This window comes from Ornithinimicrobium cerasi, assembly GCF_003702705.1.
Classification (GTDB): Bacteria; Actinomycetota; Actinomycetes; order Actinomycetales; family Dermatophilaceae; genus Ornithinicoccus; species Ornithinicoccus cerasi.
The window spans coordinates 55534-112670 of record NZ_QZMN01000001.1 but is presented as its reverse complement, the minus strand read 5'-3'; the positions used below and the strand labels follow the sequence as shown (position 1 = coordinate 112670).

General features: G+C 73.7%; 51 protein-coding genes (2 of these 51 only partly in view). 19 read left to right on the top strand and 32 right to left on the bottom strand.

Annotation, left to right across the window (positions count from 1 at the left end; genetic code table 11):
* The 15 genes from ftsW to D4B81_RS00475 form a co-directional block, all read right to left on the bottom strand.
* A protein-coding gene (gene ftsW, locus D4B81_RS00545; protein WP_122260593.1) for a putative lipid II flippase FtsW crosses the window boundary here: on the bottom strand, window positions 1-414 show its 5' portion. 942 nt of this gene lie to the left of the window's left edge; the window shows 414 of its 1356 coding nt (coding positions 1-414); its start codon is at window positions 412-414; the stop codon falls past the left edge of the window.
* Entirely contained in the window at window positions 411-1985 is a 1575-nt protein-coding gene (gene murD, locus D4B81_RS00540; protein WP_237565724.1) for a UDP-N-acetylmuramoyl-L-alanine--D-glutamate ligase, read from the bottom strand. The genes ftsW and murD overlap by 4 nt, the downstream gene beginning before the upstream one ends.
* Window positions 1982-3097 (bottom strand): phospho-N-acetylmuramoyl-pentapeptide-transferase, encoded by a 1116-nt coding sequence (gene mraY / locus D4B81_RS00535; RefSeq protein ID WP_122260591.1) that lies wholly within the window; start codon window positions 3095-3097, stop codon window positions 1982-1984. Before mraY ends, murD begins: the two co-directional genes overlap by 4 nt.
* Window positions 3097-4557 (bottom strand): UDP-N-acetylmuramoyl-tripeptide--D-alanyl-D-alanine ligase, encoded by a 1461-nt coding sequence (locus D4B81_RS00530; RefSeq protein WP_122260590.1) that lies wholly within the window; start codon window positions 4555-4557, stop codon window positions 3097-3099. The genes mraY and D4B81_RS00530 overlap by 1 nt, the downstream gene beginning before the upstream one ends.
* Before the next feature lie 3 nt (window positions 4558-4560).
* Window positions 4561-6372 (bottom strand): peptidoglycan D,D-transpeptidase FtsI family protein, encoded by a 1812-nt coding sequence (locus tag D4B81_RS00525; protein WP_122260589.1) that lies wholly within the window; start codon window positions 6370-6372, stop codon window positions 4561-4563.
* 227 nt (window positions 6373-6599) lie between these two features.
* Entirely contained in the window at window positions 6600-7070 is a 471-nt protein-coding gene (gene ftsL, locus D4B81_RS00520; RefSeq protein ID WP_122260588.1) for a cell division protein FtsL, read from the bottom strand.
* A complete protein-coding gene (rsmH, locus tag D4B81_RS00515) occupies window positions 7067-8095 on the bottom strand; it encodes a 16S rRNA (cytosine(1402)-N(4))-methyltransferase RsmH (RefSeq protein ID WP_122260587.1) in 1029 nt (342 codons plus the stop codon). The genes ftsL and rsmH overlap by 4 nt, the downstream gene beginning before the upstream one ends.
* Window positions 8096-8299: 204 nt before the next feature.
* Window positions 8300-8734 carry a division/cell wall cluster transcriptional repressor MraZ gene (gene mraZ / locus D4B81_RS00510; RefSeq protein WP_122260823.1) on the bottom strand — a complete coding sequence of 145 codons (435 nt, stop codon included), beginning with the start codon at window positions 8732-8734 and terminating at the stop codon, window positions 8300-8302.
* 414 nt (window positions 8735-9148) lie between these two features.
* Window positions 9149-9610 carry a response regulator gene (locus tag D4B81_RS00505; RefSeq protein ID WP_122260586.1) on the bottom strand — a complete coding sequence of 154 codons (462 nt, stop codon included), beginning with the start codon at window positions 9608-9610 and terminating at the stop codon, window positions 9149-9151.
* A 107-nt stretch (window positions 9611-9717) separates the two neighbouring features.
* Window positions 9718-11079, bottom strand: a complete 1362-nt coding sequence (locus tag D4B81_RS00500; protein WP_122260585.1) for a sensor histidine kinase — start codon at window positions 11077-11079, stop codon at window positions 9718-9720.
* Complete coding sequence (locus D4B81_RS00495) at window positions 11072-11713, bottom strand: response regulator transcription factor (protein WP_122260584.1); 642 nt, start codon at window positions 11711-11713, stop codon at window positions 11072-11074. The genes D4B81_RS00500 and D4B81_RS00495 overlap by 8 nt, the downstream gene beginning before the upstream one ends.
* 11 nt (window positions 11714-11724) lie before the next feature.
* Window positions 11725-12651 carry an AfsR/SARP family transcriptional regulator gene (locus D4B81_RS00490; protein WP_122260583.1) on the bottom strand — a complete coding sequence of 309 codons (927 nt, stop codon included), beginning with the start codon at window positions 12649-12651 and terminating at the stop codon, window positions 11725-11727.
* A gap of 241 nt (window positions 12652-12892) precedes the next feature.
* A complete protein-coding gene (locus D4B81_RS00485) occupies window positions 12893-15058 on the bottom strand; it encodes a PKD domain-containing protein (protein WP_122260582.1) in 2166 nt (721 codons plus the stop codon).
* An 88-nt stretch (window positions 15059-15146) separates the two neighbouring features.
* Window positions 15147-15680: a signal peptidase I gene (lepB, locus tag D4B81_RS00480; protein WP_237565723.1), complete on the bottom strand. Its 534-nt coding sequence runs from the start codon at window positions 15678-15680 to the stop codon at window positions 15147-15149.
* Window positions 15677-17305: a multicopper oxidase family protein gene (locus D4B81_RS00475; protein ID WP_237565722.1), complete on the bottom strand. Its 1629-nt coding sequence runs from the start codon at window positions 17303-17305 to the stop codon at window positions 15677-15679. Before D4B81_RS00475 ends, lepB begins: the two co-directional genes overlap by 4 nt.
* A 175-nt stretch (window positions 17306-17480) precedes the next feature.
* On the opposite strand from D4B81_RS00475, the gene D4B81_RS00470 reads away from it, so the two are divergent.
* The 4 genes from D4B81_RS00470 to arfB all read left to right on the top strand — a co-directional run bounded on the left by D4B81_RS00470 (window position 17481) and on the right by arfB (window position 22637).
* The gene (locus D4B81_RS00470; RefSeq protein WP_122260580.1) at window positions 17481-18455 is read left to right on the top strand and encodes an AAA family ATPase; all 975 of its coding nucleotides are present in this window, start codon (window positions 17481-17483) and stop codon (window positions 18453-18455) included.
* 19 nt (window positions 18456-18474) lie between these two features.
* Window positions 18475-19737, top strand: a complete 1263-nt coding sequence (locus D4B81_RS00465) for a DUF58 domain-containing protein (RefSeq protein ID WP_122260579.1) — start codon at window positions 18475-18477, stop codon at window positions 19735-19737.
* Window positions 19734-22058: a transglutaminase TgpA family protein gene (locus tag D4B81_RS17930; protein WP_161964934.1), complete on the top strand. Its 2325-nt coding sequence runs from the start codon at window positions 19734-19736 to the stop codon at window positions 22056-22058. The genes D4B81_RS00465 and D4B81_RS17930 overlap by 4 nt, the downstream gene beginning before the upstream one ends.
* A 108-nt stretch (window positions 22059-22166) precedes the next feature.
* Window positions 22167-22637, top strand: coding sequence for an alternative ribosome rescue aminoacyl-tRNA hydrolase ArfB (gene arfB / locus D4B81_RS00455; protein WP_122260578.1), 471 nt, complete (start codon window positions 22167-22169; stop codon window positions 22635-22637).
* A 35-nt stretch (window positions 22638-22672) separates the two neighbouring features.
* On the opposite strand, the gene D4B81_RS00450 is transcribed toward arfB, so the two are convergent.
* The 5 genes from D4B81_RS00450 to D4B81_RS00430 all read right to left on the bottom strand — a co-directional run bounded on the left by D4B81_RS00450 (window position 22673) and on the right by D4B81_RS00430 (window position 27741).
* Window positions 22673-23230: a GNAT family N-acetyltransferase gene (locus D4B81_RS00450; protein WP_122260577.1), complete on the bottom strand. Its 558-nt coding sequence runs from the start codon at window positions 23228-23230 to the stop codon at window positions 22673-22675.
* Window positions 23231-23338: 108 nt separating this feature from the next.
* Complete coding sequence (locus D4B81_RS00445; RefSeq protein ID WP_122260576.1) at window positions 23339-25075, bottom strand: RNA polymerase sigma factor; 1737 nt, start codon at window positions 25073-25075, stop codon at window positions 23339-23341.
* A 244-nt stretch (window positions 25076-25319) separates the two neighbouring features.
* Window positions 25320-25730 (bottom strand): universal stress protein, encoded by a 411-nt coding sequence (locus D4B81_RS00440; RefSeq protein WP_097186587.1) that lies wholly within the window; start codon window positions 25728-25730, stop codon window positions 25320-25322.
* Window positions 25731-25820: 90 nt separating this feature from the next.
* Window positions 25821-26942 carry a DUF4192 domain-containing protein gene (locus tag D4B81_RS00435; RefSeq protein WP_122260575.1) on the bottom strand — a complete coding sequence of 374 codons (1122 nt, stop codon included), beginning with the start codon at window positions 26940-26942 and terminating at the stop codon, window positions 25821-25823.
* Window positions 26943-27012: 70 nt separating this feature from the next.
* Window positions 27013-27741 (bottom strand): EcsC family protein, encoded by a 729-nt coding sequence (locus D4B81_RS00430; RefSeq protein WP_237565721.1) that lies wholly within the window; start codon window positions 27739-27741, stop codon window positions 27013-27015.
* Window positions 27742-27986: 245 nt separating this feature from the next.
* Here D4B81_RS00430 and D4B81_RS00425 point away from each other — a divergent pair, with 245 nt between their 5' ends.
* Complete coding sequence (locus D4B81_RS00425) at window positions 27987-28445, top strand: hypothetical protein (protein ID WP_122260573.1); 459 nt, start codon at window positions 27987-27989, stop codon at window positions 28443-28445.
* A gap of 35 nt (window positions 28446-28480) precedes the next feature.
* Here the strand turns inward: D4B81_RS00425 and D4B81_RS00420 are convergent, their stop codons facing one another.
* On the bottom strand, window positions 28481-29449 hold the full coding sequence (locus D4B81_RS00420; protein ID WP_122260572.1) for a PAC2 family protein: 969 nt from the start codon (window positions 29447-29449) through the stop codon (window positions 28481-28483).
* Between the two features lie 122 nt (window positions 29450-29571).
* On the opposite strand from D4B81_RS00420, the gene D4B81_RS00415 reads away from it, so the two are divergent.
* Window positions 29572-31707, top strand: a complete 2136-nt coding sequence (locus D4B81_RS00415) for a S9 family peptidase (protein WP_122260571.1) — start codon at window positions 29572-29574, stop codon at window positions 31705-31707.
* 4 nt (window positions 31708-31711) lie between these two features.
* Here D4B81_RS00415 and D4B81_RS00410 read toward each other — a convergent pair whose 3' ends face one another.
* The 4 genes from D4B81_RS00410 to hrpA form a co-directional block, all read right to left on the bottom strand.
* Entirely contained in the window at window positions 31712-33865 is a 2154-nt protein-coding gene (locus D4B81_RS00410) for a multicopper oxidase family protein (RefSeq protein WP_237565720.1), read from the bottom strand.
* A gap of 154 nt (window positions 33866-34019) precedes the next feature.
* Window positions 34020-35228 carry a dephospho-CoA kinase gene (gene coaE, locus D4B81_RS00405; RefSeq protein WP_122260570.1) on the bottom strand — a complete coding sequence of 403 codons (1209 nt, stop codon included), beginning with the start codon at window positions 35226-35228 and terminating at the stop codon, window positions 34020-34022.
* A 119-nt stretch (window positions 35229-35347) separates the two neighbouring features.
* Entirely contained in the window at window positions 35348-36043 is a 696-nt protein-coding gene (locus D4B81_RS00400; protein ID WP_122260569.1) for a VOC family protein, read from the bottom strand.
* Between the two features lie 63 nt (window positions 36044-36106).
* Complete coding sequence (gene hrpA / locus D4B81_RS00395; RefSeq protein WP_419866221.1) at window positions 36107-40291, bottom strand: ATP-dependent RNA helicase HrpA; 4185 nt, start codon at window positions 40289-40291, stop codon at window positions 36107-36109.
* Window positions 40292-40297: 6 nt separating this feature from the next.
* Between hrpA and D4B81_RS00390 the strand changes: the two genes are divergently transcribed.
* Window positions 40298-41335 (top strand): alkaline phosphatase family protein, encoded by a 1038-nt coding sequence (locus D4B81_RS00390; protein ID WP_122260567.1) that lies wholly within the window; start codon window positions 40298-40300, stop codon window positions 41333-41335.
* Between the two features lie 27 nt (window positions 41336-41362).
* Window positions 41363-42430, top strand: coding sequence for a glycerophosphodiester phosphodiesterase family protein (locus tag D4B81_RS00385; RefSeq protein ID WP_122260566.1), 1068 nt, complete (start codon window positions 41363-41365; stop codon window positions 42428-42430).
* A gap of 4 nt (window positions 42431-42434) precedes the next feature.
* Here the strand turns inward: D4B81_RS00385 and D4B81_RS00380 are convergent, their stop codons facing one another.
* Window positions 42435-42893, bottom strand: a complete 459-nt coding sequence (locus D4B81_RS00380; RefSeq protein WP_161964933.1) for a hypothetical protein — start codon at window positions 42891-42893, stop codon at window positions 42435-42437.
* 208 nt (window positions 42894-43101) lie between these two features.
* Here D4B81_RS00380 and D4B81_RS00375 point away from each other — a divergent pair, with 208 nt between their 5' ends.
* Window positions 43102-43545 (top strand): SRPBCC family protein, encoded by a 444-nt coding sequence (locus D4B81_RS00375; protein WP_122260564.1) that lies wholly within the window; start codon window positions 43102-43104, stop codon window positions 43543-43545.
* Window positions 43546-43631: 86 nt separating this feature from the next.
* Here D4B81_RS00375 and D4B81_RS00370 read toward each other — a convergent pair whose 3' ends face one another.
* The gene (locus D4B81_RS00370) at window positions 43632-44891 is read right to left on the bottom strand and encodes a DUF445 domain-containing protein (protein WP_237565719.1); all 1260 of its coding nucleotides are present in this window, start codon (window positions 44889-44891) and stop codon (window positions 43632-43634) included.
* Between the two features lie 182 nt (window positions 44892-45073).
* Here D4B81_RS00370 and D4B81_RS00365 point away from each other — a divergent pair, with 182 nt between their 5' ends.
* The gene (locus D4B81_RS00365; RefSeq protein WP_122260819.1) at window positions 45074-45496 is read left to right on the top strand and encodes a VOC family protein; all 423 of its coding nucleotides are present in this window, start codon (window positions 45074-45076) and stop codon (window positions 45494-45496) included.
* Window position 45497: 1 nt separating this feature from the next.
* Here the strand turns inward: D4B81_RS00365 and D4B81_RS00360 are convergent, their stop codons facing one another.
* The 3 genes from D4B81_RS00360 to sqr are packed head-to-tail and all read right to left on the bottom strand — an operon-like array spanning window position 45498 to window position 47707.
* Window positions 45498-46148, bottom strand: a complete 651-nt coding sequence (locus D4B81_RS00360; RefSeq protein ID WP_237565718.1) for a DsrE/DsrF/DrsH-like family protein — start codon at window positions 46146-46148, stop codon at window positions 45498-45500.
* A 15-nt stretch (window positions 46149-46163) separates the two neighbouring features.
* Complete coding sequence (locus tag D4B81_RS00355) at window positions 46164-46466, bottom strand: TusE/DsrC/DsvC family sulfur relay protein (protein ID WP_122260817.1); 303 nt, start codon at window positions 46464-46466, stop codon at window positions 46164-46166.
* Between the two features lie 5 nt (window positions 46467-46471).
* Window positions 46472-47707, bottom strand: a complete 1236-nt coding sequence (gene sqr / locus D4B81_RS00350) for a type III sulfide quinone reductase, selenoprotein subtype (protein WP_122260563.1) — start codon at window positions 47705-47707, stop codon at window positions 46472-46474.
* Between the two features lie 94 nt (window positions 47708-47801).
* On the opposite strand from sqr, the gene D4B81_RS00345 reads away from it, so the two are divergent.
* A complete protein-coding gene (locus D4B81_RS00345; protein ID WP_237565717.1) occupies window positions 47802-48167 on the top strand; it encodes a YidH family protein in 366 nt (121 codons plus the stop codon).
* 3 nt (window positions 48168-48170) lie between these two features.
* The gene (locus D4B81_RS00340; protein ID WP_122260561.1) at window positions 48171-48518 is read left to right on the top strand and encodes a DUF202 domain-containing protein; all 348 of its coding nucleotides are present in this window, start codon (window positions 48171-48173) and stop codon (window positions 48516-48518) included.
* Here D4B81_RS00340 and D4B81_RS00335 read toward each other — a convergent pair.
* Both D4B81_RS00335 and D4B81_RS00330 read right to left on the bottom strand, forming a co-directional pair.
* Entirely contained in the window at window positions 48505-48798 is a 294-nt protein-coding gene (locus D4B81_RS00335; RefSeq protein WP_097186604.1) for a DUF1905 domain-containing protein, read from the bottom strand. The two genes, D4B81_RS00340 and D4B81_RS00335, sit on opposite strands and share 14 nt — an antisense overlap.
* Window positions 48791-49588, bottom strand: coding sequence for a DinB family protein (locus D4B81_RS00330; RefSeq protein ID WP_122260559.1), 798 nt, complete (start codon window positions 49586-49588; stop codon window positions 48791-48793). Before D4B81_RS00330 ends, D4B81_RS00335 begins: the two co-directional genes overlap by 8 nt.
* 204 nt (window positions 49589-49792) lie before the next feature.
* On the opposite strand from D4B81_RS00330, the gene D4B81_RS00325 reads away from it, so the two are divergent.
* From D4B81_RS00325 to D4B81_RS00295, 7 genes are all read left to right on the top strand, one after another.
* Window positions 49793-50335, top strand: a complete 543-nt coding sequence (locus D4B81_RS00325; RefSeq protein ID WP_122260558.1) for a GNAT family N-acetyltransferase — start codon at window positions 49793-49795, stop codon at window positions 50333-50335.
* Window positions 50336-50446: 111 nt separating this feature from the next.
* Window positions 50447-51691 carry a toxic anion resistance protein gene (locus D4B81_RS00320; protein ID WP_122260557.1) on the top strand — a complete coding sequence of 415 codons (1245 nt, stop codon included), beginning with the start codon at window positions 50447-50449 and terminating at the stop codon, window positions 51689-51691.
* Between the two features lies 1 nt (window position 51692).
* Entirely contained in the window at window positions 51693-52352 is a 660-nt protein-coding gene (locus D4B81_RS00315; RefSeq protein WP_122260556.1) for a hypothetical protein, read from the top strand.
* Window positions 52349-54004 (top strand): AAA family ATPase, encoded by a 1656-nt coding sequence (locus D4B81_RS00310; RefSeq protein WP_122260555.1) that lies wholly within the window; start codon window positions 52349-52351, stop codon window positions 54002-54004. The genes D4B81_RS00315 and D4B81_RS00310 overlap by 4 nt, the downstream gene beginning before the upstream one ends.
* Complete coding sequence (locus D4B81_RS00305; RefSeq protein ID WP_122260554.1) at window positions 54001-55350, top strand: hypothetical protein; 1350 nt, start codon at window positions 54001-54003, stop codon at window positions 55348-55350. Before D4B81_RS00310 ends, D4B81_RS00305 begins: the two co-directional genes overlap by 4 nt.
* Window positions 55351-55477: 127 nt before the next feature.
* Complete coding sequence (locus D4B81_RS00300; protein ID WP_122260553.1) at window positions 55478-57064, top strand: hypothetical protein; 1587 nt, start codon at window positions 55478-55480, stop codon at window positions 57062-57064.
* A 49-nt stretch (window positions 57065-57113) separates the two neighbouring features.
* Window positions 57114-57137 carry the 5' portion of a hypothetical protein gene (locus tag D4B81_RS00295; RefSeq protein ID WP_122260552.1) on the top strand. The gene runs 1107 nt beyond the window's last position, so only the first 24 of its 1131 coding nucleotides appear in the window; the start codon lies at window positions 57114-57116; its stop codon lies off the right edge, out of view.

Below are 57137 nucleotides of genomic sequence, written 5' to 3'. Positions count from 1 at the left end.
GCCGATCGAGAGCCAGTTGCGATTGCCCTGGTAGCTGTCCAGCCCGAGCGGGGTGAACACGGCCGCCTGCAGCAGCAGCGCCATGAACACGGCCGGCCACGCGAGCCGCTTCCACCACCGCAGCGGGAGCCGGGAGCCGACGACCGCGAGGGTGACGCCGATGGCGGCATACATGAGCTGGTCGAGGAAGACGGTGTAGGAGCTGCCGCTGCTGGTGTAGGAGCCGACGCTGCTGGCCGAGAGCACCATGACCAGGCCGAGACCGGTGAGCATCGCGGTGGTGACGAGGACGAGGTAGTAGGGGGCGACCGGCGAGCGCAGCCACTCCCCGACGGAGGTCATGGTCCAGGCGGGGGTCGCGCTCTTGTCCTCACCGCCCCGCTGCAGGAAGGACCCCCGGGCGATGGAGGTCATGGGGCCCCCTGCGTCCCGAGGCGGCGGTGCACGGCGTCGGCGAAGACGTCGCCGCGCGAGCCGTAGCTGGGGAACATGTCCAGGGACGCGGCCGCCGGCGAGAGCAGGACGACGTGTCCGGGGCGCGCGAGGGCGGCGGCGGCGGCCACCACCTCGTCCATCAGCCTGCCCAGCGCGTCCATGTCCCCATGGTCGGCGACCCCCGCGTCGTGGACGGGGACATCCGGCGCGTGTCGGGCGAGCGCGTCGGCGATCTGCGCCCGGTCCGCACCGAGCAGCACGACGCCGCGGAGCCGCCCGGCGACCGAGGCCACGAGCCCGTCGATCTCGGCGCCCTTGAGCTGGCCGCCGGCGACCCAGACGATCTCGGGGTAGGCGAGCAGGGCCGCCTGCGCCGCGTGCGGGTTGGTCGCCTTGGAGTCGTCGACCCAGGTGACCCCGTCTTTCTCGGCCACGATCGTCGTGCGGTGCGCGTCGGTGCGGAAGGCACGGAGACCGTCCCGGACCGCGGCGGCCGGCACCCCGATCGCGCGGACGAGCGCGGCCGCGGCCAGGGCGTCGGCGACGAGGTGGGGCGGCGGGGTCGCGTCGCCGCCGGAGGCGTGGCGCAGGTCCTCCAGCGTCCCGAGCTCGGCTGCGGAGGTGGCGCGCTCCTCGATGAAGGCGCGGTCGGCGAGCACGTCGTCGACCAGACCGACCATCGACAGCCCGGGCGTGCCGATGGTGAAGCCGACGGCGCGGCAGCCCTCCTCCACCTCGGCCTGCTCCACCATCCGCTCGGTGCGCGGGTCCTGGACGTTGTAGACGCAGGCGACCTGGGTGCGCTCGTAGACGCGGGCCTTGGCGTCGGCGTAGGCGTCCAGCGAGCCGTGCCAGTCGAGGTGGTCCGGGGCGACGTTGAGGACGACGCTGGCCAGCGGCGACATGGTGAAGGTGTGGTGCAGCTGGAAGCTGGACAGCTCCACCGCGATGACGTCGTAGGGCTCGGGGTGCTGGACCGCGTCGAGGATCGGGGTGCCGACGTTGCCGACCGCGATCGCGCGCAGCCCCGCGGTGCGCAGCATCGTCTCGACGAGCTGCACGGTGGTGGTCTTGCCGTTCGTGCCGGTCACCGCGAGCCAGGGCGCCGCGCCGATCCGCGGGCGCAGCCGCCAGGCCAGCTCGACCTCGGACCACACGGGTATCGGGGGTTGCTGCTCCCGCGCCGCGCGCAGCACCGGGTGGTCGGGCGACCAGCCCGGTGACGTCACGACGAGGTCGACCTGCAGACGTGACACTGGCTCGTCCGGCGATCCAGTGTCACGTGCGTCGCCCGAGTGGCCACCTCCGGCCTGAGGCCAGCCGGCGACGTGCTCGGGGCCGAGCCGGACGTCGGCGCCGAGGATACCGAGGATGCCGGCCTGGGTCGCCTGCTTCTCGGAGTCGTTGCCGCGGTCGACGACGGTGACGACGGCGCCGTGCTGGATGAGGGCGTCGGCGGCGGCGAAGCCGGTGACGCCAAGCCCGGCGACGAGGACGCGTAGCCCCGCCCAGTCGGCGTCGCGGTGGGTGAGGTCGTCGAGCGGCCTCACAGGTTGGCCACCCACTCGCCGTAGAACAGGCCGAGGCCGATCGCGACGCACAGGCCGGCGATGATCCAGAACCGGATGACGATCGTCACCTCGGCCCAGCCGAGCAGCTCGAAGTGGTGCTGCAGCGGGGCCATCCGGAACACCCGCTTCTTCGTCATCTTGAACGACGCGACCTGGATGATGACCGAGAGCGTGATGAGCACGAAGAGGCCGCCGAGGATCGCCAGCAGCAGCTCGGTGTGCGTGGTGATCGCCAGCCCGGCGAGGCCGCCGCCGAGGGCCAGCGAGCCGGTGTCGCCCATGAAGATCTTGGCCGGCGAGGCGTTCCACCACAGGAAGCCGAAGCACGCGCCCGCCACCGAGCAGGCGACGACCGCGAGGTCGAGGGCGTCGCGGACGTCGTAGCAGTTGGGGCCGGGGGCGAGCTGGCAGTTCTGGTTGTACTGCCAGATGCCGATGACCGAGTAGGCGCCGAACACCATGACGCTCGCGCCGGTCGCCAGCCCGTCGAGGCCGTCGGTGAGGTTGACGCCGTTGGACGCGCCGGCGATGAGGACGTTGGCCCAGAGGATGAAGAGGATCGTCCCGGCGACCGGGCCGAAGACCGCCAGGTCGATCGGCGTGTCACGCACGAACGAGATCGCGGTCGAGGCGGGGCTGCGGGTGTTGTCGCCCGGCGACTGCAGCGCCAGGATCGCGAAGATCACCGCGATGATCGTCTGCCCGCTGAGCTTCTGCAGGGAGGTCAGGCCCAGGCTGCGCTGCTTGGAGATCTTGGTGTAGTCGTCGAGGAACCCGATGAAGCCCAGGCCGGTGATGAGGAACAGCACGAGGAGCGCGCTGAGGGTGAACCGGCTGTGCGTCACCTCCACCATCCCGGAGATGTCCAGGAGGATGAGGAAGAGGTGGGACAGGGTGTAGCCCGCGAGGGTGGCGAGGATGATGACCGCCCCGCCCATCGTGGGCGTCCCGCGCTTGGTGTGGTGCGACGTCGGGCCGTCGTCGCGGATGAACTGTCCGTAGGCACGGCGCACGAGGAACTTGATGAACAGCGGCGTCCCGAAGAGCGCCACGACCAGGGCGACGCCGCCGGCGAGCAGGACGTTGACCATCAGGCGTCCACCCCCGCGAGCTCGTCGCCCAGGAGCCGCAGGCCGGAGTCACGGCTGCTCTTGAGCAGGACCACGTCGCCGTCGCGCAGGGTGGCCTCCAGGTGTGTGCGGGCCTCGTGCCGGTCGCTCACGGTGGTCGCGACGTCGCCGCCCGCCTCCAGGTATGCCGTCGCCGCGGGCTCCGCGAGCGGACCCACCGCGACCAGCTCGTCGACCCCCAGCTCCGCGGCCGTCCGGCCGACGGCGGCGTGCTCGGCGTCGCTGCCGGGGCCGAGCTCGAGCATCCCGCCGATGGCCGCGACCGTGCGCCCCGGCGACCGGCGCATCGCGGCGAGGGCGTGCAGTGCGGCGCGCATGGACTCGGGGTTGGCGTTGTAGGCGTCGTTGACGACCGTGACACCGTCCTCGCGCTCGGTCACCTCCATGCGGGCGCGCGACCGGGGCTCCGCCCGGGTGAGGGCGCGCGCGACCCGGTGCCACGGCATACCCCACTCGGCGGCGACCGCTGCGACGGCGAGGGCGTTGCCGACGTGGTGCTCCCCGGCGAGGCGGAGGGTGACCTGCTCCGTCACGCCGCCGCCGGCGCGGAGGAGGAAGGAGGCGCGGCCGCGGTCGTCGAGGCTGACCTGCTCGGCGCGGACCTGCGCGTGGCCGGCGCGCCCGACGGTCACGACCCGGGCGCCGACCCGCTCGGCGACGGCGGCCATCGCGGCGACGGCGGGGTCGTCGGCGTTGAGCACGGCGAGCCCCCCGGCGGGCAGCGCGGCGACGATCTCGGACTTGGCCTGCGCGATCGCCTCGCGGGACCCGAACTCGCCGAGGTGGGCGCTGCCGACGTTGAGCACGACCGAGATCATCGGCGGTGCGATCCGGGTGAGGTGGGCGATGTGACCAGCCCCGGAGGCCCCCATCTCGGCGACGAGGTAGGCGGTGTCCTCGGTGAGCCGGCAGACGGTGAGCGGCAGCCCGACCTCGGAGTTGTAGGACGCCTCGGGGGCCAGCGTCGGGCCGAGCTCGGCGAGCACCTGAGCCATGAGGTCCTTGGTGGAGGTCTTGCCGGAGGAGCCGGTGACCGCCACGGTGTGCAGCCCGCCGCGGGCGTCGCAGCGGTCGTGGACCTCGCGGGCGAGGGCGCCGAAGGCCCGGGTGACCGCGTCGTAGGGCGGGCGGTCGGGGCGGGACGAGAGGCGGGCCGGGTCCTCCTCCACGACGACGCACGGCAGCGCCGCGCTCTCGCGGTTGGTCAGGGCGGCGACCGCACCGTTCGCGGCGGCGGCGTCGAGGTAGTCGTGACCGTCGGCCGAGTCACCGCGGCGGGCGACGTAGAGGCCGCCGGGGACGACCTCTCGCGAGTCGGTCACGACGGCGGCGGTGACGGTCGCCCGTCCCGCCTCGGGGGTGTCGGGGTGCACCCGCCCACCGGTGACCTGCGCGATCTCTCGCAGGGTGAGGGGGATCACGAGTCAGGGGGTCCCTTCGTCCTTGACGGCAATGTCCCCCAGTGTGACACCGGACGGCTCGCCGGGAGCCCGTGCGCCCGGGTCGTACTCCAGCTCAACGGTCAGCGGCGGCGTGCTGGCCGGCTCGACCCCTTCCTTCTGCAGCGCGTAGCGCATGATCGAGGCGAAGACCGGGCCGGAGATGACGCCGCCAAAGCGGCTGACCTTGGTGGGCCGCTGGACCGCGACCCCGACGACGTACTTCGGGTCCTCGGCCGGGGCGAAGCCGATGAAGCTCGAGGTGACCCCGCTGTAGCGGCCGGTCTTCTCGTCGATGCGGTCGGCGGTGCTGGTCTTGCCGGCCACGTGGTAGCCGTCGACGGCGGCGAGCGGGGCGGTGCCGCCGGTGGCCGGGATCTGCTGCATGATCTCGGTGAGCGTCTGCGCGGTCCCCTCGCTCACGACCCGGGTGCCCTCGGGGACGGTCGTCTCGGTGTAGCGGCCCTCGGCGTCGACCGTGCCCTGGACGAAGCTCGGGGTGAGCCGGACGCCGTCGTTGGCGATCGACTGGAAGACGCCGACCTGCTGAAGGAACGAGCCGGACAGGCCCTGCCCGAACATCATCGTGTAGGGCGTGGTGGCGCTCCAGATGGTGCCGCCGGGCTCAGGGACCAGGCCGGCGGACTCCCCCGGCAGGCCGTGCCCGACCGGGGTGCCGAGGCCGAAGCGGCGGATCCAGTCGTAGAGCCGCTGGTCGCCGAGCTCCTCGGCGGCGAGGATCGTGCCCATGTTGGAGGACCGCGCGATGACGCCGGCAAAGGTCAGGTGCAGGATCGGGTGCGGCTCGACGTCGCGGAAGGCCCGCCCCGCGCGGGGCAGCGACACGGGGACCTCGACGGGGGTGTCGCGCTCGACGATCCCCTCCTCGAGGGCCGCGGCGGCGGTGATGAGCTTGGCCGTCGAGCCGGGCTCGTAGACGTCCTCGATCGCGGCGTTGCGCATCTCCTCCGAGGTCTGGGACGGCTCGGCCGGGTCGAAGGTGGGGTAGTTGGCGAGCGCCACGATCCGGCCGGTCTCGACCTCCTGCACCACGGCATACCCGCGCAGGGCCCCGGCCTCCTTGACGCGCGTGCGAAGGGCGTCGAAGGCGTACCACTGCAGGTCGGCGTCGATCGAGAGCCGGACGTCCTCGCCCGGCTGGGCGGGCTCCTCCTCGTAGAGGCCGGTGGTGATCATCTCGCCGTCGCGGCCCTGCTCGTAGACGGCCTCGCCAGGGGTGCCGGTGAGCATCTGGTCCTTGACCAGCTCGATGCCGCCCGCGGGCAGGCCGCCCGCGCCGACCCAGCCGAGCAGCGGTGCCGCGGCCTCGCCGAGCGGGTAGTCGCGGCGCATGAAGGACTCCGCGGACAGGCCGCGGACGTTGCGCTGGCGCAGCTCCTGCCAGGTCTGCGGGGAGACGTCGGGCAGGAGGATGGCGTACTGGTCGCCCTCGGGGTTCTCCAGCTTCTCCAGGAGCGTGCCGCGGTCGGCGCCGGTGACCTCGGAGACGACCTGGGCGGCGGCGGCGAAGCCCTCGGCGACGATCTCGCCCTCGTCGTCCTTGAGCGTGTAGTCGACGACGAGGGTCGGGTCGGCGACGACGCGGCGGCGCTCGCTGCTGATCGCGAGGGGCTCGCCGTTGACGTCGGTGATGGTGCCGCGCTCGGCCGGGATCGAGCGGACGGCGAGGCGTCCGTCGAGCGCGGCGGCGGAGACGGAGGCGGCGTCGAGACCCTGGAGGCGGACCAGCTGGGCGGCGAAGAGGCTCAGGACGAGGAAGCAGCCGAGGAGGAGCATCCGGACCCGCCGCTGCGGGTGGACGACGCCGGGGGCGACGCGGCCGCGTCGGGGGGGCGGTGGTGATCCTCCGGAGCCGGTGCTCCGCCGGGGCGGCCGGCCGCCCGGCGCGGTGCTGCTGCGGGGCCGGCGGGGCGGCGGTGTCGCGGTCGACGGACGGCGGTGCGTCTGCCGCGAGCCTGCTGCTCCCACTCGTCGCTCACCCCTGGATGTGGTCCGGTCGCGCCTCACTCGTCCGCGGACGCGACGCCCGTGGAGGGCAGGTCAACGGTAAGCGTGCGACCGCCGTCGACCTTGGAGGCCACGCCGGTCAGCGACCCGTCGGAGAGGCGCAGGGTCGCGGTCGAGGTGGACGGGACCATCTTGAGCTTGCGCGCGGCTGCGGCGAGCGACTCCGAGGACTCCAGGTCGGCGAGCTCGGCCTGCAGCGTCACCTTGGTGTCGTGCAGGGCGGTCTGCTCGACGGTGAGGCGGGACATCACGTAGGAGCCCTCGGCGCGGGAGGTGTTGAGCAGGAGCACGGCGGTGAACGTCGCCATCACGAGCAGGAGGCACATCACCATGAAGCCGGTGTGGCCGGCGGCGGGGGCGGCGTCCTGGACGCGGGTGCGGCGGTCGGTGCGCAGCCCGTCGACGGTGCGGGCGGGCGGGCGCAGGACGGCTGCGCCGAGGCGGGCGGAGACGGTCATCTGGCTCATGCGGGCTCCCTGCGGGTGGGCATCTCGGGGGTGGGCTGGCTGCGGGTGGGCTGGTCGGGGGTGGTCCGGGTGCGCTCTGCGGCGCGCAGCCGGACGGAGGCGGACCGGGGGTTGGCGGCGACCTCGGTGGCGTCCGCCTGCTCGGCGCCGCGGACGAGCAGCCGCAGCCACGGGGCGTGCTCGGGCAGCTCGAAGGGCAGGTCGTGGGGGGCCGAGCTCGTGGCCCCGGCGACGAGACCGTGCTTGGTGATGCGGTCCTCGAGCGAGTGGTAGGACAGGACGACGATGCGGCCGCCGACGGCCAGGGCGCGCAGGGCCGCGGCGAGGGCGTCGGCCCACACGGTCAGCTCGGCGTTGACCTCGATGCGCAGCGCCTGGAAGGTGCGCTTGGCCGGGTGACCTCCGGAGCGCTGGCTGGCGGCGGGGACGACGTCGTGGAGCAGCTCGACGAGGGGGCCGGAGGTGGTGAACGGCTCCGTCTCGCGGCGCCGCACGATGGCCCGCGCGATCGGGCGGGCGAACCGCTCCTCCCCGAACTCGCGCAGGATGCGCGTGAGGTCGCGGACGTCATACCCGTTGAGGACGTCGGCGGCGGTGGGACCCGTGGACTGGTCCATCCGCATGTCCAGCGGCGCGTCGGCGCGGTAGGCGAAGCCGCGGTCGAGCTCGTCGAGCTGGAGGGAGGAGACGCCGAGGTCGAAGAGGATGCCGGAGGCGCCGGCCGGGTCGAGGCCGAGGTCGGCGAGCACGGCCGGCAGGTCGTCGCTGACCGCGTGCACGCCGGTGAAGCGGTCGCCGAAGCGGGCGAGGCGCTCGGTGGCCAGGGCCAGGGCCTGCGGGTCGCGGTCGATCCCGATCGCGCGGGCGGCGGGGCAGCGCTCGAGGACCGCCTCGGTGTGGCCGCCCATGCCGAGGGTGCCGTCCACGAAGACCGCCCCCTCGTGCTGGAGCGCGGGGGCGAGGAGGTCGACGCAGCGGTGCAGGAGGACGGGGACGTGGCGGTCGGGGGTGGGGGTCTGGTCCATGGTGCTTGCCCGGGAAGCCTGGGTGCCGTCCCGCCCCCTGGTCCCCCACCGTCCGGTGGGGAGCTCCGGCACCGGGGAAGTGTGTCGGAGCTCGTGGGTCCGGCACGGGGGAAGTCGTGCCGGCGTCCGTGGGTCCGGCGCGGGGGAAGTCGCGTCGGCATCCGGGTGGACGGTGAGAGACCAGGGGGCGGGCAGGGCGGCGGCTCAGATGAGTCCGGGCACCACCTCCTCCGAGCGCTCGGCGAAGGCGGGCTCGGCCTGGGCGAGGTAGGTGTTCCACGCGGCGCTGTCCCAGACCTCGACGCGGTTGCCGGCGCCGATGACGGTGCACTCCGCGGAGAGGCCGGCGTAGTCGCGCAGCACCGGCGGGATGGTGACGCGGCCCTGCTTGTCCGGGACCTCGTCGGAGGCGCCGGAGAGGAACACGCGCTGGTAGTCGCGGACGTCGCGGGAGGTGGTCGTGGTGCCGGTCGTCATCTCGGTCGCGATCCGCTCGAACTCGGCGACCGGGTAGACGTAGAGGCAGTGCTCCTGGCCGCGGGTGATGACGAGGCCGTCCTCGAGGCGGGGGCGGAACTTGGCGGGCAGGAAGATGCGGCCCTTGTCGTCGAGCTTGGGCGTGTGGGTGCCGAGGAACAGCACTCGGACCACCCCTTCCCACGGTCGACGCACGGATGTCGCTTCCAGTACGCCCCACTGTACTCCACTTCGCACCACCCAGAGTGGGTTTGCGGGGTCGAGTTTGCCTTATCCTGCGCGTCGTCGCAGGTCAGGACGGGTGGTGCGGGGTGGAGCGGATGTGGGTCGGTCGGGGCCCTGTGGGTTGGGCGGGAGGCCGTGCGGGCGTCCCACGCGGGGTGACGGGCACGGCATACCTGCTGGTCAGGGGGGTGGGGCTGCATCAGGTGGTGCGAGGTGGAGCGACGGGCGACCGCCCGGCGCCGTCCGGTGGGGCGATGTGGAGGACGTCCTCACCCCTGAGCACGTCGTATGCCTTGTGCGCGCGCGGGACCCACCGGACGCTCGGCCGAGCCCCACGAGCAGGTGGCGGGCTCAGCCCCCGGCGAGCAGCTCGGTGATCTCGGCCGACAACGGCCGCACCCCGCGCAGGGCCTTGCGCACCGCGCAGATGGCGGAGCGGGGGTCGGCGTCCTTGAGGACGTAGCCGTAGGCACCCGCACCGAGGGCCGCACGCACCAGCCGGACGTCGGAGAACGCGGTGAGCATCAGGACCTTGGCCTCCGGCCAGCCGGCGACGATGCTGCTCGTCGCCTCGATACCGTCGATACCGGGCATCGCGATGTCCATCAGCACGACGTCGGGACGCTCGCGCAGGGCCACCTCGGTGCCGGTCAGGCCGTCGGGCGCCTCACCGCACACCTCGAAGTCCGGCTCGGCGTCCAGCGCGGCGCGCAGGCCCATCCTGATCATCAGATGGTCGTCGACGACCACGATCCGGGCGGGGAGCCCGGTCAGCGGGATGCAGTCGCCCTGGACGGCGACGTCGACGGTCATACCACCACGGTAGCCCTCCCGACCTTGCACAGACCTTGCCCGGCGCCCCGGGTGACGGTCGGGGACCCCGACCCGCTCGGGCTCGGGAGGGGTTCCTCGCGCGGATATCAGGTGAGCACGTGGTCGTGGCGGAAGGAGACGGCGAGCTCGGTGCCTCCCCCCGACCCCGGCCGCAGCGCCAGCTCGCCGTCGAGGTCGGACACGGCCTCCCGCAGCAGGTCGAGGCCGAAGTGACTGTCCTCCGGGTCGTCGCTGGGGCGGGCCGCCCGCTCGCCGGTCGGCCCGACGCCGTCGTCCCGCACGAGCACGTGCACGAGCGAGGACTGCTGCCTGACCTCGACCCACGCGTGCTGGGCGCCGCTGTGCCGCAGCACGTTGCGCAGGCCCTCCCGGGCGATGCGGTAGACGAGGGAGCGGGCGGTCGGGCCGAGCACGTCCAGGTCGCCGGTCAGCGTGACCGTCGTCTCCACGCCCTGCTCCCCCATCCTGGAGACGAGCCCGTCCATGGCTTCCCGGAACCCGTTCCCCCGCATGTCGATCGGACGGATCTCGGCGATCAGCCCCCGGATGGCGCTGATGTTGCGCTGCATGCTGGTGCGGATCTGGGCGAGGACGGCGTGCCCGACCGAGTCCTCCGGCAGGTCCTTGCCGACCATCGGCAGCACGTACCCGATCCCCGACAGGTCCTGCACGACCCCGTCGTGGAGGTCCTCGCTCAGCCTCCGTCGCTCGATCTTCGAGGCGTTCAGCGCGTGCTGCGTCAACCGCGTCCGGTCTTTCTCGACCCGGCGGGCGGTGGCCAGGGTGAGCGGGAGGATCATCAGGGCGAAGAGCAGGAGGGAGCCCAGCGTGAGCGGCAGCAGCAGCCGCATCAGCTGCCTCTCGTTGGCCTCGAGGTGCGAGGTCGGCCAGTACCACTCCAGGACGAACGGCACGCCGTCGGCACCGATGGCCGTCGCGTAGACCTCGAGGACGACCATCTCCTCCTCCTGGCCGCTGCTGCCGGCGTGCGTCTCGACGGAGTACTCCGCCACCGTGTCCTGGCCGCCGAGCAGCTGCCGCACCTCGTCGGACAGCTCCTCGGTGGTCCCGATCGCGCCGGGGTCCGCGGACCAGACCACCCGACCGTCGGTGTCGTAGATCGCGGCGTGCACGATCGAGTCGTCGAGCAGACGGTTGTTGAGCGCCTGCACCAGGGGCCCCTCCGCCCGACGACGCGTCGCGGCGTCGAGGGTCGGCCCGGCGACCGCCGTCGCGAAGCTCAGGGTCCGGACCTCCGCCTCCCGGGTGGCGATCGAGCGGGCGACGCTCCCGGCCAGCAGCACGGTGAGCAGCCCCGCCACGACCAGGCACACCGCACCCAGCACCACGAACCGGATCATCGCCTCCCGCACGACCGAGCGCTCCCCCTCGGGCCGGTCCCTCCCGGAGGGCCCCGCGCCCCGGGTCAGCAGCGTCCCGTCAGCCATGGCCCACCCTCAGCAGCCCCCTGCTCACGGCGGTCGAGACCGCCTGCACCGGGGTGCGGGCACCGAGTGCGCTCAGCACCGCCCGGATCCGTGACCGCGCCGCCTGCGGTTCGACCCCCAGCTCGCGGGCGACCCCGTCCTCGTCGAAACCCGCAGCCAGCAGCCGCAGCAGGTGCCCGTCCTCGGCGCTCAGACCCGCGGCCGCGAACCGGTCCTGCGGCTGCTGGACCACGGGTATGCCGGACCCGGTCACGAAGGTTCCGCGCCGGGCGCCGCGCAGCAGGGCCAGCAACCCGTCGATCTCGCCGTCCTTGGCCGCGACCGCGCTGACGCCGCTGTCGGCCGCCCGCTGCACCAGGCGCGGGTCGGCGAAGGCGGTGAGGATGACGACCCGGGTCTGGGGCAGCGTGGCGAGCAGCTCACCGGCCGCCGCGATCCCGTCACCGTCGCCGAGGCGCACGTCCATGACGACGACGTCGGGCTGCAGCTCACGGGCCGTCGCCAGGGCCGAGGCGGTGTCGTGGGCGACGCCGACGCACTCGAGGTCGGGCTCGGCCGAGAGCGCGGCCGAGAGCAGCTGGACGAACATCTGGTGGTCGTCGACCACCATCACCGTCCGCGTCTCCTCGACCATGGCCCCCTCCCCTACCGTCGGGCCCCGCTGGGCGACCCGGCGGTCCCGAGCCGGTTCAGGGCCGCCGACGCGGCCGCCGCCAGCTCGGCGTCGAGCGCCGGGGCACGAAGCCCGGGCGTGAGGTCCAGCGCACCGCGCAGCAGCTGCAGGAGCAGCCGGAGGTGCTCAGCGTCCGCGGGGCCGTCCGCGGACGGACCGTCGTCACGCAGGATCGTCAGGTAGAGCTCGCGCGCCTCGGCGCCGGGCCGCTCCCCCAGCTCCTCGAGCATGCTGTCCTGCAGCTGCACGAAGCCGCGGATCGCCTCCGCCCGCCTGCCGGCCCACCACTGGGCCCGCATCAGCTGCACGGACGCCTCCTCCGACGCCGGCCGGAGTCCCACGGCCCGCTGGGCGGCGTCGACCCCCGTCACCAGGTCGCCCGTGACGAGGGCGGTCCGTGAGGCGCGCAGGCACAGCTCGAACTCGGTATGCCGCCACGCGGCTCGGGCCTCCTCGGCCCAGGGGGCGTAGGGCTCGTCCTCCAGCAGCTCACCCGTCGTGAGCTCGAGGGCGGCGGACGCGCTGACCACGGCTGCGCACGCCGGCTCGGCGGCCGCGCGGGCGGCCAGCACCCGGGCCTCCTGCAGGTCGACGCTCACGCGGTCCGGGTCGAGGACGTAGCCGGCCGGGGTCGTGGCCAGGGCGGACGACCGACCCGGCCCGAGCTCGGCGCGGCGCCTCAGCACGCAGACGTCGCTGTCGAGGGTCTGCTGGAACGAGCGCGGTGGGCGGCCCTCCCAGACGAGCTCGGCGAGCCGGTCCTTGCTCACCGCACGACCGGGCTGGAGGGCGAGCAGGGCCAGGATCCGGGCGTGCTTGCCGAGGACGTGCACCGGTGCCCGCTCGGGAAGGATGACGGTGGTCGGCCCGAACAGGCGCACCCGCGCGAGTGACGACATACGCACTCCCCTCTGCTCACGGTCCTGGACTCTGCCAACCGCCGGTAAAGCGATGGTAAAGCGAGGACAAACACCTCGTACAGCGAATTGCCGGTACTGGGCAGAGGAGTTTCTTCGACCGCAGATACATCCCCAACAGACATCCACACACGGGAGGACCGTGGCCCGGTTGCCCGGACCACGGTCCCCCTCCGGTCGACGCGCTCGGTGTCCCTTCCGAGCCGGACCGGGGTCCAGCCGACTAGCGTCGCTGGATGTTCGCCACGGCGGAACCGCCGCGGGTGGACTCGACGATCACCTGCGTGGCCGTGCCGGGGTTGACGCCGCCCCGGACCCGGACGCCCCAGTCACCGGGAGCGCCGGGGGTCGCCGGTGCGCTCACGACGCTCTCGCCGATCAGGGCACCCTTCGAGCCGTCGGCGTTGCGCACGTAGACCCGCACCGTGTTGATGGTGGTGACGGTCGCCGTGCCGCTGACCCTCCACTCGGTCTTGTCGGCGCGGTACTGCACCTGGGTGACCACGAGCGTGTCGGTCACCTGGGTCACGCTGACCTGGGTGGTGGCGCTCACGCCGTCCGCGTTGGTGACCGTCAGCTCGAAGGCCAGCGGCACCGGGGTGCTCGGCATCGCGAAGGTGAACGACGCGGCGGTCGGGTCGAAGCTCACCGGGGTGCCGGCGGTCTGCGTCCAGGAGTGGCTCACCGCGTTCTGGCTGCCGGTCCCGGAGATCGTCACGTTCTGGCCGACGTAGGCCGAGGTCGGGGTCGCGGTCGCGGAGGCCACGGGTGCCGGGGCCGGCGGACGCTCGGTCAGGACCTCGATGAGGAAGGGCGCCGTGGTGCTGGTGACCCCGCCGGGGCCGGTGGCCGTGAGGGTCACCGCGAGCTGCTCGGCGCCCGCCGGTGCGGTGAACGTCACCTGGTCGGTCGTCGCACCGGTGATGCCGATGTCCGTGCCGGCCGTCTGCTGCCACACGACGCTCTCGGCGTTGAGCGAGGCGTTGGTCAGCGTCACCGGGTCGCCGGCGACGACCTGCGTCGGTCCGGAGATCGCCGCCATCGTGGCCTCCTGCTCACCGGCAGGTCCGCCGCCGACCACCACGGTGGCCGTGTCCGCGCCGCCTCCGGCCGAGGCGACCGTGACGGTGGCCGGGGGGGCCGTGAGGGTGAGCGACGCCGTCCCGCCCACGAGGGGCACGGGGTCCGCGCCCAGCCCGGTGAGGGTCAGGGCCGGCGGGTCGACCTCGTCGGTGGAGGAGGCCGAGACGGTGAGCGTGTCGAGCTCGGTGTCGTAGGTGGCGGAGGTGATCGTCACCCCGTCCCTGACCGGCAACGACCGGGTGGCCGTCGGCTCGTCGGTCTCGTTGGTGACGGAGACCGAGGTCGGCAGGGTGGAGCCGAGCGGGATCCGCGCGAAGTAGCGGCCCGCGTCGGCGTCCAGCGTCGTGGTGGCGATGCCGGCCCCGGAGACGGTGACCGACTTGCCGGCGTCCGTGGTGGCGAAGACGTCGAGGAAGCGGCCCTGGGCGTTCTCCACCAGCGTGGCGGCCTGGGGGTCGATACCGGAGTTGGTCGAGACCTTGCCCAGGAGGGTGAACTGGTCGGTGGAGCCGACGACGACCTTCTCACCGGTCTCGAGCACCTGCTCGACCCGGAAGTAGTTGGTCTCGTGGGGGCTGCCGCTGACCGTCGTCGAGGCGCCCGGGTCACCGACGTAGGTGCCCTTGTCGGTGGTGATCAGACCGCCGGAGGAGATGAGGAAGGGGCTGATCCGCGACTGCAGCGCCAGGCCGAAGTTGCCGGGGGCGGGGGTGATGTCCTCGACGTAGCGGAAGTCCTCGAAGTCGGTGCTGTCCACCGTGAAGGTGTCCTGGCCGTAGGGGTGGGTCACCACGTAGGTGCCCGGCGCGGGGAAGTCGATGTCGAAGCGCTGCCGCCCGAAGACGACCTGGTCGCCGTCGACGGTCCCCTCGTTGGCCATCGTGGCCTCGAGCCCGCTGGTGAGGATCGCGCTGCCCCCTCCGGGCATGTCGATCTCGGCGCCGGCGAGGAAGTAGAAGGACTCCAGCGGCCAGTTCTCCGGGAAGCTCACCGGCGACTCGGGGTCGGGCATCTCGCCCCGCAGGAAGGCCGGGTCGCAGTAGGGGTCCTCGATGTCGAGGCACTGCTGCAGCCGCAGCCCGTTCTCGTCCTCGTAGTAGCTGGGGTAGCCGTGCTCGCCGCTGATCGGGCCGAACGCGACGAGGTGGGTCGGGTTGGGCGTGGTGACCTCGGCGAGCGCGACGCCGGCGCCGGTGGCCAACAGCGCGGTGGTCGCCGTGACGGCCACGGCGCGGCGGCGCCTGGGCAGCGCCGGGAGGGTACGAGGCCCGCTGTGGCGGCCCCGCCGGAACAGGGTGGTGGACATGATGCTCTCCTTGGGAGGGTGGTGCGGGACGGGATGTCTGGGTATGTCGTGGGTCGGGTCGGTCTGGCCTGGGGGACGGGGTCGGGACTCAGGGGCTGATCACCCTCCCCGTGACCGCCTCGAGGGCGATCGGCCCGTAGGTCCGTGAGTCGATGGAGTCGAAGCGGTTGTCACCGAGGACGAACACCTCGCCCGCGCCGACCTCGACGGGGCCGAAGAACACCCCGTCGAGCGTCCGGAGGTCGACGTAGGGCTCCTCGACCGGCGTGCCGTTGACGTGCAGGACCGCGTCGTAGATGCGGACCGTGTCCCCCGGCAGCCCGACGACCCGCTTGACGACGGGGCCGTCCGGGCTGTCGAAGAGCACGAGCTCCTGGTAGCCCGGCTCGTCCCACCGGAGCGAGAGGCGGTCGACCAGGACCGTCGAGCCCTCGGGCAGCGTCGGCGCCATCGAGTCGGAGACGACCTGGAACGGCGTGACCACCCAGGTGCGCAGCGCGAGCACGAGACCGAGGACGAGGAGCGAGGCGAGGGCCCACGTCATACCCCGGGAGGGACGGCGCCGCCCCGCCCGGCTGAGCGAGCCCGCCCGGGTGCCGACGGGGACGGCGAGGGCGCTCACAGCTGCTCCGGGTAGGTGTCGAGGCAGGGCTCGACGGCCGTGATCGGGTCGTGCGGGTCCGGGTTGCCGGGCTGCCCGACCCGGAACTGGCCCATCATGTCGTGGTCCTCGTGGGGCAAGTTGTGGCAGTGGACCATGTAGCGGCCCTCCCGGTCGAAGCGCATGAGGACCCGCACCTTCTCGTCCGGGCCGACGTAGGCGACGTCCTTGGGGCCGCGCTCCCAGGCGAACGGGGCCCGGCCGTTGCGGCTGACGATCTGGAAGTCGACGAGGTGGATGTGCAGCGGGTGGAACCAGCCGCCGGAGCTGGTGTGCAGGTCCCACATCTCGACGGCGCCGAGGGCCGGGTCCGCGAGCACCTTGGTGTAGCCGCTGGCGATGACGTCCGCCCAGGTCGTCTCGTTGATGTTCCAGACGTTCGTGACGTCGCTCTTCTTGAGGTGGAGGTAGCGGGTCCGTGAGCTCTGGGACGTCTTCAGGCTCATCACGTCGCTCGGGACCAGCGTCTGCGGGATGGTCCTCCACGTCGGGTCGCTGGTGTCGACGGGCTCGTCGGTGACCTGGAACGCCATGATCTTGTTGGTGTGGTCGAAGTCGACGTTCTTGGGGTTGGAGCCGTTGAGCAGCCGCACCTGGGTCCCGGGGGCGTACTTGCTGAAGTCGATGAGAAACTCGTAGCGCTCGGCCGGCGCGTGGCGCCAGCTGGTCACCGACTGGGTGGCCGGCATGAGACCGCCGTCGGTCGCCACCATGTGCACGGCGTCGCCGGTGCTCAGGTAGGGCTTGTAGGAGCGGGAGATGGAGCCGTTGAGCAGCCGGATGCGGTAGACCCGACGCTGCACCTTCATCACCGGCCACGGCTGGCCGTTGACGAGGATGACGTCGCCCCACAGGCCGGAGTGGTCCTTGTCGTCGAAGCGGGCGCGGCCGTCGGCCTCGAACATGATGTCGCTGAGGGTCATCGCCACGTCGAACCTGCCCTGCGGGAGCAGCGCCCGCTCGGCCTCGTCGTGGATGTGGTACTGCGCGGCCAGCCCCGAGTACACGTTGCGGGTGGTCAGGTGGGTCGCGTGGTCGTGGTACCAGATCGAGCGTGCCGGCTGGTCGTTCTCGTAGACGTAGTCCTTGCAGAAGCCGGGAGCCGTGCGGTCGTCGGCGTAGCCGTCGAACTCGGGCAGCGAGGCGTGGCCGTGCAGGTGCGTGGACAGGTAGAGGCCGCTGCTGTGCGAGTGCTGCTCGTGGTCCGGGTACTGCAGCCCCTGGAGCTTGTTGCGCACGCGCAGGTGCACGCGCGTTCCCCGGTCCACGGAGATCGTGGGACCGGGGACGGATCCGTTGTAGCCGAGGACCGGCGTCTGCATGGTCGGCAGGATCTGCGCCATGCCCGGCTTGGCGGACACGCTGTACTTCTCCACCCGCACGCCGTCGTCCCAGCTCACCTCGTAGGGAGCCAGCACCGGCAGCGGCCGGAACGCCGCCTGGTAGGCGCGGGGGAAGTTGCGGTCCGAGAGCCCGCTGGCCGACTTGGTCAGCACCTCGTTGCCCAGCGGCTGCGTCAGCCCGGCGTAGCCCACGAGCCCGAGGGCCCCCAGTCCGGTCGCCGTCAGGACGCTGCGTCGTGTCATCTCCATGATCTTCTGTCCCCTTGTTCTGCCCGCGTGGTTCCTCCGTGGAGTCGCGCCGAAGGTCACGGGTTCACGGGTGCCTCCAACGGTGCGACACTTCGACTATGGGGATGCCGCCTTGCGCGAACCTTGCGCCCGTTCACCGTCGCTCCACCGCGTTTGGCAGGATCAGTGCATGTCAGTGATGCCCTCGGCACCAGAAGCCGTCGACCTCGACGCCGTGCGGTCGGTCGCCGGCGCCATCCACTCCGCGATGACCACGGTGATCACCGGCAAGGACGACGTCGTCACCACGGCCGTCACCGTGCTGCTCGCCGAGGGCCACCTCCTCGTCGAGGACGTGCCCGGCGTCGGCAAGACGATGCTCGCCAAGTCGCTGGCGCGAGCCATCGACTGCCGCGTCTCGCGAGTGCAGTTCACGCCCGACCTGCTGCCCAGCGACATCACCGGCGTGAGCATCTTCAACCAGGACAGCCGCCAGTTCGAGTTCCGCCGCGGTGCGGTCTTCGCCAACGTCGTCGTCGGTGACGAGATCAACCGCGCCTCCCCCAAGACCCAGTCCGCGCTGCTGGAGGCCATGGAGGAGCGGCAGGTCACGGTCGACGGCACCACCTACGAGCTGCCCCGCCCCTTCCTCGTCATGGCGACGCAGAACCCGATCGAGATGGAGGGCACCTACCCCCTCCCGGAGGCGCAGCGCGACCGTTTCATGGCGCGCCTGTCGATCGGCTACCCCTCCGCCCGCTCCGAGCTGTCGATGCTGGAGACGCACGGCGCGATCAACCCGCTCGACGCGCTGCGGCCGGTTACCACCGCCGAGGACGTCCAGCGCCAGATCGAGGCGATCCGCAACCTGCACACCTCGAGCGCGTTGCGGCAGTACGTCGTCGACATCGTCAGCAGCTCACGCAGCCACCGGATGCTCCGCCTCGGCGCCTCGCCGCGCGCCGGCCTGCAGCTGCTGCGCGCGGCCCGCTCCCGGGCCGCCCTCGACGGCCGTGACCACGTCCTCCCCGAGGACGTCCAGCACATGGCGGTGCCCGTCCTCGCGCACCGCGTCCTGCCCACCGGCGAGGCCTCGCTCGCGCGGCACAGCACCGCCGACCTGGTCCGCGACCTCGTCGGCCGCACCGCGGTCCCGGGTCGCTGAGGCTACGCAGGGGCCCCTCATGACGTCGCCGTGGAGCCTGCTGACCACCCGGGGGAAGGCCTTCGCCCTCATCGGCGCGGTCGTCGTGGCGGCCGGCATCGTCCTGGGCTACCCCGACATCACCCGGATCGGCCTGGTCCTCGTCGCGCTCCCGGTGCTGGCGCTGATCCTCATGCCCCGGCGGACGCCCAAGATGCGGGTGCTGCGCGAGGTCGACCCGGTCCGGCTCACCCCGGACGAGCGCGGCACCGTGGACGTCCGCTTCACCAACGTCTCGGGCCGCACCACCCCGATCTACCTGGCCGAGGAGCACCTGGACTACCGCCTCGGTGACCGTCCCCGCTTCGTGCTCCCGCGCATGGTGCACGGTGAGGAGAAGCGGCTCCGGTATGCCGTGCGCAGCCGCCACCGCGGGGCCTTCCAGCTGGGTCCGGTCGTCCTGCGCCAGCGCGACCCGTTCGGGCTGACCTTCCTGTCCCTGCAGCTCTCCTCCCGCTCGGAGGTGCTCGTGCTGCCGCGCCTGCACGCGCTCGGCGGCCGCAAGGTCCGCGGGACTTCCCGCGGCAGCGAGGGCGAGATGCCGCAGATGGTGGCGCTGCACGGCGAGGACGACGTCAGCATCCGCAGCTACCGCGACGGGGACGAGCTGCGGCGCGTGCACTGGCCGGCGACCGCCCACCGCGGCGAGCTCATGGTGCGCCAGGAGGACCGGCCGGCGCGGCGCCGGGCGCTGCTGCTGCTCGACTCCCGCGACTCGGCCCACCCGGGGACCGGCACCCGCGCGTCCTACGAGTGGGCCGTGTCCGCCATCGCCAGCGTCGCCCGGCACCTCGTCTCCGAGGGCTTCGTCGTGCACCTGCTCACCGACGCCAGCCTGCGGGACGGGACCGCCGACCACCAGATCGACCTCGACGCGGTCCTCTCCGCGCTCGCCCGCGTCCAGCCCGAGGAGGACTCCCGGCTGGACCGGCTCGCCGCCGCGGCGGCGTCCTTCACCGCCGGTGGCGTGCTCGTCGTCGCGGCCGTCGTGGCCGACGACGAGGACGCGCTGCGCAACCTCGCGGCCATCCGCCAGCCCGGCTCGCGCGCGATGGCCTTCGTCCTCGACCCGGTGAAGTTCGGCGGGACCGCCCGACGGTCCGGCGGCCGGGACGTCCAGGCGCCGACGACCACGCTGGCCGACTCCGGCTGGCAGACGGTCGTGGTCGGCCCGCACACCGAGATCCCCGCCGCGTGGGTCTCGGTCTCCGAGGTCACCGGCGTCGCGGGGTGGTCCCCGTGAGCCGCCTCGACGACACCGCCTTCCAGCGGGGCATGTGGCCCGAGGGTCTGGTGGCCGCGCTCGCGACCCTCGCCGTGGCCTGGCCGCTCACCGAGCTGCTGCGCGAGGACGACTGGCTGCTGCCGGGCGTCCTCCTCGTCGCCCTCGTGGCCGTCACCGGCGCGGTGCTGCGCACCGTCGACGCGCCGCCCAGCCTGGTCTCCGTCGGGCAGCTGCTCGTCGGCCTCGGCGGGCTGGCCGGCACCTACCTGCGCGACACCCTCTGGCGCGGGGTCGTGCCGACCTCGGAGACCCTGGAGGAGGTCGGCGAGCTGCTCCGGCAGGCCGGCACCGTCCTGCAGACCTACGCCGCGCCCGCCCCCACCACCCAGGGCGTGAGCTTCCTCGTCGTGGCGGTGCTGACCCTCACCGCGGTCTCGGTGGACTCGATGGGGGTGACTGGCCGGGCTCCGGCGAGCGCCGGCATACCCCTCGCCGCGGGGTTCCTGGTCTCCGTCTCCAACTCCGGCGCCGCGATGGAGCCGTGGTACTTCGCCGCGATCGCCGGCCTGTGGCTCGTCATGCTGGCCCAGCAGGGCCGGCGGGTCACCGACGCCTGGCCCTCGGACCAGCGGCGGGAGTCGCGCGGCGGCGACGACGTGACCTCCGGCAGCCCGCGCCACCGCGGCCTCGCGCAGGTGCTCGGGTCCCTCGCGCTCGTCGCGTCGGTGGTCGGCGCGGCCGCCCTGCCCCACCTGCCGCCGACCTTCCTCGGGGACGGGCTGGCCCGCAACCCCGAGGCGCGGACGACGGACGGCGGGGGCGGTCAGGTCTCGTTCACCGAGACGATGGACCCCTCCCAGGACCTGCGCAGCCAGTCCCGCACACCGGTGCTCAGCTACCGCACCGACGCCACGAACCTGCAGCCGCTGCGGGTCACCGCCACCGAGCGGTGGGACGACGGTCGGTGGGTCGCTCCCCGCCGCGGCACCGGCAACCTGCAGCCGCCCAACGCCCCGCTGCCCGGCCCGGAGGAGATCGCCGACGGCGTGCCGCTGCAGCCCCAGCGCCTGCAGGTGACCGGCAACCGGCTGCCGCCGCCCCACCTGGCGACCCCCAGCCCGCTGGAGTCGGTGTCGCTGACCGGCGGTGCGTCATACCGCTTCGACCCGACCGACTCGACCCTCGTGCTGCAGTCGGCCTCGCCGAGCTACGAGGCGACCTACCTGGTCGTGCCCGGCGGTGCCGAGCTGCCCCCGGGGGTCGGCGACGTCCCGGCCGACCCGGGTGCGTTCGACGAGGAGGTGCTCGAGGTCGACCCGGTCAGCGCCGACGTCGTCGCCGCGCTGGCCGAGCAGGTCGTCGGGGGCGAGGACAACACGCTGGCGGCCGCGGTCGCCATCCAGAACCACTTCCGGCGCGCGCCCTACAGGTACAGCCTCGAGCTGGCCCCCTCGGCCCAGGCGGACGCCTCCGACCCGATCGGCGGGTTCCTCGCGACCCAGCAGGGCTACTGCGTGCAGTACGCCACGGCGATGGTGATGATGGCCCGGTCGGAGGGCATCCCGGCCCGGATGGCCGTGGGCTTCCTGCCCGGGAACGTGCAGCCGGACGGCACCCGGCAGGTCGTCGCCGCCGACGCGCACACCTGGCCCGAGCTGTGGATCGACGGGATGGGCTGGACCCGGTTCGAGCCGACCCCGGGCATCCGGTCCAACCAGCCTCCGGCCTACGCCCGCAACCCCGTGGAGAACGACCAGGGCGCCCAGACGACGACGGTGACCCAGACCGTGACGCCGAGCGCCGAGCCGACGCCCACGGCACCGCCGGCCGACCCCACCTTCCTCGACCGGCTGCGCGAGCTGCTCCCGCTCCTGGCCCAGGTGCTGGGCGCGGTCCTCGTCCTCGCGCTGATCATGCTGGTGGTGCCGCTCGTCGGCCGGCGCTACCGGGAGGAGGGGGTGCGGCGGGCGGCCAGCGCCGAGGAGCAGGTCGAGGGGCAGTGGACGCTGCTGGTCCGCTCGCTCCAGGACCTCGGGGTCGACGAGCCCCCCGAGCGCAGCCCGCGGGACATGCGTCGGCACTACACGAGCGAGACCATCCTCAACCGTCAGGGCGAGGACGCGATGGGCAGGATCACCACGACGCTGGAGCGGTCCCGCTACGCCCCGGCCGCCACGGTTCGCGAGACCGATGCAAGCAGGATGGGCGAGGACGTGCGCTCCGTCGTCGACCAGGTGCGGCACGCCAGCCCGTGGAACATGCGGGCCAACGCGGCGCTCCTGCCGAGGAGCGGGCTGGACGGCCTGCGTGCCTGGGTCGGCGGGCTGTTCCGTCGATGAGGAGCGGGCGCGCGCCGTCTGCAGGCAGCGTTCGCAACCAGCCCTGAGCGACCCGACCCTGACCATCGTGGTCGGGGTCAGTCTGCCGGTGCTGCCAGACTGGAGGACGTGCACCCGCAGGACGCCGCCGGACTCGACCTCGTCGTCCCACCCGGGCCAGGCCTGCGCCACGGTCTCGTCGTGCCGGCCGGCGAGCTCGTCGAGCGGTTCACCCGGGCGGGGGGCCCGGGTGGACAGGGCGTCAACACCACCGACAGCCGGGTCGAGCTCTGGTGGGACCCCGGCACGTCGTCGGTGCTGGACGACGCGCAGCGGGAACGCGCAACGGCCGCGCTGACGGCATACCTCGTGGGTGGGCGGGTCCGGATCGTGGCGGCCGAGCACCGGTCGCAGCGCCGCAACCGCAGGGCCGCGCGTGACCGGCTCGCCGAGCTGCTCCGCGAGGCCCTCGCTCCCCCGCCCCCGCCCCGGCGGCGTACGAGGCCGACGCGCGGCTCGCAGCGGCGCCGGCTGGAGAGCAAGAGGCAGCGCTCGGACCTCAAGGCCGGCCGGGCACGGCCCCGGCCGGAGGGCGGCTGAAGCAGGCCGCAGCCGTCACGCGCGTGTCGGCTTCCTCAGCTCCCGTCGTCGGGCAGACCCACCGGGCGGACCATCTCGAGGTCGCGCACCCCCGGCCGCTCGGGGTGCTGCAGGAACTCCCCCGTCAGCCGGTAGCCGTGCCGTTCGTAGACCCTGCGGGCGCCGAGGTTGTGCTCGTTGACCTGCAGCACCATCCGCCGCGCGCCGAGCTCGTCGCGGGCGAGGGTGAGCGCCGCGTCGAGCAGGGCGTCGACGACGCCCCGGCCGCGCGCCGCGGGCACGACGTAGACAGCGAGGACGAGAGCGTCACCGGGACCGGGCTTGACGCCGAGGTCGGGCGTGGTCGCGGCGGTCAGGAGGGTGAGGGTGCCCACCGGTATGCCGTGCCCGTCCCGGGCCTGCAGGGTGCTGCCGTTCGAGCTGCGCCGCCAGTCCTGCTCGGTGCGCGCCTCGACGTCGGCCAGCGTCGTCCAGAACGCGTCCGGGGCGTCGGTGAGCATCGCGATGCGCAGGTCGGCGTAGCTGCGCCAGTCGTCCGGGTCCAGCCTGCGGACCGAGAGCCCCGGGAGCGTGGGGAGGCGACGGGCAGGCATGGCCACTACACCTATCACGGTCGCGCGCCATGAAGCCGGCGCCGGACCTCGCTGCCACGGTCGGTCTCCGCCGCCCCAGGACCTGAGCGGACCCCGGGGGCGGCGCGGTCAGTCCAGGTAGTCGCGCAGGACCTGGGACCGGCTCGGGTGGCGCAGCTTGGACATCGTCTTGGACTCGATCTGGCGGATCCGCTCGCGGGTCACGCCGTAGACCTTGCCGATCTCGTCCAGCGTCTTGGGCTGACCGTCGGAGAGGCCGAAGCGCATCGACACCACGCCGGCCTCGCGCTCCGACAGGGTGTCCAGCACCGAGTGCAGCTGCTCCTGGAGCAGGGTGAAGGAGACGGCGTCGGCCGGGACGACCGCCTCGGAGTCCTCGATCAGGTCTCCGAACTCGCTGTCGCCGTCCTCGCCGAGAGGGGTGTGCAGCGAGATGGGCTCGCGGCCGTACTTCTGGACCTCGACGACCTTCTCGGGCGTCATGTCCAGCTCCTTGGCCAGCTCCTCCGGGGTGGGCTCGCGGCCCAGGTCCTGGAGCATCTGGCGCTGGACGCGCGCGAGCTTGTTGATGACCTCGACCATGTGCACCGGGATACGGATGGTGCGGGCCTGGTCGGCCATCGCTCGGGTGATGGCCTGGCGGATCCACCACGTGGCGTACGTGGAGAACTTGTAGCCCTTGGTGTAGTCGAACTTCTCGACCGCGCGGATCAGACCGAGGTTGCCCTCCTGGATGAGGTCCAGGAAGAGCATGCCGCGGCCGGTGTAGCGCTTGGCCAGCGAGACGACGAGGCGCAGGTTGGCCTCGAGCAGGTGGTTCTTGGCATTCTTGCCGTCGTTGGAGATCCACCACAGCTCACGCTTGAGCTTGGCGTCGATCTTCTCGCCGGAGTTGAGCTTCTCCTCGGCGAACAGGCCGGCCTCGATGCGCTTGGCGAGCTCGACCTCCTGCTCGGCGTTGAGGAGCGCCACCTTGCCGATCTGCTTGAGGTAGTCCTTGACCGGGTCGGCGGTGGCGCCCGCGGTGACGACCTGCTGGGCCGGGGCGTCGTCGTCGTCGGCGCTGGAGAGCACGTAGCTGTCGTCGTCCTTGGACGGCTTCGCGGCAGCGCCGTCCGTCGACTCCTCGCCGTCCTCGGTCTCGGTCGCGCCGTCCTCGGCGACGACGGCGGTCGCGTCGACCTCGAGCTCGGGGTCCTCCAGGGCCGCAGGATCCGGCTCGGCGTCCGCGTCCGTGGCGGGGGCGTCGCCCCCGGCGGCGGCCGCCTTGGTGGCGGCGGTCCTGCGTGCCGCGCGCTTGCGCGGGGCGGGGGCGTCGCCGGCTGCGGCGTCGGCCGCGGCCCGGGTGGTGCCGGCCTTCGTGGCAGTGGTCTTCGTGGCGGTCTTCGCCGCCGTCGTCTTGGCGGCCGTCGTCTTGGCCGCCGTCGTCTTGGCCGCCGTCGTCTTGGCGGCCGTCGTCTCGGCGGCCGTGGTCTTGGCCGCCGTCGTCTTGGCCGGCGACTCTGCCTTGGGGGCGGCGCTCTTGGCCGCCGTGGACTTGGCCGCGCTCTTGCGCGCAGGGGCGGCGGCGCCGTCGGACGCAGCGGTCTTGCGGGCCCGGCCGGCGGGCGCGGTCTGGTCCGTGCCGTCGCTGCGCACCTCGATGGCGGCGTCGCTGAAGACGCGGAGCACCTTCTTCTGCGAGGCGGGGGTCGACACGTCGGCGGCATGGAGCGCGTCGCGCACCTGGGACATGGCGACGTGCCCCTCCTCGGTGCCCTGCACGAGCAGGGCCCGGAGCGCCTCGTTCTCGAAGGCGGGGGGCAGCTCGGTCGGGGCGACGGGGCGGGGCGTCTTGGCGGTCACGACGAAAACCAACTCTTCTCGGACAGTGGGCGGCAGAGGGCGAGGGCTGGGCCCGGGATGGACGGTCGGGCCTGGCGGAGGGCCCTCCTGGTGTCGGACAGGTGCGCCTCCGGCCCTCGGAAGCAGGCGACCCTCGACAGTATAAAACGTCGAGGGCCGTCCGGGTATGCCGCGTCCGCCGATCGTCCTGGTCAGGCGCCTGGGCGAGGGGCCGGGACGCGTGCCAGGACGGGGCGGTCGGACGTCACTCGTCGTCGTCGTCGGCCTTTACCGCGAGCACGGGGCAGGTGGCCTCCAGAAGGATGCGCTGGGCGTTGGACCCGAGGATGAGCTTGCCGATGGGGGTGCGACGACGTAGCCCGATGACGATGACGTCCGCGTCGCTCTCCTCCGCCACGGCGACGAGATCCTCGGCCGGCTCGTTGCCCCGGACGAGCGCGCGCACCTCGTGCTCGATGCCGGCGTCGTCGAGGTCACGCTGCACCTGGGCCAGCGCGTCCTCGAAGCGCTGGGCCTCCACCGCGTCGAAGTCACGTCCGCCGCGGTGGGAGTTGACGACGACCAGCTTGGTGCTGCGCAGCCTCGCCTCGGAGGAGGCCTTGCGCAGGGCCGCGCGGCCCTCGCGGGTGGGGATGTAGCCGACGATGATCGACATGGGCGCTGTCTCCTCCTGGGTAGACGGGGGTGCTGCAGGTGATCCTGTCGCGAGGCTACCTCACCCGTTCCGGCCCTCCGGGGCGGGTTCTCAGGCGGCGGCGGCGGTCCTCATCGCCCAGGGCGAGATCCCGTGCACGAGCACCCGCTGCAGGAGCTGGGCCATCCGGTAGTCCGGGTCCACCTCCAGCGCGAGGTCGATGGCCTCGTTGGCGACCGTGCCCTCACCGTGCCGCCAGGCGAGGCACCCGACCAGGGTGAGCAGCGCCGGGGTGAGGGGGGCCGGCACCGCCCGGGCGAGGTCCAGCAGCCGCTCGACGCAGTCCCCGGTCTCGGTCGGCAGCGGCGGGAGGGCCCCCAGAAGCCGGCGGTCCTCCGGGGTCAGCTGCAGACCGGCGAGGGGGAAGACGTCCGGCAGCCACCTCCCGAGGAGAAGGTCGCGGACCCACCTGTCCTCGGTCGTCCGGGCGATCGCGGCGCGCTCCCGGGGGTCGGGCAGCTGCCCGCCCCCGCACACCCACCGACCGAGCACCCCCACGGCCTCCACCCGGTCCAGCCGGGAGGGGTCCAGGTCGAGCACCCCCAGCGCCACCGTGGTGAGGCCGGCCGACCGCTCGTCCCGGGCACGGACCCTGGCGACCACGTCCTCCCGGCGCCGGGACGGGTTGCGACCCTCCAGGACGAGGTCGGCCACCCCCGGGACGTCGGCGGGGTCGGGCACCGGCTGCCACCCGGTGGGGAGCCGGTGCTCGTCGGTGTCGCAGTCCGGTGGGCACTCCTGCGGCAGCAGGGACCGGAAGAGGCCGTCGCGCACGAGCAGGACGCTGTGCAGCTCGGCCCCTGCCGGGGCGAGGTGCTCCCGGCACGCGGCGAGCAGCGCCGTCGCCTCGTCGTCGGTGGCGTCCAGCAGGAAGAGGTGGACGAGCAGCAACGGGTCGACCAGACCCTGGCCCCGGTCCCGCACGACCCGCCCGACCGGCGCCGCGAGCTGGGCTGCCAGGGAGTCCGCCTCCCCTGCCGCGGGCAGGTCGACGCGCAGCAGGACGGAGACGGGCAGCCTGGGTCGGGCCTCGCGGGCGAGCCGGGCGCGCTCGACCACGCTGCCGACGAGGACGAGCGAGCGCTCGGGTCGGTAGTCGAGGAGGTAGGGGATGCCCGCGAGGAGCTGCGCGGCACCCCGGAGCAGGGTCTGGGAGGTCTGGTGGGTCGTCATACCCCCACAGTGCCGAAAACGGGCCCGCTCGCGCGGGCCCGTCCGGGCAGGCTGTGGATAACCCGGGCCGTCAGGCCTCGACGGCGTCCCGCACGACCTCGCCGGCCGCGCGCGGGCTGAACTCCTGGCGGGCGTGGTCGGCCAGGCGCTTCATGAGCAGGCCGTCCAACCCGGCCCCGACGATGCCGCCCGCGACCGGGACGAAGCGCACGACGCGGCTCAGCGCCTTGCCGCCGACGGTGGTGAGCAGCCGGAAGGCGACGGCCTTGTTGACCATCATCGCCGCGGCCTTGGGCATCCTGGACACCGCGAGGCGGGCGATCCGGCCGGACCCGGTGAGGTTGGCCGCCGACAGACCGGCCTTGCTGATGAGGTCGTCCGCGTCCGCCCCCACGAGGGCGAGGGTGATGGCCGCCCGGGCGCCGGGGGTGCTGATGTCGTAGCCGCGCAGGATGGCGACGCTGGCCACCATCCGGGTGGCGAGGGCGTAGAAGCCCACGACGTTGGCCGGCAGCGACACCGGCATCGTCACGACACCGCCGACGCCGGTGGCGAAGCCGGCGACGCCGGCGAGCTTGACGTGGTCGCGGACGATCTCGGCCACGGCGGACTCGACGTCCGCACCGTGCTTGCGCCGCGCCTTGGCCACGACCTGGGCGACGGAGTCGACGGGCCCCACGCCGTCGATGCCGAGGTCCATGAGCCGGCCGATGAAGGCGTTGGCGACCTTGTCCAGCTGCCCGTCGGGCTCGGCTGCGGTGGTGGCGGGGCTCTTGTCGTCGGATCCGAACAGACCCACGGGTGTCCTCCTGAGAACGGGGTTGGTTTCCGTCATCCTCGCACGGGGTGGGCTAGGTTTCCCGCCATGTCGACCTCGCCCGGCCGCGACCCGCGACCCCTCCTGCGGGTGCTCGCCGCCCTCGCGGCGGTGGTCGGCGCGGCGCTGCTCGTGCTGGGCCTGACCGCCCAGGCGGCACGGCCGGCCCCCGCCCTCGTCGGTTTCACCCCTGGTCAGCAGGTCGAGGTCGGGAGGAGGGCCTGTCGGTGTGGTCCCGCTCCGCCGGCACCCTCGCCGACACCGTCTGCACGGCCGACGGGGCGACGTTGCTGCGCCCGGTCGCCGAGTATGCCGTCACCGTGGCCGGGTCCCGCTTCTACGAGGTGGCCCGCAGCCCGGAGGGGTTCCCGGCGGGGCCCACGGTGCTCAGCTGCTCGACCCCCGACCCCGTCTACGCCGGACCGCACGCCGAGCGGACGGTGGCCACCGGGCTGGCCGGCGGGACGGGCGTCGTCCTCGGGACGCTGCTCCTGGCCGTCGGCGTGGTCCTGGCCGTGCTGGCGGTGCTGGCCGGCCGCCGGCGGATGCCCGAGGGGCACGGCTCCATCCCGCTGTCCCGGTTGATGCCGGAGACGAGGGGGTCCGCCGCGGCATACCCGGGAAGCGCCTCCTGGGAGCGGACGCCGCCGCGCGGGCCGCGCCACGACCTGCCCCCGCCGGACTGACCGGACACCGGAGGGCGACGCCGCGGCGGGAGGGCTCAGGCGTGGGGCTCGCCCGCCTCGTCGGGGCTGCCGCCCTCGTCCTCGTGCAGGGCGTCGTCGACAGCCTCGGGGTCGGCGAGGAAGGCCTCGAGCTGGGCCCCGATCTCGTCGGCGCTGGGCAGGTTGGCGACCTCGGCGGCGAGCAGGCTGCGCTTGCGCTGACCCTCGATGAACCGGTCGTAGCCGGTCTCGAGGGTCTCCACGATCTCGCGCGCCTGGTCGTTCTGGGAGAGCTCCTCGTCGATCCGACCACGGGTGACCGCCGCCATCGCGACGAGGTCTGCGGTGGGCAGGACGAGCCCGGTGAGGTCCATGACCCCGTCGAGCGCGGCGACCGCGGCGTCCCCGAACTGGGTCTCGGCCAGGTAGTGCGGCACGTGGACGGCCACACCCATCGTCGTCAGCCCGGACTCGGCCATCCGCAGGTGCAGCAGGGACTCGGCGCTCGAGGGCACCTTCACGGTGCCGAAGACCGCCTGCTGGTCCGCGAGGAGGCTGCTGTCGCTGGCGTAGCGGGTCGCACCGACCGGACGGGTGTGCGGGACCGCCATCGGGATCCCGTGGGCGCTGACGACCCGGCGCACGCCGAAGGCCAGGCCCAGCTGGTGGACGGCCTCGATGAACGCCTCCCACCGGTAGTCGGGCTCGATGCCGTGCAGGAGCAGGAACGGCTCACCGGCAGCGTCGGCCAGCCGGTAGAGGACGAGGGAGGGGTCGTCGTAGTCCGAGTAGTGGTCGCTGTCGAAGGTCATCAGCGGCCGGCGCGAGCGGTAGTCGACGAGCTCGTCGACGTCGAAGCTGGCGACCACCTCGTGCGGCAGCGTCCCGAGCAGGTGCTCGGCGATCGTCGTGCGCACCTGGCCGGCGTCGAGGAAACCCTCGAGCGACACCATGAGCAGGGGCGCCTGCTGCGGCTGCCTCGCGGTGTCGGTCTCCAGCCGGAACAGGGGCGAGTGGTTCGTCACGGGTGGTCTCCTCTCGTCGGACTCCGGTTGCAACGTCGCCGGGGCGCCCGGGATTCCGAGGGTATGCCGTGCGCGCGCGGCGCCGCGCGACAGCGTCGGTGCCGGATGATAGGACAGAGGGCATGACCGCACCCGTGAGCGTCTTCCACGACCTCTCCCACTACGTCGCCGTGCCCCGCGTGTCCGGGCTGGCCATGTCCCCGGACGGGAGCCGGCTCGTCACGACGGTCGCGACCCTCAACCGCAAGGGCACCGGGTACGCCTCGGCCCTGTGGGAGGTGGACCCGGCCGGGGAGAGCCCGGCGCACCGCCTCACCCGCAGCACGAAGGGCGAGTCGGGGGCGGCGTTCGCGGCCAACGGCGACCTCTACTTCACCTCCTCCCGGCCCGACCCCGAGGGTGAGGAGGACGAGCCGCGGACGGCGCTGTGGCTGATCCCCGCGCGTGGCGGGGAGGCCCGGGTGGTGCTCAGCCGGCCGGGAGGGGTGGCCTCGGTGCACTGCGCCCGCGCGGCGGACCGGGTGGTCGTGACGGCCGGCCTGCTGCCCGGTGCGACCGACGAGGCGCAGCACGCCACCCTGGTCAAGGCCCGCAAGGAGGGTGGCGTGGACGCGATCCTCCACAGCCGCTACCCGATCCGCTACTGGGACCACGACCTCGGACCGGAACGGCCCCACGTCTTCGCGGTCGAGCGCGGTGCCATGCGGTCCCCCGTGGCCGAGGAGGACGACCAGCGCGAGGACGAGGCGGGGCCCCCACTGCCGGGTACGGTCGACCGGGCCCCCGAGCTGCGGCTGCGGCTGCTCACCGGTGACCTGCCCGCCCCGCTGCACGAGCCCGCCCCGGTCGTCTCGCCGGACGGCACCTTCGCCCTCCTGTCGGTCCCGGTGCCGATGGCCCGTGCCGACCAGCGCTCCGCCCTGGTGCGCGTCGACCTCTCCTCGGGCGAGCGCCACACCCTGATCGACCGGGACGGGACCGAGGTCTCCCCCGGGCCGGTCAGCCCCGACGGACGGCGCGCCGTCGTCGTGCTCGACCGGGTGACCTCCCCCACCGATCCGCCCCACCCGCAGCTGTTCCTCGTCGACACCGAGTCCGGCGCGACGACGCCGCTGGCCCACGACTGGGACCGCTGGGCCTCCCCCGTGGCGTGGACCCCGGACGGGTCGGCCGTGCTGGCGCTGGCCGACAGCGACGGGCGCCGGCCGGTGTTCCGGGTCGACGTCGCCTCCGGCGAGGTCACCCAGGTGACCGACGACGACGCGGCCTGGAGCGACCTGGTCGTCGCGCCCGACGGCCGGACCGCCTACGGCGTGCGCAGCTCCTACCTCTTCCCCCCGGAGGTGGTCCGGCTCGACCTGGCCTCGGGCGAGGTCACCATGCTCCCCGGCCCGGTCGAGCGGCCGCGGGTCCCGGGCCGGCTCGAGGAGGTCGAGACGACGGCGGCGGACGGCTCGCGGGTGCGCGGATGGCTGGCGCTCCCGGAGGACCCGGCGCCCGGCGGCCACCCCCTGCTGCTGTGGATCCACGGCGGCCCGCTCGGCTCGTGGAACGCGTGGACGTGGCGGTGGAACCCGTGGCTGATGGTCGCCCAGGGGTATGCCGTGCTGCTGCCGGACCCCGCGCTGTCGACCGGGTACGGGCAGGAGTTCGTCCAGCGCGGCTGGGGGGCCTGGGGCGACGCGCCGTTCACCGACCTGATGGCGATCACCGACGCCGTCGTCGCCCGCGAGGACGTCGACGAGGAGCGGACCGCGGCGATGGGCGGGTCGTTCGGCGGCTACATGGCCAACTGGGTGGCCGGGCACACCGACCGGTTCCGGGCCGTGGTGACGCACGCGTCGCTGTGGGCGCTCGACGGCTTCGGGCCGACGACCGACGCGGCCTACTACTGGCAGCGCGAGATGACGGCCGAGATGGGCGAGGCGCACTCACCGCACCGCTTCGTCGAGGACATCCGCACACCGGTGCTGGTCATCCACGGGGACAAGGACTACCGCGTGCCGATCGGCGAGGGCCTGCGCCTCTGGTACGAGCTGCTGTCGCGCTCCGGCCTGCCGGCGTCCGAGGACGGGTCGACGGTCCACCGCTTCCTCTACTTCCCGCAGGAGAACCACTGGATCCTCGCGCCCCAGCACGCCCGTGTCTGGTACGCCGTCGTCAACGCCTTCCTCGCCGAGCACGTGCTCGGGAAGGAGCCCGACGCGCTGCCGCAGGAGCTCGGCCTCGTCGCCCCGGAGGAGGCGGCCACGGCCTGAGCGGTCAGTGGTGGTGCGGCCCGTCGGCGGGCTGCCCCTCCTGGACCGGCCCGACCCGGTAGGGCCGCATCATCTCGTTGTCCTCGTGCTCCAGGACGTGGCAGTGCCAGACGAACTGGCCGGGGTTGGTGAACGTCATCCGGACGCGGGTCACGGTCTCCGGGTAGGAGATGACCGTGTCCTTCAGACCCCGGTCGCCGGCCGGGACGGGCCCGAGCGGATCACCCACGCCGACGACGTACTCCGCCTCCTCGACGCTGATCGCCCGCCTGTCCAGCACCTCGAACGGCGTCTCGTGCACGTGGACCGGGTGGGCGTCGGCGGTGAGGTTGTAGAACTCCCAGACCTCGGTGTCGCCGACGGCGGGGTTCTCCGAGACCGGGTCGGCCCAGGTGAGGGGCTGGGCCTCGGCCCGCACAGTGGGGTCGCCGTGCAGCACGCCGAGCAGGGCCGCGGCCGGGGCCTCGCCCTCCTCGACCTCGTGGTCGTGGACGTCGTGCATGTGCTCGAGCAGCGCGAGCCGACGCACGAACACCTCCTCCGGTGGGGCGGGCGGGGCGGGGAGCACCAGGTGCTCCGCGGGGGTGGTGAGGTCCCGGCCGCGCACCGGCACGACGGTCACCCGCATCACGAGCCCGGTGCTCGCGGGGTCGGCCGGGTCGAAGTCGTCGCCGACCACCCCGCCGCCGTAGGGCTCGTCTGGACCGAGGTTGGTGATCTCGTAGTCCCCCTCCTCGACGTCGGTGAGGTCGAGGATGACGTCCGCGCGCTCGGCCGGGCCGAGCAGGAGCTGCATCCCGTCGTCGGCCAGGTCGTGCGGGGCGGGCAGGAAGCCACCGTCGTTCCCGATCTGGTGCGCGCGGGCCCCCTTCGTCGCGAGCGCGCCGAGGTCGAGGATGAGGAAGCGTGAGCCGCACCCGTTGAGGAACCGCAGCCGGTAGCGCCGCCGCTCCAGCTCGACGAACGGCCACGTCCGTCCGTTGACGATGATCGCGTCGCCGAAGAACTCGGGGTTCCACACCGGCGCGATCGGGCTCTCCTCCTCGCCGACGAACGGGCCCTCGTAGCCGTCGAAGAAGGCCCGCGTGTCCGGGTAGAAGAGCGACCCGTCGGCGTTGAACGAGCGGTCCTGGATGGCGAGCGGGATCTCGTAGGTCGGCACCCGTCCGCGACCACGGGAGGCGGTCGGCGCGGTCGCCGGCAGCACCGCGCGGCGTCCGGTCCGGGCGTCGACGACGTTCTGCTCGCCGTGGTCCCCGCCCCGCAGGAGATAGAAGCCCGCGGGACCGGCATACACGTTGAGGCGGGTGATGCCCAGCGCGTGGTCGTGGAACCACAGCGTGGAGTCGCGGTTGGCGTTCGGGTAGTGCGCGACCTGCTCGCCCCTGCCCCACTCGACCCCGAAGAGGTCCTCGGACTTGTCCCGGAAGAACGTGTACCAGGTGCCGTACGGGGCGTACCCGGTCGGCACGTCGACCGCGTCGGGGAGGTACCACGCCTCGGGGTAGCCGTCCGACTCGTCCCCCATCCCCATGGCGCCGTGCAGGTGGATGACGATCGGGACCGGGCCCCGGTATGTCGTGTACTGGGTCTGCGGGTCCGTGAACTCCTCCGGCGGCACGTAGGTGAGGCCGTCGAGGTCGGGGCGGACGTCGGTGCGCGGCACACCGTCCGCGCCGGGTCGCTGCTCAGGGTTGGCCCAGTGCAGGGTGGGGTCGACGGGCAGCAGATGAGGCAGGTAGCGGCCGTCGGCGTCGACGAGGCCGTTGATCCAGCGGATCCGTACCGGTACCCCGTGCTCCGCCTCGATGGTCATCGACGGGGCGTGGTGGAGGGCCCGGCCCACGCCGCCCGCGGCCGGGCCGTAGCCCCACACCGTGGTCGCCGGGAGGTCCGAGGGCAGCACCTGCTGGACGAACTGGCGCACGGAGATGTCGTAGTGGTCGACGGGCCCGCCGGGGCCGGTGCGACGGGTGCGCGGCATCGTCGGCGGGACGAGCAGCGGCGTGACGAACTTGCGGATGCCGGACCCCGGCAGGGTCGGGCCCGCGAGACCGTCGGCCATCACGGTGCGTGCGCCGGTGACGGGGTCGACCAGGACCAGGGCGAGCGCCCCGCCCGCGGTGTAGGTCAGGAAGGAACGGCGGGACAGTTGCACGGAACTCACCTCGGGGGCACGTGGGGGCACGGTGAGGGGTGTCCCGTGAGGTCCCCGCGTCGCCCGTGACGCCCCTGCTGGGCCTGACACTACTCCGCGTAGTACATCGGCGCCACCCCCCTCCCGACCTCGCGGACCCTGTCCCGCCCGCTCCTCAGGCGTCCCCGACGTCCCATCCCGTGCGCGCCGCCCACGCCTCCGCCCGCGGGACCGCCGCGGCGAACCACGGCTCCTTCGCCGTCGCGTCGTCGCTCTCCTCCAGGCCGCTGCGGGCGAGGCCCTTCTTGAGGCCCGCGTAGGCGTCGCGCTCCCCCTCCTCCGCAGTGAGCCAGTCACGGAGGAGCAGCGCGAGCCGCCAGGCCGGCGACGAGCCCGGACGGACGTGGCAGTGCACGACCCGGGCGGGGTCGGCGCTGGCGACCATCCGCTTGGGCGACGTCTGCCCCCTGGTCGTCCCGGTGCCGTGCGCGTGGTCCCAGCGCCCGCGACCCTCCTCGACGACCAGCCCCCTCGTCCGCAGCCGGTCACGCACCCCCGGGTCGTCGAGCACAGCCAGGTCCTCGACGACGACCTGCAGGTCGATCACATCCTTGGCCCGCAGCCCCGGGACGCTGGTGCTGCCGACGTGGTCGAGCCGCACCGCCGCCGACCCCAGCGCCCCGCCCAGCCGGGCCAGCAGCCGCGCGGCCGCGGGCCGCCACGCCGGGTCCGGCCCCACCAGCTCGACCGTCTCCGGCCGCCGGGACCCGGTGCCGGCCCGCAGGTTCGCCTCGAACGGCACCAACCGACCGGCCCACAGCCGGTCGACCCGGTCGTGCAGCTCCTCGACCGTCCCCGCGTTGTCGAGCAGCACGTCGGCCGCCGCCCGTCGCTGCTCGTCCGTGGCCTGCGCGGCGATGCGTCGCCTGGCCTCCGCCTCGGCCACGCCCCGCAGGTCGACGAGGCGTCGAAGCCTCTCCTCCTGCGGCACGTCGACGATGACCGTCAGCGCGTAGTCCGCGGCCCGGTCCAGCTCCACGAGCAGCGGGATGTCGTGCACGACGACGGCGTCCTGCGGTGCTGCGGCTGCCAGCTGCCGCGTCCGCGCGGCGATCCGGGGGTGGGTGATCGCCTCCAGGTCCAGCCGTGCCTGCTCGTCCGCGAAGACCACCGCCCCCAGCTCCGCCCGGTCGAGCGCCCCGTCCGACCCGACCACCGCGGGACCGAAGCGCTCGACGATCGCGGTGAGTGCAGGCATACCCGGCTCGACCACCTCGCGCGCGAGGCGGTCGGAGTCCACGACCACCGCCCCGAGCCGGGCCAGCCGTGCGGAGACCGTCGACTTGCCCGACCCGATGCCACCCGACAGTCCGACCCAGAGCATGGCGGCAAGGCTAGGCGCTGGCCGTCCACGAGGGGCACCCCGGTGAGCGTGCTCGCCGGGCGTCCGCGAGGTGCACCCCGGTGAGCGTGCTCCGCCCGGCGTCGACGCGACGGCCGGGGTCAGCCGTCCTGGGCCTCGCCGCCGCCCCGCCCCTGCCAGGTGCAGACGCAGGCCTCGTTGCCCTCGGCGTCGGCGAGCACCCACCACGACGGGGCGTGCTCGTCGCTGACGAGACGCCCACCGGCCGCCAGGGCCCTGGCCACCCGCTCCCGGGCGACGTCGTGCGGCACGGTGACGTCGAGGTGGAAGCGGTTGCGCTCGGTGCGCGGCTGGTCCATCTGCTGGAACCACAGGCCGGCGTGCCGGCCGGCGGGGTCGATCAGGGCCGGCTCGTCGACGGAGGATCCGGCCTCCGTGTCGTAGCCGAGCACGGCTCGCCAGAAGTCGGCGACGGCGGGTGCGGACATCACGTCGAGACCGACCTCCAGGACGCTCAGCTGCCCCGGTCGCGGCGTGAGGCCCAGCTCCCGGGCGATCCCGCTGATGGCGGCCGCGAGGCGCCGGTCCCGGCCGGTGAGGCGGCCGACGTCGTGGCTGACGGTCGTGACGGTCACGTGCGGGTAGCGGAGGTCGACGTCCGGGTGGTGGTCCAGCTCGTCGGCCACCACGGCGATCCGCCCGGCGAACTCCGCACCCGCCCGGAAGCCGCCGGTCTCCCACCTGGCGACGAGCGTGCCGAGCAGCACGCGCCAGTCGCCCAGCTCCGGGTCGGTGGAGAGCTGCGCCTGCGTCGGGTCCTGCGTGTCCTCGGTCATGGGACCAGCCTGACGTACGCGGGGCCGCGGGTCGAGTGGCGGCCGGCCGGGTGCCGCGACCCGTCAGGTGGTGGCGTCCTCGGCGGCGTCCATCGCGGTGTAGATCCGCTTGGCCGAGATCGGGCCGGCGGTGCCGAGGCGCTGGGCGAACAGCGAGACCCGCAGCTCCTGGACGGACCACACGACGTCGAGCACGTCCGGGTCCTGCCGCCGGTGCGGCGGCAGCGTGCCGACGAACTTCTCCAGCTCCGCCTCCACGACCTGCACCTCCTGCGTCCGCTGCCGGTCGCGGGGCAGGTCCTGCACCCCCTTGTCCAGACGTTCGGCCATCGCCCGCAGCCACACCACCATGCGCGGCAGCCGGCGGTGACCCACGTCCGCGACGAACCCGGGCCGGACCAGCGCGTCGAGCTGACGCCGCAGGTCCACCGCCATGTCGGCCGCGGCCGGTGTCGTCAGCCGCTGCAGCCGCAGCGAGACGTCACGCGCCGTGTCGAGGATCGGCACGAGCGACTCCACGATCTCCAGCACCCGCGGCACGGCCAGCTGCCGCACCCCGGCCAGGGCCGACTCGAACTGCGCGGGCGTGCGCACCGTCGCGCCCGGCTGCTCGGCGACGACCGAGTCGACGGCGGCCGCCAGCGCGTCCTCGAGCAGCGCCGGCACCGAGCCGTGGGGGTTGTGGCCCAGGGAGAGCTTCTGCTGGTTGGTCAGCAGGGCGAGCAGCCGTTTCCACGGCGGCTGGGTGTTGAGCAGCAGCAGCCGCCGCACGCCGCGCAGCGTCTCCCGGTCAGCCTCGGACCGGGTCGCCAGGACGCGCACGTCGACGGCCGCCCCGGTGTCGACCAGCGCCGGGAAGCCTTGCACCGCACGGGGTCCCACCTGACGGCTGAACGTCTCCGGCAACGGGTCCAGGTCCGCCGGCCACGTCGTCAGCCCCGACCGCTCGACGCCGGACGCCGCGGCGGCCATCGTGGTGCGCACCTGACCGGCGAGCGCGTCCTGCAGGGCCGCGAGGTCCTTGCCCTCCCCCAGCACCTCGACCCGGCCCCGTGTCCGGGACCCGCCGCCCCTCACCGCGCGCTCCACCCGGAACGTCATCCTCAGGTGTTCCGGGACCCGCTCCCAGTCGATGTCGGCGGCATGCACCCGGACCAGCCCGCGCCGGGTCAGCTCGGCAGCCAGCGCCTCGCGGACCGGCACCGGGCCGACCACCTCGCGCTGCCGCATACCCTCCAGCGCCGCCCTGGCGTGGTCGGGCGCCGGCACGAAGTTGCGCCGGACGTCCTTGGGCAGCGCCTTGATCAGGGCCGTCACGAGCTCCTCGTGCATGCCTGGGACCAGCCAGTCGAAACCGTCCTCGCGCACCTGGTTGAGCACCTCGACGGGGAGGTGGACCGTCACGCCGTCGGCGTCCGCACCCGGCTCGAACTGGTAGGTCAGCCCGAAGGTCAGCTCGCCCTGGGTCCACTCGGTCGGGAAGTCGTCGGCGCTGACGGCCGACGCGGCGTCCCCGACGAGCAGCTCCTCGGTGAAGGTGAGCAGCTGCGGGTCCCGGCGCCGCGCCTGCTTCCACCACGTGTCGAAGTGCGCCCCCGAGACGACCTCGGCCGGGACCCTGCGGTCGTAGAACTCGTACAGCGCCTCGTCGTCGACGAGGATGTCGCGCCGCCGCGCCCGGGCCTCCAGCTGCGAGAGCTCGGTGACCAGCCGCCGGTTGGCGTGGAAGAACTCGTGACGCGTGTCCCAGTCCTGCTCGACGAGCGCGGTGCGCAGGAAGAGCTCCCGCGCGAGCTCGGGGTCGGTCCGCCCGAGCGGGACCGCGCGCCCCGCGACGAGAGGTATGCCGTAGAGCGTCACCCGCTCCTCCGCCACCGCCGAGGCCGACGACCGGGACCACCGGGGCTCGGAGTAGGACCGCCTGACGAGGTGCTGCGCCGCGGCCTCGACCCACGCCGGGTCGACCACCGCGTTCGTCCGCGCCCAGAGCCGGGACGTCTCGACGAGCTCGGCCGTCATCACCCAGTCGGGGTTGCGCCGGTGCAGCACCGAGCCCGGCTGCAGGACGAACCGCGCACCCCGGGCACCGAGGTAGTCGCGCCGCTCCCGCTCCCACATGCCGACGTGCGAGAGCAGCCCGGCGAGGAGCGACTGGTGCACCTGGTCGGGCTTGGCCGGGTGCTCGTTGAGCTGCAGCCCGAGGCTCTTGGCGGCCTGCCGCAGCTGCGTGTGCAGGTCCTGCCACTCCCGCACCCGGAGGTAGTGGAGGAACTCCGCCTTGCACAGGCGACGGAAGGCGCTGCCGGACAGGTCCTTCTGCTGCTTCTGCAGGTAGCGCCACAGGTTGAGGAGCACGAGGAAGTCGGAGTCGACCCGGTCGGAGGGCTCCGCCCCCCGGCCGGAGCCGCCCTTCGGTCCCTGCCCACCCGCGCCCTGGACGCGGACCGGTTCCTTCGCTGTGGCGGCCGCGGTGCGCGCGTCGTCGCGCCCACCCCCGGGCACTCCCCCGACCTGACGGAAGCGGGCGTGCGCCTGGTCCGCCTGGGCCTGGTTGTCGGCCGGCCGCTCGCGCACGTCCTGGATGGACAGCGCCGCGGCGATGACGAGCACCTCCTTCAGCGCCCCCTGCCGCTCCGCCTCGACCAGCATCCGGGCCAGTCGCGGGTCGACGGGCAGCGCGACGATCGCCCGGCCGTAGGCCGTGATCCGCTCGCGCGGCAGGTGCGCGGGCGCCGCCGGGTCGATCGCCTGGAGCTCGGTGAGCAGCCGCACGCCGTCGGCGATCTGCCGCGAGTCCGGAGGCTCGAGGAAGGGGAACTTCTCGATCTCCCCCAGGCCCAGCGAGGTCATCTGCAGGATGACGCTGGCGAGGTTGGTGCGCAGGATCTCGGGGTCGGTGAACGCGGGCCGTGCGGCGAAGTCCTCCTCGGAGTAGAGCCGGATCGCGATGCCGTCCGAGAGGCGCCCGCAGCGTCCGGAGCGCTGGTTGGCCGAGGCCTGGCTGATCGGCTCGATCGGCAGCCGCTGCACCTTGAGCCGCTGGCTGTAGCGGCTGATGCGCGCCGTGCCGGTGTCCACCACGTAGCGGATCCCGGGGACCGTGAGCGAGGTCTCGGCGACGTTGGTCGACACCACGATCCGGCGCCCCGCGTGCCGGGAGAACACCCGGTGCTGCTCCGCCGCCGAGAGCCGCCCGTACAGCGGCAGGACCTCGGTGGACGGCAGCTGCATACCCTCCAGGGCGTCGCAGACGTCGCGGATCTCCCGCTCCCCCGAGCAGAAGACGAGGACGTCCTCCCCCCGGCCGTCGCGGCCGGTCGCCTCGGTCCACAGCTCCTCGACCGCCTCGACGACCCCGGTCACCTGGTCGATCTCGACGCGCGTGGGTGCGGCGTCTACGCCGCCACGGGTGGGGGCGACCTCGCGCACCAGGGGCCGGTAGCGCACCTCGACCGGATAGGTGCGCCCGGACACCTCGATGACCGGCGCCGGCCGACCCTGGGCGTCGGCGAAGTGCGCCGCGAACCGGTGCACGTCGATGGTCGCCGAGGTGATGAGGACCTTGAGGTCCGGGCGCCGGGGCAGCAGCTGGCGCAGGTAGCCCAGGATGAAGTCGATGTTGAGGCTGCGCTCGTGCGCCTCGTCGATGATGAGCGTGTCGTAGCGGCGCAGCATGCGGTCGCGCTGCAGCTCCGCGAGCAGGATGCCGTCGGTCATCACCTTGACGAGCGTGTCCTCGCGGGAGCGGTCGGTGAACCGCACCTGGTAGCCGACCGTCGTCCCGAGCTCGACCCCCAGCTCCTCGCTGACCCGTTCGGCGACCGAGCGCGCGGCGATCCGGCGCGGCTGGGTGTGCCCGATCATCCCCTCGACGCCGCGCCCCAGCTCCAGGCAGATCTTGGGCAGCTGGGTGGTCTTGCCGGACCCGGTCTCCCCGGCGACGATGACCACCTGGTGGTCCCGGATCAGTTCCCGGATGTCCTCGCGCCGCTCGCTGACCGGCAGGTCGGGGGGGAAGTGCAGGGAGTCCGGGGCGGGCAGGGAGGCCCGTCGCGCCGCCACGAGGCTCTCCTGCCGGGTATGCCGCCCGCCCTCGGCCCGTCCTCCGCGGGGCGGACGGCGCCGCGGCCGGGAGGAGGTGGCGGGTTCGGGCACGCGCTCCACTGTAGGCGTCGGCGCAACCGGGTTCCGACCCGTGACGACCGAGGTGGGGCCGGCCCCGGGCCAGCTCCCGGCCCGTGGGACCATGCCCGGGTGGGCACGACGTCCCGGCTCCTCGCGCTCGGCCTCGCGGCCCTGCTGGTCGGCTGCACCGCGCCGTCGGGACCGTCCGGCCCGGTGCTGGGGAGCACCTCCGTGACGGGGCCGGCCACCCCGGACGCGACGGCCCTCCCGGACGCGGCGACCACCTCGGACCCGGCGGCCACCTCGGCCGGGGGGGCCGCGGACGCGGCGTCGTCCCCCACCAAGGTGCTCCTGCTGATGGAGGAGAACACCCAGGTCGGGGAGGTCCTCGGTGCCGGCCGCACGCCATACCTGGAGGGCGTCGTGGGCCAGGCGGCGCGGGTGACGGACATGCAGGCCGGCTACCCCACCCTCTGCCCGTCCCTGCCCGCCTACCTGCTGCTCACCAGCGGGTCCACGCACGGGGTGTGCAACAGCGACGGGCCGGGCTCCCTCCAGGTCGAGGCACCGAACCTCTTCGAGGAGGTGGCCACGTCGGGACGGGAGTGGCGGGTCTACGCCGAGGGGATGAGGACCACCTGCCAGCGCCAGGACAGCGACGACGGTCGCTACGCCGTCCGCCACACCGCCGCCCCCTACTACCCGAGCGAGGCGGAGCGGTGCGAGAGGTGGCAGGTCCCGCTGGGCGACACGGAGGGCGGCGCCCTGCGCGAAGGGCTGGCCTCCGGCCTGCCGGCGTTCTCCCTCGTCGTGCCGGACCTGTGCCACGACATGCACGGCGGGGACGCGTGCACGGGCGACCGGGTGGAGGAGGGTGACGCGTGGCTGTCCCGCTGGCTCCCGCGCATCCTCGGCTCGAGCGACTACCGCTCGGGTGACCTGCTCGTCGTCCTGACCTGGGACGAGGGCAGCACGCTGAGCAACGACATCGCGACACTGGTGTTCCACCCGGTGCTGGCGGGCACGACCGTGGACCGCCGCACCGACCACTGCGACACGCTGCGGACCATGAGCGAGGTGCTGGACGTTCCCGCCCTCGGGTGCGCGGCCCAGGCCGTGGGTCTGGTGGAGGCCGAGGATCTGGGCCTGGGGCTCGACCGGCGGTGAGGCGCCCCTGCGGGTAGCGTCTCCGCCGTGCGCGCCTCGACCGGGTCCCCCGTCGTGATCGGTCACCGGGGCGCCTGCGGGTACACCCCCGAGCACACCCTCGCCTCCTACGCGCTGGCCGCCCGGATGGGGGCCGACTACCTGGAGCCCGACCTGGTGCCGACCCGGGACGGGGTGCTCGTCGCCCGGCACGAGAACCGGATCGACGACACCACCGACGTGGCCGAGCGCCCCGAGCTGGCGGACCGGCGCACGACCAAGGTGGTGGACGGGGTCGAGGTGACGGGGTGGTTCACCGAGGACCTCACGCTCGCCGAGCTGCGGACGCTGCGGGCCCGGGAACGGCTGCCCCACGTCCGGCCGGCCAACACCGGTCACGACGGGGCGTTCCCGGTCCCGACCCTGGAGGAGATCCTGCAGCTGCGCGAGGAGCTGTCGACCGAGCTGGGACGGGAGGTCGGCGTCTACCCCGAGACCAAGCACCCGAGCTACTTCGCCGGGCTCGGTCTGGCGCTGGAGCCGCCGCTGGTGGCCGCGCTGCGGGCGCACGGCCTCGACCGCCCTGACGCGCCCGTGCTGGTGCAGTCCTTCGAGCTGGACAACCTCGCCCGGTTGCGGGAGGACCTGTTGCTGCGCACCCCGACCGTCTTCCTCCTGGCCCCGTCCGGCTCCCCCGCCGACAGCGTCCGCGCCGGCGACGGGCGGCGCGACTTCGCGTGGTACGCCGGGCGGGACGGCCTCGCCGAGCTCGTCGCCGCCGGGGTCACCGCGATCGGTCCGGAGCTGACGATGGTGCTCGCCGCCGGACCCGAGGGGGAGCTCGGGCCCGACACGGGTCTGGTGGCCCGCGCGCACGACACCGGGCTCGCGGTCCACCCCTACACGTTCCGCGCGGAGAACCTCTACCTCTACGCCGACTTCCGCAGGGGCACCGACCCTCTCGAGCACGGTGACCTGCAGGGCCAGGTCCTGGCCTTCCTCGAGCTGGGGGTCGACGGGTTCTTCACCGACCACCCGGACGTGGGGGCGGGCGCCGTGGCGTCGTTCCGGGCGGGAGCGCCGGGCGGTCCGGGCGGTGACCCGGGCCCACCGTGAGCGGTCAGGCCGCGTCCGGGGCATCCCGTGAGGCCGCGCCGGGGTGCAGCTCGAGCCCCTCGGCGAGCGGCAGGTGCGTGACCGAGGCGCGGGTGACGACATACATCCCGAGCAGGGGGATGCCGCTGCCCCGGCACGCCTCGAGGGCGCTCTGGTGGGCCGCGCGGTCCAGGTCGGTCACCGCACCCCAGGGACGGACGACCGAGACCACCACGCCACCGACGCCGGGCAGGTGGGAGCCGGCCTCGACCATCCGGGCGACCACCTCGCACAGCTCGGAGCCGGGGACCTCCTCGACGAACACCGGCTGGCTCAGCGTGCGGTCGGTGCGGCACAGGAGGACGCTCAGCCCGCCCACGCCGCGGTCGCGGTCGCTGACGCACAGGTCCACGACCGAGGCGGCCACGCTGACGTCGTCGAGGGGGCGTGCCGGCCAGTCCTTCGGAAGGTCTTCGAAGCTCATGCGCCGCAGCATGGCGCGACCGGCACCCGACGCGCAGAAGTTGTCCACAACCCCCTCCGACCTGCGCAGGACCGGGTCAGGGCTGGGACGGGCGAGGACGTCCTGCGGCTGACGACGAGCTGTTACCTCGGCGTGACGTCCCCGCAACATCACCTCGTTAGCGTGCGACCCAGCGGCCGCCGCCGCCGACGGTGCGAGGAGGACGACCATGACACGGACGTGCCTGCAGGTCAGCCACGAGGTCCACATCGACGCGCCCGTCCGGTACGTCTGGCGCACCCTGACGGAGGACCTCACCACCTGGTGGCACACGGTGAGCCGCCGCGGCTCCCACGAGGCCAGCCTGGACGCGTTCGTCGGGGGGCAGCTCCTGGAGGGTGGTGGCTCCGGTCGCCGGGGCGGTCCCGCGTGGGGGACGGTGACCGGGCTGTGCGAGACCCGCTACCTCGAGATGTGCGGCCGCATGGACCTGCCGGCGGGGGTGCGGGGCTTCCTGGAGGTCGACCTCGACGGGACGGCGTCCGGCACGTCGCTGCGGATCACGCACCGCGCCAGCGGCCCGTGGGAGGCCACCCGCTGGGCGCTCGCCACGTCGGGCTGGGCGCTCACCGCGGGCACGCTGCGGGACGTCGTCGAGGGACGGCCCGCCTGACCGTTCGCGCCCGCCCGGCGCGTGGCGCCCGGCGCGGGTCGCCCGGCCCGTGACGCCGGGCCCCGTGTCGCTGCGGACGTCCCGGGTCAGAGGAAGTGGGACACGGTGTGGATGACCAGGCCGACGAGCGCCCCGACGATGGTGCCGTTGAGACGGATGAACTGCAGGTCGCGGCCGACGTGCAGCTCGATCTTGTCCGAGGCCTCGGCGGCGTCCCAGCGATGGATCGTGGAGGAGATGACCGACGTCAGCTCCGGCCCGTACCGCTCGACCAGCCCGACGACCAGGTCGGCGCTCCACGCGTCGAGCCGGGCCCGGACGCCGTCGTCCTCGACCACCCGTCGGCCCATGGCCGCGAGCTCGGTCGCGAGGCGGGTGCGCAGGTGGCCGCTCGGGTCGTCCAGCGCCTCGAGCAGCGTGGTGCGCAAGGTCTCGCCCAGGCGGACGCCGGTGGCGCTGACCTGCGGGTGGTCCAGCAGACGCTCCTTGAGCCGTTCGAAGCGCTCCATGGTCCGGGGCTCCTGCTGGAGGTCGGTGCCGAGGTCGTGGAGGTAGGAGTCCAGCGCCTCCCGGACCCGGTGCCCGGGGTCGTCCTTGACCTCCCGCGCCCAGCGGAGCACCTCCTGGTAGACGCGTCGCGTCACCTGGTCGTTGACCCACGCGGGGGCCCACGTCGGCGCGCGCGAGCGCAGCATCCCCTCGACCTCGTCCTGGTGGAGGGCCAGCCAGGCGTGCAGCTCGCGGGCGAAGAGGTCGACCAGACCGTGGTGCGAGCCGTCCTCGACGACCCGCTCCAGCAGGTGGCCCGCGACGGGTGACAGCGGCTCCTTGCGGACCCGGGGCAGCACGACGTTCTCGACGAAGGTGCGCAGCTCGTCCTCGTCGATGCGCTCGATACCGCGACGCAGGAACGGCACGGCCTCGCCCATCACCCGCTCGGCGTTCTCCGGCCGGCTCAGCCACCCGGACAGCCGTAGGACGACCTCGGCGTCGAGATACTTCTCCCGCAGCACCTGGGGGGTGAGGAAGTTGTCGGTGACGAACTGCTCGAGGCTGGCGCCGAGGTCGTCCTTGCGCCTCCGCACCAGCGCCGTGTGCGGGATCGGCAGCCCCAGCGGGTGACGGAACAGCGCGACGACGGCGAACCAGTCGGCGATCGCGCCGACCATCCCGGCCTCCGCCGCCGCGTTGACGTAGCCCCACGCCCCGTCGCGTCCGTGGGTGAGGACGTAGATGACCGCCATGAGCACGAGCAGCCCGGTCGCGACCGCGCGCATCTGACGCAGGCCGGCCCGACGGGTCTCGTCGTCGACCCGGGCTGCGGACCGGTCGGTCAGCGTGGTCACGGTGGGGCCTCCCCTGGCGGTGCGGTGGCTGCGCGGGTGCGGTGCTGGTGCGCAGGTGCGAGCGTAACCGCTGCCCCTGACGACGCCTCGCCTCCACCGAGCGATGACTTCTGTCGGTGGCGCCGGTCACACTGCACGAGGACGGCCGCACCGGGTGGCCGCAGGAGCACCGGGAGACCGCGATGGTGACGCTCAACCCCTACATCAACTTCCAGGGCCAGGCCCGCGAGGCCATGTCCTTCTACCAGTCCGTCCTCGGCGGGGACCTCACGGTGACCACGTATGCCGAGGGCGGGATGGGTGGGGACCATCAGGAGGCGGCCGACCTGGTCATGCACGCGATGCTGACCACCCCGGGAGGTCTCGTGCTCATGGGCGCCGACACCCCCGAGGGCATGCCGTACTCCCCCGGCGACAACGTGGGCGTCTCGCTCAGCGGCGGTCCCGAGGACGAGGAGGAGCTGCGCGGCGTCTACGAGCGCCTCTGCGACGGGGCACGCACCACGCTGCCGCTCGAGCGCGCACCCTGGGGCGACCACTTCGGCATGGTCACCGACCGCTACGGCATCGGGTGGATGGTGAACATCGCCGGCGGGGCCGCCTGACTCAGACGAAGATGACCTGCGCGCCGTCGGCGATCTCGATGAAGTCGCTCGCGCTGATGACGCCCTCGACGGCCGGGTGCAGGTCGGCCTCGATGACCTTCATCATGTCGTAGGAGAGCCGGCAGGCGTACAGGTGCGCCCCGGACGCCGCGAGCAGGTCGAGGAAGTCGGGGACCGTCGGGATCTCCAGCTCCTCCAGCTGCTTCTTCATCATCCGGGTGGCGAACTGGGTCATCCCGGGCAGGTTGCCCATGGCCTGCGGCATCGACAGGTGCTCCAGACCCGGCCGGACGCGCCCGAGGTCGGGCATGTGCATCGCCGTGTTGCCGGCCAGCGTGAACTTCAGCCGGTCGTTGGTCCGGGTGTTGATCATGTCCATGCCCCAGAAGGTGAAGAAGATGTGCACCTCGACGCCCTCGCCGAGGGCGGCGTTGCCCATGATCAGGGCCGGGTAGGCCATGTCGAGGTTGCCCTTGGAGCAGATGAAGGCCATCTTGCGCGGCCCCCGGTATGCCGCGTCACCGGCGGGAGCGGACGCCTCGCCGGGCGCGGCGTCCAGGGACGGGGCCCGGGACGTGGACCCGGCGGCGCGGTGACGGTCGCCGAAGTCGGGCATGAGGAAGCCCTCGGGAGGCATGGTGATGGTGGTCATGATGTCGGTCTCCTCTCAGACGCAGCCGACGGGCTTGGGCAGCCCTGCCAGCCAGGCCATCTTCTTGGCCGGCTTGCCGGGGTAGAGCGTGAACAGGTCCTTGACCCCGAAACCGCCGACCGTCTGCATCCTCCGCAGCGTGGGGGTGACGCCGGTGACGGCGGAGTCCTGGCGCATGAAGCGCAGCGGCGCGAGGTGGGCCTCGTCCAGGTCGAGCCCGAGCAGGGCCGCCAGGTCCTCGCTCCACTCGTCACGGCGGGTGAGGAAGCCCTCGGCGTCGACCTGGAAGGTCCGGCCGTTGAGGGTGTTCGTGGGCATCGTGGTCACTCCTTCGGCCGACGCTTGCCGGCCATCGACATCTCGTTGGGGACGGGGAGGCGGTGGCCGGGCAGCAGCATGCGCCAGTAGATCTGCTCGAACGCGAGCTTGCCGAGGTGGTTCACCCGGGAGGGCCGCAGCAGCCGCATCGGGCCCACGGCGGGCAGCGGGTAGGCGCCCTGCAGCGGCTCGGTGTCGTAGTTGAAGTCGAGGAGCATCGCCTGCCCGCGACCGGACTCCACGAAGCAGTTGGCGTGCCCGTCGAAGGAGTTCGGCAACCGACGGTCCTCGACGGCGGCGAGGAAGTTGTCGATGAACGACTCGGTGGCGAAGTGCGCGACGGACCCGGCCTTGGAGATGGGGATGTCGCTGGCGTCACCGAGGACGAAGATCCGCTCGTGCTCCACCGACCGCAGGGTGTGCTTGTCGACCGGGACGAAGCCGGCGTCGTTGCCGAGGCCGGAGTCCACGACGAACTGCTGACCCACGTTGGGCGGCACGGTCACGAGCAGGTCGAAGGGCAGCTCCCGGCCGTCGTAGGCGACCAGGGTGCCGGCCTCACCGTCCACCCGCTCCACCGCGAAGTCGGCAGCCAGCCGGATCGAGCGGTCCTTGAGCAGGCCGCCGAGCTCGCCCGCGGCCACCGGCTTGGTGAAGGCGCCGTCGAGCGGGGTGACGAAGGTGATGTCCACCTTGTGCCGCAGCCCGCGACGGCGGTAGTGGTCCTCCACGAGGAACGCGAACTCCAGTGGCGCGACCGGGCACTTGATCGGCATCTCGGACACGTGCACGAGCAGCCGTCCGGCCTCGAAGGTCCGCAGCCTCTCGCGCAGCGCGGTCGCCCCCTCGAGGGTGTAGAAGTCGTGGACGTCCTCGCGCCGGGCAAGCGCCTCGGCCATGCCCTCGACCATCGTCGGGTCGGGGCGGGTGCCGGAGGCGATGATGAGCCAGTCGTACGTCATACCGGTGCCGTCGGCGCGCCCGACCTCCGAGCGTTCCGCGTGCACCAGGGCGACCCGGCCCTCGACGAAGGTGACGCCCTCGGCGAGGAGCGGCCGACGGTCCCGGACCACGCGGCCCGGCTCCATCCAGAACGGCACGAAGAGGTAACCGGGCTGGTAGTGGTGGTCCGTGTCCCGGTCGACGACGGTGATCGACCAGTCGTCCCCGAGGACCTTGCGCAGGTGGTTGGCGGCCATCGTCCCAGCGGTGCCCGCCCCGAGGATCAGGAGCGTTCTCATACCTCCGACGTATACCCCCTACGGTATGTAGTAGATGCCGTCCCGGCCCGGCTGTGACGGATCAGACAGCCACCTGCACCTAGGCTGGACGACCGTGAGCCCACCACGCTGGCCGTCGTCGATCTACGGCTCGGGTCGCGAGCCCGACCCGCGGTTCTCGCTGGCCAACGAACGCACCTTCCTGGCCTGGATCCGCACCAGCCTGGCCCTGCTGGCCATGGCCGCGGCCGTCGACGCCCTGCCCCTGCAGATCGACGAGCGCGCCCAGGCCGCCATCGCCGCCGTGCTCGCGCTCACCGGGCTCGCCGCGGCCGGTCACGCGTGGCGCGGGTGGGTCCGCACCGAGCGCGCCATGCGCCTCGACCTGCCGATGCCCGGGAACGCCGCCGGCATCGTGGTCGTCGTGGGGGTCGCGCTCTCCGGGGTGCTCCTCCTCGCGGCCAGCCTCCTGCGGGCCTGAGCGATGAGCGCCGTGCCCGCCCGCGACCCGGGGCTGCAGCAGGAGCGGACGGCCCTGGCCTGGCGCCGCACCGGCCTGGCCCTGGTGGTCGGCGCGCTCACGGTCGGCCGGCTCACGATGGACACGCTCGGCGCGGGCGTCCTGGTCCCGGCCGTCGTCGCCGCCGCGCTGGCGGCGTGGGTGGTGGGGGTGACGCTGCGCAGCCGCAGGTACGCCGCGGTGCACCCGGACGAGCCGCACTTCGACCGGGTCCTGGCCGACGGACGCGTCCCCGCGGTCGTCGCCGTCGTCGCGGCCTCGCTCGCGCTCGGCGAGCTGACCGCTGCGGTGGTCCAGCTCACCCGACCCTGATGTCGAGCCGCACCGTCACGACGTCGCCCAGCGCGATGTCCTCGGCGGCGCGGACGGCGTCCTTGAGCGGCACCCAGAAGGACCCCTGCCGCGGCCACAGCGAGGTGGTGAACTCGGTGTCCCCGACCCGTCCGGTGACCGGGATCATCCCCCAGCCGTAGGTGACGTCGCGCATGATGTCCCGCAGCCACCCGGCCTCCTCCGGCGGCGCCACGAGGAAGTGGAAGGGCGCGGGCCCGCGCCACTCCACGACCTCCCCGGTCCACTCGAGGTCAGCCACGGAGGCGACCCTCCAGCACGTCAAGGTCGCGCTCGGCGAAGAGCCGGTGCTCCCACTCCTCGTTGAGCACGACGCCGAGCACCTCCCGCACAGGGTACGCCCGGGCAGGCGGCCAGCCCGGCCCGTCAACCGGCGTCGTGCGCCCCGCCAGCCGCTCGTCGTCGAGGTCCCGGAGCACGTCCGCCACGCCGTCGCGTCGGCCCTGACGCACCGCGAGCACCTCCTCGAGCGTCGGCCGCGCCTGCGGGTCCCACGGCAGGCCGGGGTTGGACTGCTCCTCCTCGAACGGGATGCCGAGCGGGTGGTACGGCGCCGGGTCACCCAGCAGGACGCGCCCGACCCAGGCGTCGGTCGCCATGACGAGGTGCCGCAGCGTCTCCACGAAGGACCACTCGCCGTCCACCCGTTCGTGGACCAGCCCCGGCGCCCGCTCCTCCAGGGCGGAGGCCCGCGCGACCGTGCCGTCCCACAGCTCCCCGAGCCGGGCCCAGGCCGTGCGGTAGCCCTCGGCGTCCGCCGGGCGCATGAGGGCGCGGTCGGGGTGGCGCCGGTCCAGCTCCGCCTCGACGACGGGCCCCACCTCCACGCCGTTGACGACGAGCCCCCGGATGTCGCCGTCCAGCACCGCCCCCTGGAGCACCACCCCGGTCAGCCGCGCCCGCGAGAGGTCGGTGTTGTGCATCCGCACGTCGGACAGGTCGACGAGGCGGAACGCGGCCCCGCTCAGGTCGGTCTCCTCGAACGCCGCTCCGGCCAGGTCCGCCTTGCGGAAGCTGCGCGTCTGCGTCATACAGGAACGGTAGTGCGGGTGACGGACAGAGGGTGTCCTGAGAGGACGGGACCCGGGCGTCCGGGGCGGTCTGTCGGTGGGCGGTCCTAGGTTTGTCCCCATGGCGAAGAGGTGTCGGTTTCCGGCGGACCTGTGGCGGGCGGACGCCCAGGACGCGTGGTCCTTCGTGACCCCGCCGGTGGACGTCGTGCTCGGGGTGGTGGGGTGAGCGCCCTCCCGGTCACCGGTGGCGCCGGCGTGACCGTGCGAGCGGTCCGTCCCGGGGAGCACGCGGCCGTCGGCCGCCTCCTCGTGGAGGCCTACGCGCCCAGCGGCATGCCGCCCGACCTCGACTACTGGGACGCGCTGCGCGACACGACGGCCCGCACCCACGACGCCGAGGTGTGGGTGGCCGAGCTCGACGGGACCCTCGCGGGCACGGTGACCTGGGCGGGGCGGGGCTCGGGGCAGCGCGAGCTCTCCCGCGACGACGAGGCGGAGTTCCGCATGCTGGCCGTGGACCCCCGGCTGCACGGCCGGGGGGTTGGCGCGGCGCTGCTGGAGGCCGTCCTCGCGCGGGCCCGGGCCGAGGGCTGGAGCGCCGTCGTCCTGTGCTCCGCGACCTGGATGACCGCCGCCCACCGGCTCTACGCGAGAGCCGGCTTCCACCGCATACCCGACCGGGACTGGTCCCCGGTCCCGGGTGTGGAGCTGCTCGCCTTCCGCCTCCCGCTGCCGGGGCACCACCTCTCCGGATCCCCGGGGTAACCCCCGTGTGGGAGGCTGGGAACGCACGGAAGAATGGACGCGTCCGACCCCTCGCGGGTCCACCAGGGGGCCGCCGTCGACGCCCCGTCCCGACCACGAGGAGAAGAGACGATGACCGACCAGCACCAGCCGCTCGCCGCACCCCAGGGGCTGGCCGCCGCGGAGCCCCTCGTCCTGACCGCGCCGGCTCCCCCGCAGCCCGTCGCCGAGACCGCCGCACCCAAGATGGCTCCCCAGGTCGCCCCCGAGGCCGTGCCCGCGCTGGACGCCAAGGTCGCCGATTACGTCCACGGTCTGACGCAGACCGAGACCAAGTCGCCCGAGTTCGCCCGGCGCGCCGCCGACGTGCGCACCATGGGCGACGCCGAGATCCGCACCGCCGCCGAGACCTCCAACCGGCTGCTCAAGTCGCCGGTCCGCGCGCTCAACGAGGGCGGGATCTCCAAGGAGTCGAAGGTCGGGCGGACCCTCATGGAGCTGCGCCGCACCGTCGAGGACCTCGACCCTGCGCAGGCGAAGGGCACCAAGCGGGTGCTGGGGATGATCCCGTTCGGCGACCGGCTGCGTGACTACTTCCGCAAGTACGAGTCGGCGGAGAAGCACCTCGACGGCATCCTGCACGCGCTGCGCAGCGGCCAGGACGAGCTGAGCAAGGACAACGCCGCGCTCAACATGGAGAAGCAGCAGCTCTGGGACACGATGGGCCGCCTCAACCAGTACGTCTACATCGCCGAGCAGCTCGACGCCAAGGTCTCCGCCCACGTGGCGCAGCTGGAGGAGACCAACCCCGAGGACGCCCGGGCGATGCGCGAGGACGTCCTCTTCTACGTGCGGCAGAAGCACCAGGACCTGCTCACCCAGCTGGCCGTGTCGATCCAGAACTACCTGGCGATCGACATCATCATGAAGAACAACATCGAGCTCATCAAGGGTGTCGACCGGGCCTCGACGACGACGGTCAGCGCGCTGCGCACCGCGGTGCTCGTCGCGCAGGCGCTCAACAACCAGCGGCTCGTCCTCGACCAGATCACCGCGCTCAACAGCACCACCTCCGACATGATCCAGCGGACCTCGGAGATGCTGCGGGACAACTCCATCAAGATCCAGGAGCAGGCCGCCTCCTCCACCCTGGGCCTGGAGCAGCTGCAGGCGGCGTTCTCCAACATCTACGAGACGATGGACGCGATCGACGCCTTCCGCAGCCAGGCCCTGGACTCGATGGCGCAGACGATCGGGGTGCTCGAGGGCGAGGTCGTGAAGTCGCAGAGCTACCTCGAGCGCGCCAAGCGCACCGACGCCCGACTCGTCGGCGGCTCGCTGGACCTGGGCGACATCTCCCCCACCGCCGGTCGCTGACGTGGGGTTCGGCGACCTGCTGGACCGGATGCTCGGGCGGGCGCCGGCCACGCCCGACGAGGAGCGGATGGTCCTCCCGGCGCCCCCCACCGCCGAGGACGTGTATGCCGCGCTCGACCAGACCGCGGAGCTGCTCGCCTCCTCCGCGCTGCCCTCGGCGGTGGTCGCCCGGGCGGGCCGGGTGGTCGACACGGTCCGCGACACCGTGCCGCGGCTGCGCCGGATCAGCGGCAGCGACCTCGGCTACACCGTGGTCGCGACCGCCACCGACTACCTCCCCGAGGCGATCGGGGCCTACCAGCGCCTCCCCCGCCGGTATGCCGACACCCGTCCCGTGGACGGCGGCAAGACCTCGCTCATGGTCCTCGTCGACCAGCTCGACCTGCTCGGCGTGACCCTGGACCGGGTCTTCGACGCCGTCTACCGCGACGACGCGCGAGAGCTCGTCGCCCAGGGCCGGTTCATCGCCGAGAAGTTCGGGCACGCCGGGGCGGGTGGCTCCCTGCGGGTCGACGGCGCGCAGGCTCCCTTGCCGGCGATGCCGGAGGACCCGGACGACCCGACAGGTGTCGTCGCCCAGGTCGGCATGACCCCGGCCGCTGTCGAGGCCGACGGACCTGCCCGCCTCACCCGCCTCACCCCGCCCGAAGGAGCCCGATGACCACCCAGCCCCTGCGCGACGCCGTCGACGTCCTGGCCCGGATCGGCCGCGAGGCGGGTCTGGACGAGGCGACCGTGCGCGCCGAGGGCCAGGTCGTCGCCGCCGCCGTGATGGAGCAGTCCACCGGCGCCAGCGAGCTGGCCCGCACCTGGGGGGACACCTTCGGCCACCCGGCCAGCGACTTCTTCGGCGCCGTGCCGCACGGACGCCGCTTCACGCACATCCCGACCCCGTCGCTCCAGACGCTGGTGTCGGAGCACCATGCCTCTGCCGGCGCCTATGCCAAGGCGCTCGCCGACGTCGCCCAGGCCGCGTGCACCGTGCCCGGAGCAGGCCCGACCAGCCTGGGCCGCGCCCTCTCGGTGGGCTCGGCCCAGCTGGCCGCCGCCGGGGTCCGGCCGCCCGCGCCCGCCGTCGCGCCCACGCTGGCACCCGGACAGACCCCGACCGGCTCGCCGCCCGCCGGCTCGCCGCCCGCCGGCTCGCCGCTGCCCGGGTCGGTGCTGGCGGGGTCGGCCCCCTCCGAGACCGGCTCCTTGCGCGACCTGTCCTCCGACCTGCTGCGCCGCGCCCAGGAGCAGTCGGCGCGGGTCCGGCAGATGCTCGGCGAGATGGGACACCTCGGCCAGGCCGGTGGCCCAGGCGGCCAGCTGCCGCCGACGACCGCGGGCCAGCTGGGGCCGGACGCGCTCGGGCCGGCGGGCACGGCATACCCGCACGAGCCGGCGATGAGCACCGACCCCCTGGCCACCCAGGAGGCCCCCGGGGCCCCCGCCCCGGAGCCGGAGGAGCCGGCCGAGCCCGAGCGCAGCGTCGAGGAGCTGCTCGCCGAGCTCGACGCGCTCATCGGCCTGGAGCGGGTCAAGGCCGAGATCCACCGGCAGGTCGCCGTCCTGAAGATGGAGGCACGTCGCCAGGAGGTGGGGCTGCGGATCGCGACCCTCACCCGCCACCTCGTCTTCGTCGGCAACCCCGGCACGGGCAAGACCACCGTGGCGCGGCTCGTCGGCGGCATCTACCGCGCGCTCGGCCTCCTCGACAAGGGGCAGCTCGTCGAGGTGGACCGCTCCGAGCTGGTGGCGGGCTACCTCGGGCAGACGGCGGTGAAGACCTCGGAGGTCGTCGCGTCCGCGCTGGGCGGGGTGCTGTTCATCGACGAGGCCTACAGCCTCGGCGGGGACCAGTACGGCAAGGAGGCGGTCGACACCCTCGTCAAGGAGATGGAGGACCACCGCGACGAGCTGGTCGTCATCGTGGCCGGCTACCCGGCACCGATGGCGGAGTTCGTCGGGATGAACCCGGGCCTGGAGAGCCGGTTCCGCACGATCATCGAGTTCGACGACTACACCGACGACGAGCTCGTGGCGATCCAGCAGGTGCTGGCCGAGAAGATGGACTACGACGTCGACACCCCGGCGACGGAACGGTTCCGGGAGATCCTGGCGGCCACCCCGCGCGGTCCCAGCTTCGGCAACGGGCGGTTCGCCCGCAACATGCTCGAGGCCGCGATCGGGCGGCACGCGTGGCGGCTGCGGGAGTCGGAGGAGCCGAGCCTGAAGGAGCTGCGCACCCTGGAGCGTCGGGACTTCGAGGACCGGGACGGGGTCGACCTGTCGGTCGGGGAGGCCGTCGTGCCGGAGGAGGACGCGTGAGCACACCCGGTCCCGCGGTTCGGCGGCCGGCCGGGCAGGCTGCGGCCGCGCGGCGGGCGAGCGGTCCGGCGGCGAGCAGTCCGGCGGCGGCGAGCCAGTCGGCGTCAGCCCTGGCGGCGTCCGCCCAGCCGGCGTCCGCCCATCGGGCAGCAAACCAGCCGGCCGCGAACCAGCCCGGGGCCGCCCCCGCGGCGGCCACGCAGTCCGCGGCGCCCGAGCAGGGTCAGGCCCCGGCTGCCTCCCGTCCCGCACGCCCCTCCGCCACCCCCTCCCGCCTGCGCCTGGCCCGCGGGCTGGCGACCGGCGCCGCGCTGCTCACCGGCATCGTCGCGACCGGCACCTTCGACACCGGCGGCGTCAACGCCACCCCCAACGTCATCGCCGCCCAGTGGGAGGCCGCCGAGCGCGCCGGCACCGACGTCGCCGCGGCCCGGCTCGAGGTGGCGCGGGGCGTGGCGGAGTCCGCCGCAGCGGTCCCGGAGGCGGAGCGGCTCGCCGACCCGGCCGCGTTCCCCGCGCTCCTGGGCTCCGCCGCCGAGTGGGTGGCCCGGTCCGGCACGTCGACCTCCGGCTCGCTCGTGGACGTGGCGATCGCGGGGCAGGAGGCGCTCCGGGTCGCGGAGGCCGACCCCGGCGCGGGTGCGGCGGGCCTCCAGGAGGTGGTCACCCTCACCGACGAGTCGATGGCCGTGACGGACGCGGTGGCCGACGGACACGCCGTCGACCTGCGCACCGGCTCCCGGTCCGCGCTCACCGCCGTCGTCGGCGGCCTGGCCACGCTCCTCCTCGGCGGTCTGCTGGTGTGGCTCGCCCTGCTCACCCGACGGATCGTCAACGTGCCGCTGGCGATCGCCACCGCGATCACGGCCGGCCTGACCTACGTCTCCCTGAACCCGGCGGCCCTGCCCGTGGACTACGACCAGCGGGTCGACGCCGCGGCGCAGTCCGCCCAGGCCCTCCAGGACGTGCGCGTGGCCCGCGCCGCGCAGTACGCCCAGACGCTCGACGCCGGGACGGCGGCGGATCCCGTGGACCGCGCGGCGGACAGCGTCCGGGCGCTGGGCGAGCCCGCGGTCTCCGACGCGTGGGACGTCGTCCTCGACGCCCAGGCCGACCTCGACGACACCACCGGCGCCGAGGGCCTCGCCGTCGTCACCGCGAGCCAGGAGGGCTTCGCCGAGGCGGAGAGCGCCCTGGAGGAGCTCGCCGACACGCGGCTGGGTGCCTCGGTCGGCAGCGTGGGCCGGCCCGCGCTCGTCACCTCGGGCCTGGCCCTGGTGCTCGGGCTGGTCGCGGGTGCGCTGGCGTGGACCGGCCTGACACAACGGCTGAGGGACTACCGGTGAGGCATCGATGTGCGGCGCTGTCGTGTCACGCCCGTCGCCCTGACGACCGGCGTGACACAGGAGCGGACCGAGGCCGGGGATCCCGGGCGCAGGACGCACGACGGACAGACGCAGGGGTGAGGAACGCGTGAGCGAGGGACGGATGAGCGACGAGGGACGCCCCGGCGCGGCCGGCGCCGACGGCGCGGGCGGCGCGGGCGGCGACAAGCCCCCCATGCTGGTGCTGGGCGAGCAACGGCCCGACGTCGAGGACACGACGGCGGAGGAGCTGGCCCGGCAGCGGGCCGAGCTGGAGCGGCAGCGCCGCGAGCTCGAGGCGGAGGACCGTGAGCGGCGGCGGGCCGCGGAGCAGGAGGCGGAGCGCCGGCGTCGCGAGGCCCAGGAACGACTCGCCGAGGAGCGAAGGCTGGCGGAGGTCGAGCTGGCTCGCCGGCAGCGGCTGCTCGACGACGCCGAGCGTCGCCTGCACAAGACCGAGCGACGGCTGCGCCGCAAGGCCCGGCAGACCGGCGGCCACGTCCCGTCCGTGGCGAGCTCGGTGTCGGGGGCGGACCCGGACGCCCGCTCCGGCCGCGGCGGGCGCGCCGCCCGGGGCTCGGGGTCCGGCCGCAGAGGCGCACCCAACTCCCTGCTCGCCGCGGCGGAGCGCCGCAGCGGCGTGCCGGTGCCCCGGCTGCAACGCACCCTGACCCTCGCCCTGCTCGGCAGCGGTCTCGTCGTCGCCGGGGCGATCGCCTCGGTCGACCCACCCTCCGCGGCCGACGTCGAGGACTTCGTCACGCTCGACGAGAGCCGCGTCGCCTGGCTCGGGGCCGGGCTCACCCTCGACGAGGAGGTCGGCCGCTACCTCGGCGGCGAGGAGGTCACCCAGGGGGACGGCACCCTGGCCAGCGTCTCCCAGGCCACCGCCGCGGGCGCCGCGTCGGACGTCACCTACCCCGTCCGCGACTTCGAGGAGACCGTCGGCCCGCTCCTCGCCGAGCCGGGCAGCAACCCCCAGCGCGTCCTCAGCGCCTGGGACGAGGCCAGGTCCTCGGCCGGTTACGCCGTCGGCACCTACGAGATCAGGGACGCGGGCGAGCTCGTGGACGCCGACCGCGCCCTGCCCACCTGGATGCTCCTCGGCGGGGTGGTGGCGATCGGCGGGCTGACCTACGGGCTGGCCAGGGGCGGCACGCGGGTGGGGGCGGGGCTGGCCGGTCTGGCCCTCGTGCCCGCCGGTCTGGTCGTCGCCGACCAGGGCCGCCACCTCGACGTCGAGCCTGCCCTGGCCACCCACAGCCAGGCTGTGGACGACGCTCGCGCCGTCTACGACCAGGTCGGGCGCGACCTCCAGGCGGTCTACGGGACCCGGGCGCTGGAGAGCTACGAGCGGGAGACCTTCTGGGAGGGGACCGGCTACCTCGAGGAGGACCGGCACGACCCTCAGGCCCTCGCCGCCTACACCGCCGCCCGCGAGAGCCTGGCCGGCGTCGACATCCGCTCCCTGTCCACGGACGAGGCGGTCCCCCACGCGCAGGCGCTCGTCGAGGCCGGGGGCGCCCTCCTCGACGCCCAGACCGTCGTCCTGGAGGACGCCCGTTCCGCCGTGCTCGCCCGCACCGAGAGCCAGCTGGAGGTGGGGCCCTACGCGGTCACCACCTCGGCCGCCGCGATCCTCCCGCTGGCGGCGCTCGTCCCGGCGCTCCTGCGCCGGCGGCAGGTCGAGGGGTGAGCGCCGTGCCGCACCGCTCCCCCGCCCCGGACGCCCGGGAGGCGCACCCATGACCGCGCAGTATGCCGTCGCG

What these genes read in the sequence shown, in the direction of transcription:
- coaE (WP_122260570.1), bottom strand. Translation starts at nt 35,228, where the DNA reads ATGCTCTGGGTCGGACTGTCGGGTGGCATCGGGTCGGGCAAGTCGACG.
- D4B81_RS00340 (WP_122260561.1), top strand. Translation starts at nt 48,171, where the DNA reads ATGAGCGCCGTGCCCGCCCGCGACCCGGGGCTGCAGCAGGAGCGGACG.
- mraY (WP_122260591.1), bottom strand. Translation starts at nt 3,097, where the DNA reads ATGGTCAACGTCCTGCTCGCCGGCGGCGTCGCCCTGGTCGTGGCGCTC.
- D4B81_RS00415 (WP_122260571.1), top strand. Translation starts at nt 29,572, where the DNA reads ATGACCGCACCCGTGAGCGTCTTCCACGACCTCTCCCACTACGTCGCC.
- D4B81_RS00490 (WP_122260583.1), bottom strand. Translation starts at nt 12,651, where the DNA reads ATGTCGTCACTCGCGCGGGTGCGCCTGTTCGGGCCGACCACCGTCATC.
- D4B81_RS00435 (WP_122260575.1), bottom strand. Translation starts at nt 26,942, where the DNA reads ATGACGACCCACCAGACCTCCCAGACCCTGCTCCGGGGTGCCGCGCAG.
- D4B81_RS00365 (WP_122260819.1), top strand. Translation starts at nt 45,074, where the DNA reads ATGGTGACGCTCAACCCCTACATCAACTTCCAGGGCCAGGCCCGCGAG.
- rsmH (WP_122260587.1), bottom strand. Translation starts at nt 8,095, where the DNA reads ATGGACCAGACCCCCACCCCCGACCGCCACGTCCCCGTCCTCCTGCAC.
- D4B81_RS00475 (WP_237565722.1), bottom strand. Translation starts at nt 17,305, where the DNA reads ATGACACGACGCAGCGTCCTGACGGCGACCGGACTGGGGGCCCTCGGG.
- sqr (WP_122260563.1), bottom strand. Translation starts at nt 47,707, where the DNA reads ATGAGAACGCTCCTGATCCTCGGGGCGGGCACCGCTGGGACGATGGCC.
- D4B81_RS00320 (WP_122260557.1), top strand. Translation starts at nt 50,447, where the DNA reads ATGACCGACCAGCACCAGCCGCTCGCCGCACCCCAGGGGCTGGCCGCC.
- D4B81_RS00470 (WP_122260580.1), top strand. Translation starts at nt 17,481, where the DNA reads ATGTCAGTGATGCCCTCGGCACCAGAAGCCGTCGACCTCGACGCCGTG.
- hrpA (WP_419866221.1), bottom strand. Translation starts at nt 40,291, where the DNA reads ATGGTCCCACGGGCCGGGAGCTGGCCCGGGGCCGGCCCCACCTCGGTC.
- D4B81_RS00465 (WP_122260579.1), top strand. Translation starts at nt 18,475, where the DNA reads ATGACGTCGCCGTGGAGCCTGCTGACCACCCGGGGGAAGGCCTTCGCC.
- D4B81_RS00400 (WP_122260569.1), bottom strand. Translation starts at nt 36,043, where the DNA reads ATGACCGAGGACACGCAGGACCCGACGCAGGCGCAGCTCTCCACCGAC.
- D4B81_RS00375 (WP_122260564.1), top strand. Translation starts at nt 43,102, where the DNA reads ATGACACGGACGTGCCTGCAGGTCAGCCACGAGGTCCACATCGACGCG.
- D4B81_RS00525 (WP_122260589.1), bottom strand. Translation starts at nt 6,372, where the DNA reads ATGCTCCTCCTCGGCTGCTTCCTCGTCCTGAGCCTCTTCGCCGCCCAG.
- D4B81_RS00450 (WP_122260577.1), bottom strand. Translation starts at nt 23,230, where the DNA reads ATGCCTGCCCGTCGCCTCCCCACGCTCCCGGGGCTCTCGGTCCGCAGG.
- D4B81_RS00310 (WP_122260555.1), top strand. Translation starts at nt 52,349, where the DNA reads ATGACCACCCAGCCCCTGCGCGACGCCGTCGACGTCCTGGCCCGGATC.
- D4B81_RS00485 (WP_122260582.1), bottom strand. Translation starts at nt 15,058, where the DNA reads ATGTCCACCACCCTGTTCCGGCGGGGCCGCCACAGCGGGCCTCGTACC.
- D4B81_RS00330 (WP_122260559.1), bottom strand. Translation starts at nt 49,588, where the DNA reads ATGACGCAGACGCGCAGCTTCCGCAAGGCGGACCTGGCCGGAGCGGCG.
- D4B81_RS00495 (WP_122260584.1), bottom strand. Translation starts at nt 11,713, where the DNA reads ATGGTCGAGGAGACGCGGACGGTGATGGTGGTCGACGACCACCAGATG.
- D4B81_RS00380 (WP_161964933.1), bottom strand. Translation starts at nt 42,893, where the DNA reads ATGAGCTTCGAAGACCTTCCGAAGGACTGGCCGGCACGCCCCCTCGAC.
- ftsL (WP_122260588.1), bottom strand. Translation starts at nt 7,070, where the DNA reads ATGAGCCAGATGACCGTCTCCGCCCGCCTCGGCGCAGCCGTCCTGCGC.
- D4B81_RS00500 (WP_122260585.1), bottom strand. Translation starts at nt 11,079, where the DNA reads ATGGCTGACGGGACGCTGCTGACCCGGGGCGCGGGGCCCTCCGGGAGG.
- D4B81_RS00505 (WP_122260586.1), bottom strand. Translation starts at nt 9,610, where the DNA reads ATGACCGTCGACGTCGCCGTCCAGGGCGACTGCATCCCGCTGACCGGG.
- D4B81_RS00355 (WP_122260817.1), bottom strand. Translation starts at nt 46,466, where the DNA reads ATGCCCACGAACACCCTCAACGGCCGGACCTTCCAGGTCGACGCCGAG.
- D4B81_RS00440 (WP_097186587.1), bottom strand. Translation starts at nt 25,730, where the DNA reads ATGTCGATCATCGTCGGCTACATCCCCACCCGCGAGGGCCGCGCGGCC.
- D4B81_RS00360 (WP_237565718.1), bottom strand. Translation starts at nt 46,148, where the DNA reads ATGACCACCATCACCATGCCTCCCGAGGGCTTCCTCATGCCCGACTTC.